Annotated in this window: 58 protein-coding genes and 1 tRNA gene; 33 read left to right on the top strand and 26 right to left on the bottom strand. The window is 61.6% G+C overall.

What is annotated here, in order from left to right; translation table 11 throughout:
• Window positions 1–59 precede the first annotated feature (59 nt).
• A complete protein-coding gene (gene nadB, locus IB241_RS15450) occupies window positions 60–1,664 on the bottom strand; it encodes an L-aspartate oxidase (protein WP_192299161.1) in 1,605 nt (534 codons plus the stop codon).
• A gap of 463 nt (window positions 1,665–2,127) precedes the next feature.
• Here nadB and rpoE point away from each other — a divergent pair, with 463 nt between their 5' ends.
• From rpoE to IB241_RS15430, 4 genes are all read left to right on the top strand, one after another.
• The gene (gene rpoE, locus IB241_RS15445) at window positions 2,128–2,709 is read left to right on the top strand and encodes an RNA polymerase sigma factor RpoE (protein WP_003172477.1); all 582 of its coding nucleotides are present in this window, start codon (window positions 2,128–2,130) and stop codon (window positions 2,707–2,709) included.
• Window positions 2,710–2,741: 32 nt separating this feature from the next.
• Complete coding sequence (locus IB241_RS15440) at window positions 2,742–3,329, top strand: sigma-E factor negative regulatory protein (protein ID WP_003172479.1); 588 nt, start codon at window positions 2,742–2,744, stop codon at window positions 3,327–3,329.
• Between the two features lie 15 nt (window positions 3,330–3,344).
• A complete protein-coding gene (locus IB241_RS15435) occupies window positions 3,345–4,307 on the top strand; it encodes a MucB/RseB C-terminal domain-containing protein (RefSeq protein ID WP_192299160.1) in 963 nt (320 codons plus the stop codon).
• Window positions 4,308–4,542: 235 nt separating this feature from the next.
• A complete protein-coding gene (locus IB241_RS15430) occupies window positions 4,543–5,979 on the top strand; it encodes a DegQ family serine endoprotease (protein ID WP_192299159.1) in 1,437 nt (478 codons plus the stop codon).
• A 70-nt stretch (window positions 5,980–6,049) separates the two neighbouring features.
• On the opposite strand, the gene IB241_RS15425 is transcribed toward IB241_RS15430, so the two are convergent.
• Complete coding sequence (locus IB241_RS15425) at window positions 6,050–7,483, bottom strand: M48 family metalloprotease (protein WP_192299158.1); 1,434 nt, start codon at window positions 7,481–7,483, stop codon at window positions 6,050–6,052.
• Between the two features lie 95 nt (window positions 7,484–7,578).
• Here IB241_RS15425 and IB241_RS15420 point away from each other — a divergent pair, with 95 nt between their 5' ends.
• Together IB241_RS15420 and IB241_RS15415 are read left to right on the top strand one after the other, a co-directional pair.
• The gene (locus tag IB241_RS15420) at window positions 7,579–7,818 is read left to right on the top strand and encodes a sulfurtransferase TusA family protein (RefSeq protein WP_010212198.1); all 240 of its coding nucleotides are present in this window, start codon (window positions 7,579–7,581) and stop codon (window positions 7,816–7,818) included.
• Window positions 7,819–7,849: 31 nt separating this feature from the next.
• Complete coding sequence (locus tag IB241_RS15415) at window positions 7,850–8,920, top strand: AI-2E family transporter (RefSeq protein ID WP_192299157.1); 1,071 nt, start codon at window positions 7,850–7,852, stop codon at window positions 8,918–8,920.
• Window positions 8,921–9,065: 145 nt separating this feature from the next.
• Here IB241_RS15415 and IB241_RS15410 read toward each other — a convergent pair whose 3' ends face one another.
• The gene (locus IB241_RS15410) at window positions 9,066–9,539 is read right to left on the bottom strand and encodes a peroxiredoxin (RefSeq protein ID WP_192299156.1); all 474 of its coding nucleotides are present in this window, start codon (window positions 9,537–9,539) and stop codon (window positions 9,066–9,068) included.
• Between the two features lie 10 nt (window positions 9,540–9,549).
• Complete coding sequence (locus IB241_RS15405) at window positions 9,550–10,110, bottom strand: glycine cleavage system protein R (protein ID WP_017137336.1); 561 nt, start codon at window positions 10,108–10,110, stop codon at window positions 9,550–9,552.
• A gap of 273 nt (window positions 10,111–10,383) precedes the next feature.
• Between IB241_RS15405 and dapA the strand changes: the two genes are divergently transcribed.
• From dapA to IB241_RS15380, 5 genes are all read left to right on the top strand, one after another.
• Window positions 10,384–11,262, top strand: coding sequence for a 4-hydroxy-tetrahydrodipicolinate synthase (gene dapA, locus IB241_RS15400; RefSeq protein ID WP_192299155.1), 879 nt, complete (start codon window positions 10,384–10,386; stop codon window positions 11,260–11,262).
• 17 nt (window positions 11,263–11,279) lie between these two features.
• Window positions 11,280–12,395, top strand: coding sequence for an outer membrane protein assembly factor BamC (gene bamC / locus IB241_RS15395; RefSeq protein WP_192299154.1), 1,116 nt, complete (start codon window positions 11,280–11,282; stop codon window positions 12,393–12,395).
• A 4-nt stretch (window positions 12,396–12,399) separates the two neighbouring features.
• The gene (locus tag IB241_RS15390; RefSeq protein WP_192299153.1) at window positions 12,400–13,158 is read left to right on the top strand and encodes an MBL fold metallo-hydrolase; all 759 of its coding nucleotides are present in this window, start codon (window positions 12,400–12,402) and stop codon (window positions 13,156–13,158) included.
• Window positions 13,159–13,185: 27 nt separating this feature from the next.
• Entirely contained in the window at window positions 13,186–13,899 is a 714-nt protein-coding gene (purC, locus tag IB241_RS15385; RefSeq protein WP_003172493.1) for a phosphoribosylaminoimidazolesuccinocarboxamide synthase, read from the top strand.
• A gap of 84 nt (window positions 13,900–13,983) precedes the next feature.
• Window positions 13,984–14,073: transfer RNA gene (locus IB241_RS15380), tRNA-Ser, on the top strand.
• A 380-nt stretch (window positions 14,074–14,453) separates the two neighbouring features.
• Here the strand turns inward: IB241_RS15380 and IB241_RS15375 are convergent.
• Both IB241_RS15375 and IB241_RS15370 read right to left on the bottom strand, forming a co-directional pair.
• On the bottom strand, window positions 14,454–15,680 hold the full coding sequence (locus tag IB241_RS15375; RefSeq protein WP_192299152.1) for an MFS transporter: 1,227 nt from the start codon (window positions 15,678–15,680) through the stop codon (window positions 14,454–14,456).
• A 593-nt stretch (window positions 15,681–16,273) separates the two neighbouring features.
• Window positions 16,274–17,143: a hypothetical protein gene (locus IB241_RS15370; protein ID WP_225595516.1), complete on the bottom strand. Its 870-nt coding sequence runs from the start codon at window positions 17,141–17,143 to the stop codon at window positions 16,274–16,276.
• A gap of 129 nt (window positions 17,144–17,272) precedes the next feature.
• Between IB241_RS15370 and IB241_RS15365 the strand changes: the two genes are divergently transcribed.
• Window positions 17,273–18,175 carry a LysR family transcriptional regulator gene (locus tag IB241_RS15365; RefSeq protein WP_192299151.1) on the top strand — a complete coding sequence of 301 codons (903 nt, stop codon included), beginning with the start codon at window positions 17,273–17,275 and terminating at the stop codon, window positions 18,173–18,175.
• Here IB241_RS15365 and IB241_RS15360 read toward each other — a convergent pair.
• Window positions 18,167–18,925, bottom strand: coding sequence for a substrate-binding domain-containing protein (locus tag IB241_RS15360; protein ID WP_192299382.1), 759 nt, complete (start codon window positions 18,923–18,925; stop codon window positions 18,167–18,169). The genes IB241_RS15365 and IB241_RS15360 overlap by 9 nt on opposite strands.
• Window positions 18,925–20,229, bottom strand: coding sequence for an MFS transporter (locus IB241_RS15355; protein ID WP_192299150.1), 1,305 nt, complete (start codon window positions 20,227–20,229; stop codon window positions 18,925–18,927). The genes IB241_RS15360 and IB241_RS15355 overlap by 1 nt, the downstream gene beginning before the upstream one ends.
• A 198-nt stretch (window positions 20,230–20,427) precedes the next feature.
• On the opposite strand from IB241_RS15355, the gene IB241_RS15350 reads away from it, so the two are divergent.
• The gene (locus IB241_RS15350; RefSeq protein ID WP_192299149.1) at window positions 20,428–20,571 is read left to right on the top strand and encodes a hypothetical protein; all 144 of its coding nucleotides are present in this window, start codon (window positions 20,428–20,430) and stop codon (window positions 20,569–20,571) included.
• A gap of 139 nt (window positions 20,572–20,710) precedes the next feature.
• On the opposite strand, the gene IB241_RS15345 is transcribed toward IB241_RS15350, so the two are convergent.
• Window positions 20,711–21,103: a VOC family protein gene (locus IB241_RS15345; RefSeq protein WP_192299148.1), complete on the bottom strand. Its 393-nt coding sequence runs from the start codon at window positions 21,101–21,103 to the stop codon at window positions 20,711–20,713.
• 135 nt (window positions 21,104–21,238) lie between these two features.
• Complete coding sequence (locus IB241_RS15340; RefSeq protein WP_192299147.1) at window positions 21,239–21,415, bottom strand: hypothetical protein; 177 nt, start codon at window positions 21,413–21,415, stop codon at window positions 21,239–21,241.
• Window positions 21,416–21,543: 128 nt separating this feature from the next.
• On the opposite strand from IB241_RS15340, the gene IB241_RS15335 reads away from it, so the two are divergent.
• On the top strand, window positions 21,544–22,467 hold the full coding sequence (locus IB241_RS15335; RefSeq protein ID WP_192299146.1) for a LysR substrate-binding domain-containing protein: 924 nt from the start codon (window positions 21,544–21,546) through the stop codon (window positions 22,465–22,467).
• A gap of 55 nt (window positions 22,468–22,522) precedes the next feature.
• On the top strand, window positions 22,523–22,885 hold the full coding sequence (locus IB241_RS15330; protein ID WP_192299145.1) for a 5-carboxymethyl-2-hydroxymuconate Delta-isomerase: 363 nt from the start codon (window positions 22,523–22,525) through the stop codon (window positions 22,883–22,885).
• 47 nt (window positions 22,886–22,932) lie between these two features.
• On the opposite strand, the gene IB241_RS15325 is transcribed toward IB241_RS15330, so the two are convergent.
• From IB241_RS15325 to IB241_RS15310, 4 genes are all read right to left on the bottom strand, one after another.
• The gene (locus IB241_RS15325) at window positions 22,933–23,868 is read right to left on the bottom strand and encodes a LysR family transcriptional regulator (protein ID WP_192299144.1); all 936 of its coding nucleotides are present in this window, start codon (window positions 23,866–23,868) and stop codon (window positions 22,933–22,935) included.
• A gap of 137 nt (window positions 23,869–24,005) precedes the next feature.
• A complete protein-coding gene (locus IB241_RS15320) occupies window positions 24,006–25,193 on the bottom strand; it encodes a cyanate transporter (RefSeq protein ID WP_192299143.1) in 1,188 nt (395 codons plus the stop codon).
• A 252-nt stretch (window positions 25,194–25,445) separates the two neighbouring features.
• Window positions 25,446–26,876, bottom strand: coding sequence for an aldehyde dehydrogenase family protein (locus IB241_RS15315; RefSeq protein WP_192299142.1), 1,431 nt, complete (start codon window positions 26,874–26,876; stop codon window positions 25,446–25,448).
• Window positions 26,873–28,498 carry a 5-guanidino-2-oxopentanoate decarboxylase gene (locus tag IB241_RS15310; RefSeq protein WP_192299141.1) on the bottom strand — a complete coding sequence of 542 codons (1,626 nt, stop codon included), beginning with the start codon at window positions 28,496–28,498 and terminating at the stop codon, window positions 26,873–26,875. Before IB241_RS15310 ends, IB241_RS15315 begins: the two co-directional genes overlap by 4 nt.
• 112 nt (window positions 28,499–28,610) lie before the next feature.
• On the opposite strand from IB241_RS15310, the gene IB241_RS15305 reads away from it, so the two are divergent.
• Complete coding sequence (locus IB241_RS15305) at window positions 28,611–29,483, top strand: LysR substrate-binding domain-containing protein (RefSeq protein ID WP_192299140.1); 873 nt, start codon at window positions 28,611–28,613, stop codon at window positions 29,481–29,483.
• Between the two features lie 137 nt (window positions 29,484–29,620).
• On the opposite strand, the gene IB241_RS15300 is transcribed toward IB241_RS15305, so the two are convergent.
• Window positions 29,621–30,235 carry an NAD(P)-dependent oxidoreductase gene (locus IB241_RS15300; RefSeq protein WP_192299139.1) on the bottom strand — a complete coding sequence of 205 codons (615 nt, stop codon included), beginning with the start codon at window positions 30,233–30,235 and terminating at the stop codon, window positions 29,621–29,623.
• A gap of 34 nt (window positions 30,236–30,269) precedes the next feature.
• Window positions 30,270–31,136: an MBL fold metallo-hydrolase gene (locus tag IB241_RS15295; RefSeq protein WP_192299138.1), complete on the bottom strand. Its 867-nt coding sequence runs from the start codon at window positions 31,134–31,136 to the stop codon at window positions 30,270–30,272.
• A gap of 107 nt (window positions 31,137–31,243) precedes the next feature.
• Between IB241_RS15295 and IB241_RS15290 the strand changes: the two genes are divergently transcribed.
• Together IB241_RS15290 and IB241_RS15285 are read left to right on the top strand one after the other, a co-directional pair.
• Window positions 31,244–32,149: a LysR family transcriptional regulator gene (locus tag IB241_RS15290; protein WP_192299137.1), complete on the top strand. Its 906-nt coding sequence runs from the start codon at window positions 31,244–31,246 to the stop codon at window positions 32,147–32,149.
• Window positions 32,150–32,249: 100 nt separating this feature from the next.
• Entirely contained in the window at window positions 32,250–32,426 is a 177-nt protein-coding gene (locus IB241_RS15285; RefSeq protein WP_192299136.1) for a hypothetical protein, read from the top strand.
• Between the two features lie 129 nt (window positions 32,427–32,555).
• Here the strand turns inward: IB241_RS15285 and IB241_RS15280 are convergent, their stop codons facing one another.
• Window positions 32,556–33,434 carry a helix-turn-helix domain-containing protein gene (locus tag IB241_RS15280; RefSeq protein WP_192299135.1) on the bottom strand — a complete coding sequence of 293 codons (879 nt, stop codon included), beginning with the start codon at window positions 33,432–33,434 and terminating at the stop codon, window positions 32,556–32,558.
• A 180-nt stretch (window positions 33,435–33,614) separates the two neighbouring features.
• Here IB241_RS15280 and pobA point away from each other — a divergent pair, with 180 nt between their 5' ends.
• Complete coding sequence (gene pobA / locus IB241_RS15275; RefSeq protein ID WP_192299134.1) at window positions 33,615–34,808, top strand: 4-hydroxybenzoate 3-monooxygenase; 1,194 nt, start codon at window positions 33,615–33,617, stop codon at window positions 34,806–34,808.
• A 26-nt stretch (window positions 34,809–34,834) separates the two neighbouring features.
• On the opposite strand, the gene IB241_RS15270 is transcribed toward pobA, so the two are convergent.
• On the bottom strand, window positions 34,835–35,674 hold the full coding sequence (locus tag IB241_RS15270; protein ID WP_192299133.1) for a cache domain-containing protein: 840 nt from the start codon (window positions 35,672–35,674) through the stop codon (window positions 34,835–34,837).
• A gap of 316 nt (window positions 35,675–35,990) precedes the next feature.
• On the opposite strand from IB241_RS15270, the gene IB241_RS15265 reads away from it, so the two are divergent.
• The 5 genes from IB241_RS15265 to IB241_RS15245 all read left to right on the top strand — a co-directional run bounded on the left by IB241_RS15265 (window position 35,991) and on the right by IB241_RS15245 (window position 40,644).
• Window positions 35,991–37,361 (top strand): glutamine synthetase family protein, encoded by a 1,371-nt coding sequence (locus IB241_RS15265; protein WP_192299132.1) that lies wholly within the window; start codon window positions 35,991–35,993, stop codon window positions 37,359–37,361.
• A gap of 101 nt (window positions 37,362–37,462) precedes the next feature.
• Window positions 37,463–38,059 carry a class I SAM-dependent methyltransferase gene (locus IB241_RS15260; RefSeq protein WP_192299131.1) on the top strand — a complete coding sequence of 199 codons (597 nt, stop codon included), beginning with the start codon at window positions 37,463–37,465 and terminating at the stop codon, window positions 38,057–38,059.
• A 121-nt stretch (window positions 38,060–38,180) separates the two neighbouring features.
• Window positions 38,181–39,314: a ribonuclease D gene (gene rnd / locus IB241_RS15255; RefSeq protein ID WP_192299130.1), complete on the top strand. Its 1,134-nt coding sequence runs from the start codon at window positions 38,181–38,183 to the stop codon at window positions 39,312–39,314.
• The gene (locus IB241_RS15250) at window positions 39,311–39,604 is read left to right on the top strand and encodes a YcgL domain-containing protein (protein ID WP_159962113.1); all 294 of its coding nucleotides are present in this window, start codon (window positions 39,311–39,313) and stop codon (window positions 39,602–39,604) included. Before rnd ends, IB241_RS15250 begins: the two co-directional genes overlap by 4 nt.
• 107 nt (window positions 39,605–39,711) lie before the next feature.
• Window positions 39,712–40,644 (top strand): D-2-hydroxyacid dehydrogenase, encoded by a 933-nt coding sequence (locus IB241_RS15245; protein ID WP_192299129.1) that lies wholly within the window; start codon window positions 39,712–39,714, stop codon window positions 40,642–40,644.
• Window positions 40,645–40,774: 130 nt separating this feature from the next.
• On the opposite strand, the gene IB241_RS15240 is transcribed toward IB241_RS15245, so the two are convergent.
• A complete protein-coding gene (locus tag IB241_RS15240; RefSeq protein WP_192299128.1) occupies window positions 40,775–41,359 on the bottom strand; it encodes a nitroreductase family protein in 585 nt (194 codons plus the stop codon).
• Between the two features lie 153 nt (window positions 41,360–41,512).
• Between IB241_RS15240 and IB241_RS15235 the strand changes: the two genes are divergently transcribed.
• Window positions 41,513–41,962 carry a YcgN family cysteine cluster protein gene (locus IB241_RS15235; RefSeq protein ID WP_003172524.1) on the top strand — a complete coding sequence of 150 codons (450 nt, stop codon included), beginning with the start codon at window positions 41,513–41,515 and terminating at the stop codon, window positions 41,960–41,962.
• Between the two features lie 13 nt (window positions 41,963–41,975).
• Window positions 41,976–43,196 carry a hypothetical protein gene (locus IB241_RS15230; protein WP_192299127.1) on the top strand — a complete coding sequence of 407 codons (1,221 nt, stop codon included), beginning with the start codon at window positions 41,976–41,978 and terminating at the stop codon, window positions 43,194–43,196.
• 143 nt (window positions 43,197–43,339) lie between these two features.
• On the opposite strand, the gene IB241_RS15225 is transcribed toward IB241_RS15230, so the two are convergent.
• From IB241_RS15225 to IB241_RS15210, 4 genes are all read right to left on the bottom strand, one after another.
• Complete coding sequence (locus tag IB241_RS15225) at window positions 43,340–43,630, bottom strand: DUF2892 domain-containing protein (RefSeq protein ID WP_192299126.1); 291 nt, start codon at window positions 43,628–43,630, stop codon at window positions 43,340–43,342.
• Window positions 43,631–43,697: 67 nt separating this feature from the next.
• On the bottom strand, window positions 43,698–44,165 hold the full coding sequence (locus IB241_RS15220; RefSeq protein WP_014717486.1) for an RNA methyltransferase: 468 nt from the start codon (window positions 44,163–44,165) through the stop codon (window positions 43,698–43,700).
• Window positions 44,166–44,352: 187 nt separating this feature from the next.
• A complete protein-coding gene (locus tag IB241_RS15215) occupies window positions 44,353–44,727 on the bottom strand; it encodes a YajD family HNH nuclease (RefSeq protein WP_003210675.1) in 375 nt (124 codons plus the stop codon).
• A 59-nt stretch (window positions 44,728–44,786) separates the two neighbouring features.
• On the bottom strand, window positions 44,787–45,473 hold the full coding sequence (locus IB241_RS15210) for a spermidine synthase (protein ID WP_192299125.1): 687 nt from the start codon (window positions 45,471–45,473) through the stop codon (window positions 44,787–44,789).
• Between the two features lie 78 nt (window positions 45,474–45,551).
• On the opposite strand from IB241_RS15210, the gene IB241_RS15205 reads away from it, so the two are divergent.
• Window positions 45,552–45,830 (top strand): hypothetical protein, encoded by a 279-nt coding sequence (locus IB241_RS15205; protein ID WP_192299124.1) that lies wholly within the window; start codon window positions 45,552–45,554, stop codon window positions 45,828–45,830.
• Here the strand turns inward: IB241_RS15205 and IB241_RS15200 are convergent.
• On the bottom strand, window positions 45,827–46,300 hold the full coding sequence (locus IB241_RS15200) for a cyclic nucleotide-binding domain-containing protein (RefSeq protein WP_192299123.1): 474 nt from the start codon (window positions 46,298–46,300) through the stop codon (window positions 45,827–45,829). The genes IB241_RS15205 and IB241_RS15200 overlap by 4 nt on opposite strands.
• Window positions 46,301–46,369: 69 nt before the next feature.
• Window positions 46,370–48,415, bottom strand: coding sequence for a S9 family peptidase (locus IB241_RS15195; protein ID WP_192299122.1), 2,046 nt, complete (start codon window positions 48,413–48,415; stop codon window positions 46,370–46,372).
• 24 nt (window positions 48,416–48,439) lie between these two features.
• Between IB241_RS15195 and IB241_RS15190 the strand changes: the two genes are divergently transcribed.
• The 3 genes from IB241_RS15190 to IB241_RS15180 are packed head-to-tail and all read left to right on the top strand — an operon-like array spanning window position 48,440 to window position 50,322.
• Window positions 48,440–48,970 carry an MFS transporter gene (locus tag IB241_RS15190; RefSeq protein WP_192299121.1) on the top strand — a complete coding sequence of 177 codons (531 nt, stop codon included), beginning with the start codon at window positions 48,440–48,442 and terminating at the stop codon, window positions 48,968–48,970.
• Between the two features lie 21 nt (window positions 48,971–48,991).
• Window positions 48,992–49,768 (top strand): class II glutamine amidotransferase, encoded by a 777-nt coding sequence (locus tag IB241_RS15185; RefSeq protein ID WP_192299120.1) that lies wholly within the window; start codon window positions 48,992–48,994, stop codon window positions 49,766–49,768.
• Window positions 49,769–49,779: 11 nt separating this feature from the next.
• Window positions 49,780–50,322, top strand: a complete 543-nt coding sequence (locus IB241_RS15180; protein WP_192299119.1) for a DUF2937 family protein — start codon at window positions 49,780–49,782, stop codon at window positions 50,320–50,322.
• A 110-nt stretch (window positions 50,323–50,432) separates the two neighbouring features.
• On the opposite strand, the gene IB241_RS15175 is transcribed toward IB241_RS15180, so the two are convergent.
• Entirely contained in the window at window positions 50,433–51,353 is a 921-nt protein-coding gene (locus IB241_RS15175) for a LysR family transcriptional regulator (protein ID WP_192299118.1), read from the bottom strand.
• Between the two features lie 175 nt (window positions 51,354–51,528).
• On the opposite strand from IB241_RS15175, the gene IB241_RS15170 reads away from it, so the two are divergent.
• From IB241_RS15170 to IB241_RS15160, 3 genes are read left to right on the top strand one after another with little or no spacing between them, the layout of a single operon-like run.
• Entirely contained in the window at window positions 51,529–52,269 is a 741-nt protein-coding gene (locus tag IB241_RS15170; protein WP_192299117.1) for a 5-oxoprolinase subunit PxpA, read from the top strand.
• Window positions 52,266–52,970 carry a 5-oxoprolinase subunit PxpB gene (pxpB, locus tag IB241_RS15165; protein WP_192299116.1) on the top strand — a complete coding sequence of 235 codons (705 nt, stop codon included), beginning with the start codon at window positions 52,266–52,268 and terminating at the stop codon, window positions 52,968–52,970. The genes IB241_RS15170 and pxpB overlap by 4 nt, the downstream gene beginning before the upstream one ends.
• Window positions 52,967–53,875: a biotin-dependent carboxyltransferase family protein gene (locus IB241_RS15160; protein WP_192299115.1), complete on the top strand. Its 909-nt coding sequence runs from the start codon at window positions 52,967–52,969 to the stop codon at window positions 53,873–53,875. The genes pxpB and IB241_RS15160 overlap by 4 nt, the downstream gene beginning before the upstream one ends.
• Window positions 53,876–54,120 lie beyond the last annotated feature (245 nt).

The following is a 54,120-nucleotide window of genomic DNA, read 5'->3' as shown; positions in this document are numbered from 1 at the left end:
CAAAGCTGTTACAAAACGGGGTCCTATGGTGCTACGCTAAGGTCTCCTAACGTGCCTCATCAGGTCGGTGTAAGGATCGTATCCTTCGCCTCTGGCAGCATCCCTGGATAGTCCAGCGTGTAGTGCAGACCCCGAGATTCCTTACGTTCCATGGCAGACCTGATCATCAGTTCCGCTACTTGAGCAAGGTTCCTCAATTCAATCAGGTCTCTGCTTACTCGGTAGTTGCTGTAGAACTCGTCGATCTCATCCAGCAACAGCCGGACCCGGTGCTGCGCGCGTTGCAGGCGCTTGTTGGTACGCACGATCCCCACGTAGTCCCACATGAAGCGCCGCAGCTCGTCCCAGTTGTGGGCGATGATCACGTCTTCGTCCGAATCGGTGACCTGGCTTGCGTCCCAGCGGGGCAGGGCATCCGGCACGGGGATGCGTGGCAGTTGTTCGAGGATGTCCGCCGCCGCCGAGCGGGCGTAGACGAAGCATTCGAGCAGCGAGTTGCTGGCCATGCGATTGGCGCCGTGCAGGCCGGTGAAGCTGGTTTCGCCAATCGCATACAGGCCGGGCACGTCGGTGCGGCCATTTTGGTCGACCATTACGCCGCCGCAGGTGTAGTGCGCGGCCGGGACGACCGGGATCGGGCCTTTGGTGATGTCGATGTTGAAGGCCAGGCAGCGTTCGTAGACGGTGGGGAAGTGGGTCTTGATGAAGGCTTCGGGTTTGTGGCTGATGTCCAGGTACACGCAGTCGATACCCAGGCGCTTCATTTCATGGTCGATGGCGCGGGCGACGATGTCCCGTGGGGCCAGTTCGGCGCGCGGGTCGAAGCGTTGCATGAAGCGTTCGCCGTTCGGCAGTTTCAGGTGTGCGCCTTCGCCGCGCAGGGCTTCGGTGATCAGGAAACTCTTGGCCTGCGGGTGGTACAGGCAGGTGGGGTGGAACTGGTTGAATTCCAGGTTCGCCACCCGACAGCCCGAACGCCAGGCCATGGCGATGCCGTCGCCGCAGGCACCGTCAGGGTTACTGGTGTAGAGGTAGACCTTGGCCGCGCCGCCCGAAGCGAGAATGGTGAAGCGCGCACCGTAGGTGTCGACTTCGCCGCTGCCACGGTTGAGCACATAGGCGCCGAGGCAGCGATCGCCTTCCAGGCCCAGGCGTTTTTCGGTGATCAGGTCGACGGCGACGCGTTGCTCCAGCAATTCGATGTTGGGGCGTTGGCGGGCTTGGTCGAGCAGGGTCTTGAAGATCGCGGCGCCGGTGGCGTCGGCGGCGTGGATGATGCGACGGTGGCTGTGGCCGCCTTCACGGGTCAGGTGGAATTCGAAACCGCCGTCATCGCTGCCCGCGTGTTCATCGCGGGTGAACGGCACGCCCTGGTCGATCAGCCATTGGATCGCCTCGCGGCTGTGCTCCACGGTGAAGCGCACCGCGTCTTCATGACACAGGCCGCCGCCGGCGTTGAGGGTGTCTTCGACGTGGGATTGCACGGTGTCGGTGTCATCCAGCACGGCAGCGACGCCGCCCTGGGCCCAGAATGTCGAGCCGTTGGCCAGGTCGCCCTTGCTCAGGACCGCAATGCGCAGATGGCTGGGGAGGGTCAGCGCCAGACTCAAGCCGGCCGCGCCGCTACCGATCACCAGGACATCGTGTTGAAACTGTTGGCTCATTAGAAGGATTCCGCAAAAAGCGATCCAAAGGGCAGGCGCAGACAGGACGCCTGGATCGGCGAATCAAAGGGGCACACGGGCTACTAGTATATAGAGGGGGGGAGCGGCACAATAGCCGGGCATTCGTGGCAATGTGAGATTACGGTGCACGGCTCGGGTAAAATCAGCTGGTTATTGAAGCGGGAACTTTTTGCATAAGCCTCGACTCAATAGCAGGTTGCCCGAAAGCTGGGAAAACGTTGAGTTTATTGGCCCGTCGGGAGCATTGGACGCGTCAGAAAACCGGCGACAAGATTATTCGCGCAGCCGGCGTTGCCCGTGCTGCGTTTTTCGTGTGTGCCAAATCAGTGCGTGCCGGAAACTTGCTTGAAGGGGGAGAACTTTTGCGAAAAGACCGAGTCTATGTTTGCAAGCCTGATCGTTTAGTTATGCAAGCCTCCTTCAAGTACAACGAGGAGTGTTCATGCTAACCCAGGAAGAGGATCAGCAGCTGGTCGAGCGCGTTCAACGCGGCGACAAGCGAGCTTTTGATCTGCTAGTGCTGAAATACCAGCACAAAATTCTCGGGTTGATCGTGCGGTTTGTGCACGACACCCATGAAGCGCAGGACGTTGCACAGGAAGCCTTTATCAAGGCGTACCGTGCACTAGGCAATTTCCGCGGTGACAGTGCGTTTTACACGTGGCTGTACCGCATCGCCATCAACACGGCGAAGAACTATCTGGTCTCTCGCGGACGCCGCCCACCGGATAGTGATGTTAGTTCAGAAGATGCTGAATTTTACGATGGTGATCACGGCCTCAAAGATCTCGAGTCGCCGGAGCGTGCATTGCTGCGCGACGAGATCGAAGGCACCGTTCATCGCACCATTCAGCAACTGCCAGAAGATTTGCGTACGGCGTTAACTTTACGTGAATTCGATGGTCTGAGTTACGAAGACATTGCGAGCGTCATGCAGTGTCCGGTGGGGACTGTAAGGTCACGGATTTTCCGGGCCCGGGAAGCCATCGATAAAGCCTTGCAACCGTTGTTGCAAGAGAACTAAAGACAGCGGCGACAGCCAAGAGAGGAACCGCCATGAGTCGTGATGCCCTGCAGGAATCGCTGTCCGCAGTGATGGATAACGAAGCGGATGAACTGGAACTTCGTCGAGTGCTCAACGCATTTGATGACGCCGAAACCCGTGATACCTGGTCTCGTTACCAAGTCGCTCGGGCGGTGATGCACAAGGATCTTCTAATCCCTCGTCTGGATATTGCTGCGGCCGTTTCTGCCGCTCTGGCTGATGAAGCCGTTCCGGCAAAAGCTGCACGTGGTCCATGGCGTAGCCTGGGTCGCCTGGCAGTCGCTGCCTCGGTGACTGTTGCAGTGCTGGCGGGTGTTCGCCTGTACAACCAGGACGAAATCGCCGGTGCCGAACTGGCTCAGCAGACCCAGCAGCCGGTCATGGCCGGTCCGCAAGTCAAAGGCCCAGCGGTATTGGCCGGCTACAAGGAAAGCTCTGACACCACCGGCCCGATGGCCAACGGTGTACTGCAAGGCCAATCCGGCTGGCAGGACCAGCGTCTTCCAGGCTACCTGCGCCAACACGCACAGGAATCGGCTCTGAAAGGCACTGAAAGCGCGCTGCCTTATGCTCGCGCCGCAAGCCTGGAAAACCGCTGATTCGTAAGGAGCTCTATGCGCGCCATACCGCTCCTTACGCTTTTGCTCAGCAGTTGGTTTGCACTCCCCGCCCACGCCGACGAAGCCCAAGACTGGCTGACTCGACTTGGGCGTGCAGAGCAGCAGCAAAGCTTTCAAGGTACGTTCGTCTACGAGCGTAACGGCAGTTTTTCCACCCATGACATCTGGCATCGTGTCCAGGATGGTCAGGTCCGTGAGCGGCTCTTGCAGCTCGATGGCTCTGCCCAGGAAGTCGTGCGGTTGGACGGCCGTACTCAGTGTGTCAGCGGCACCCTTGTCGCAGGCCTTGGCAATTCGCGTGATGCACCGTCACGTGCGCTTGATCCGCAAAAACTCAATGAATTCTATGAACTGGCCGTCATCGGCAAGTCCCGCGTGGCCGGTCGTAATGCAGTGATCGTCTCGATCACGCCCCGTGACCAATATCGTTACGGCTTCGAGCTGCACCTGGACCGTGATACCGCCTTGCCACTCAAGTCCCTGCTGCTCAATGACCAGGGGCAGTTGCTGGAGCGTTTTCAGTTCACGCGTTTAAATACGTCGACCGTGCCGGGTGATCGCGATTTGCAACCCAGCAGCGAATGCACGCCTATCGCCGCAGCTGGCGCTAGCGCGCCGCAAGTCCCGACAACCGAGAACTGGCATATGGAATGGTTGCCGCCGGGGTTTCAACTGACCAATAGTGCAGCGCGCACCGATACCCAGACGAAAGCAACGGTCGATAGCCTGATGTATGAAGACGGGCTGGCGCGCTTCTCGGTATTTCTTGAGCCGATCAACGATGCAAGCGTCACTGAAACCCGCACCCAATTGGGGCCTACAGTCGCCGTCTCGCGGCGCCTGAACACGGTGGACGGCGAGATGATGGTGACGGTTGTCGGCGAAATTCCGATCGGTACTGCTGAACGCATCGCACTGTCGGTGCGCGGCGAAAAAAAGACCGCCGCCCAGCCGTGAGTTGTTAATCCTATGTTCATCCTGAGCTTTCAATGTTAAGCCCATGCCGGGTCGGTTGCCGAGAGCATGAAATGAATGGATCAGCATTTTCACTTGCAAAAATCCCCCATGTTTTTTATAGGTCAGGGCTTGTCGGCTCTGGCCTTGCTTTGTTCGCGGAACAAAAATGTCGGTCGCAGTTTTCGGCGTTTCTTGAACCCTGTCGCTCAACCCTGCTCGTCGTAACGGGAGCTGTATGTCGATACCACGTTTGAAGTCTTATCTATCCATAGTCGCCACGGTATTGGTGCTGGGTCAGGCCTTGCCTGCGCAAGCGGCCGAGTTGCCTGACTTCACCCAACTGGTTGAGCAGGCCTCGCCTGCGGTGGTGAACATCAGTACCACGCAGAAACTGCCGGACCGCAAAGTTTCCAATCAGCAGATGCCGGACCTGGAAGGCCTGCCGCCGATGCTGCGCGAGTTCTTCGAGCGCGGCATGCCGCAACAGCGTTCGCCCCGCGGTGGCGGTGGCCAGCGTGAGGCGCAGTCCCTGGGCTCGGGCTTCATCATCTCGCCGGATGGTTACATCCTCACCAACAACCACGTGATTGCCGATGCTGACGAGATTCTCGTGCGCCTGGCGGATCGCAGTGAGCTGAAAGCCAAGCTGGTGGGTACTGACCCGCGTTCCGACGTGGCCTTGCTGAAGATCGATGGCAAGGACCTGCCGGTTCTCAAGCTGGGTAAATCCCAGGACTTGAAAGCCGGGCAGTGGGTTGTCGCCATCGGTTCGCCGTTCGGCTTTGACCACACCGTGACCCAAGGCATTGTCAGCGCCATTGGGCGCAGCCTGCCGAACGAGAACTACGTGCCGTTCATCCAGACCGACGTGCCGATCAACCCGGGCAACTCCGGTGGTCCGCTGTTCAACCTGGCCGGCGAAGTGGTGGGGATCAACTCGCAGATCTACACCCGTTCAGGTGGTTTCATGGGCGTGTCGTTCGCCATCCCGATCGATGTGGCCATGGACGTTTCCAATCAGCTCAAGAGCGGTGGCAAGGTCAGCCGTGGCTGGTTGGGCGTGGTGATCCAGGAAGTGAACAAGGATCTGGCTGAGTCCTTCGGCCTCGACAAGCCGGCCGGTGCCCTGGTCGCGCAGATTCAGGACGGTGGCCCGGCAGCCAAGGGTGGCCTGCAAGTCGGCGACGTGATTCTGAGCATGAATGGCCAGCCAATTGTCATGTCGGCCGACCTGCCGCATCTGGTCGGCGCGCTCAAGGCCGGCGCCAAGGCCAAGCTGGAAGTGATTCGTGAAGGCAAGCGCCAGACCGTTGAACTGACCGTCGGTGCCATCCCCGAAGAGGGCGCCACCCTCGATGCCCTGGGCAACGCCAAGCCTGGTGCCGAGCGCAGCAGCAACCGCCTGGGTATTGCTGTGGTCGAGATGACCGACGAGCAGAAGAAAAGCTTCGACCTCAAGAGCGGCGTGGTGATCAAGGAAGTGCAGGACGGTCCTGCGGCACTGATCGGCCTGCAACCAGGCGACGTCATTACTCACCTGAACAACCAGGCCATTGAAACCACCAAGCAATTCACCGACATCGCCAAGGCGTTGCCGAAGAATCGTTCGGTGTCCATGCGTGTGTTGCGCCAGGGGCGTGCCAGCTTCATTACCTTCAAGCTGGCCGAATAATCCGCTAGCTCAATTAAAAGCCCCGCCCTCGGTTGACGAGGGCGGGGCTTTTTTGTGGGCGATGGGTGGGTTAGCTCATCATCCCCTTCACCAGGCGTTCCTGTTCGATCAGTTCACGCTGGCGTGCATCGATGCGTGACGATAACGGGAAATTGCTGCCCGCCCTGCGCTTGGCGAAGTCCAACTGCTGGATGGCCTGCTGGAAGTCGCCCACCAGCGCAAAGTACTCGGCGCGTGCCTGGTGCAGGCCAATGATGTTGCCAGACAAGCCGCGCGTTTCGGCGACCTGATACCAGACATCGGGATCATCGGGGCGGGACTTGAGCAAACCGTCCAAGGCTTTCTCTGCATCGGCGGTACGGTTCTGTTTCAGCAGAAGGTCCACGCGCACCTGATTCAACGGATAGTTGCCGGGATATTGCGTGAGCATCCGATCCGTACGCTGTTGCGCATCCGGCAGGCGGTTGTTGTCGATGTCCAGTTGGACTTGAGCCAGGTTGTAGGTGATGTCGTTGGGCGCCTTGGCCAGCAACGGTGCGAGGTTCTCCCGCGCTTCCTTGAACTGGGAGCCTTTGATCTGCGCGATGGCCAAGCCATAACGCGCCACATCGTTTTTCGGGTTCTCGTCCAATTGCGCCTGGAAACGCTTGGCCGCAAGGCCTGGTGTGTCCTCGTATTGCAACTGCACCCGTGCGCGAATCAGTTGATAGCGCAGGCTGTCTTCCTTGCCGCCGGATTTGGCTTGCTCGGCGCGGTTGCGGGTGTCGGCGATCCGCGATTCGGTCACCGGGTGCGTCAGCAAGAATTCCGGTGGCTTGGCGTCGAAGCGGTATTGGCGCATCAGGCGTTCGAACATGGTCGGCATGGAGCGCGGGTCGTAACCGGCTTTTTCCAGGTTGAGGATGCCGATGCGATCGGCTTCTTGCTCGTTCTGGCGCGAGAAGCGGCGCTGTTCCTGGATGGCAGCGGCCTGGGTGCCGGCAATCGCGGCAATGCCGGCGTCACCTGCACCTGCGGCAGCGGCAATGATGCCGCCGAGCAGGGCGGCCATCATCGGGATCTGCATGCGCTGCTGCGCTTCCACACCGCGTGCGAAGTGGCGTTGGGACAGGTGAGCCAATTCGTGGGCCAGTACCGAGGCGTATTCCCCCTCGGTCTGCGCATTGAGGAACAGGCCGCCGTTGACCCCGACGATCCCGCCAGGTGCGGCAAAGGCGTTGAGTTGCGGGCTGTTGATCAAGATGAACTCCAGGCGCCGGTCATTGACCTGGCTGGTCTCCACCAGTTTGTACACGCTGGTTTCGACATAATCCTTGAGTTGCGGATCATTCAGTTGCGAGACCTGGCCCCGCAAGTAGGCCAGCCAGGCACGGCCCAGCTGGTATTCCTGTTGTGGCGAGACAATGGCAGAACTGGCGTCGCCAAGTGACGGCAGGTCGTCAGCGAAGCCTGGGGAGGCCAGCAGGCAAGCCAGCGTCAGCAGGGTGGGGCGCAAAAAAGTCATGCACAGAGCCTTTCGACAAAGAGCTTACTGTAGCCGGACACTGAGCTTCGGACCAGATATTCTAAGCAGCTCAAACCCGTGCCCGGAGTAAAACCATGACCGACGCTGTAGCCTTTGATGCCGAACTCGATGCCAGCGGCCTCAATTGCCCGTTGCCTTTGCTCAAGGCCAAGCTGGAGCTCAATCGATTGGCCAGCGGCGCGGTGCTCAAGGTAATCGCCACGGATGCAGGCTCCCAGCGTGATTTCCGGACGTTTGCCAAACTGGCCGGTCACACCCTGCTGCACGAAGAGGACGCCGCCGGTGTGTACCGTTACTGGTTGCGCAAGGCCTGAACCGTTCGCCCCCACCACCTGAGGTCTATTGATGTTCAAAGTGTTACGAGACTGGATTCAGCGCTACTTCTCCGATGAGGAAGCGGTAGTGCTGGCCGTCCTGCTGTTCCTGGCCTTTACGGCGGTGCTCACTTTGGGTGGCATGCTGGCGCCGGTCCTGGCAGGGATGGTGCTGGCTTACCTGATGCAGGGCCTGGTCACAACCCTTGAGCGGTTGCGCTTGCCGGGCGGTGTGGCGGTGGGGTTGGTATTTGCCTTGTTCATGGGGCTGCTGGTGCTGTTTATCGTGGTGGTGTTGCCGTTGCTGTGGCATCAGCTGATCACCCTGTTCAACGAGCTGCCGGGCATGCTTGCCAAATGGCAGTCGTTGTTGCTGCTGTTGCCGGAGCGTTACCCCCATCTGGTGTCGGACGAGCAGGTGTTGCAGGCCATCGAAGTGGCGCGCGGCGAGATCGGAAAGTTCGGTCAGTGGGCGCTGACGTTTTCCCTGTCCAGCTTGCCGTTGTTGGTCAACATCATGATCTACCTGGTGCTGGTGCCGATCCTGGTGTTTTTCTTCCTCAAGGACCGCGCCATGATCGGCCGCTGGGTGCGCGGCTACCTGCCGCGCGAGCGGGCGCTGATCACGCGGGTGGCCGAGGAGATGAACCGACAGATCGCCAACTACATCCGTGGCAAGGTCATCGAGATCATTATTTGCGGCGGCGTGACCTACATCGCCTTTATCGCCCTGGACCTGAACTACGCCGCGCTGCTGGCATTGTTGGTGGGGGTCTCGGTGGTTGTCCCTTATGTCGGCGCCGTGGTGGTGACGGTGCCGGTGACGCTGATCGCGCTGTTCCAGTGGGGTTGGAGTGATCAGTTCATCTACCTGATGGCGGTCTACGGGATCATCCAGACCCTGGATGGCAACGTGCTTGTGCCGCTGCTGTTTTCGGAGGCGGTCAACCTGCACCCGGTGGCGATCATCTGCGCGGTGCTGTTGTTCGGCGGGTTGTGGGGATTCTGGGGAGTGTTTTTTGCGATTCCCCTGGCGACGCTGTTCAAGGCGGTGCTGGATGCCTGGCCTCGGCAAGAACCCGTGGTAGCGCCACTGTTGTAACGGGCCGCTGTAGTGAGCGGGCTTGCCTCGCGCTGGGGGGCGAAGCCGCCCCAAATCCAACCGCCGCGGTCTTACTGATACACCGAGGTGCCTGGGTTTAGGGCGGCTTCGCCCCCCCAGCGCGGGGCAAGCGCGCTCACTACAGTTATGCTTTGTTCAAGGATTGTGCTGCGGCCAATACGGCATCCACATGCCCAGGCACCTTCACGCCACGCCATTCCTGGCGCAGTACGCCATCCTTGTCGATAAGGAACGTGCTGCGATCCACGCCCAGGTATTCCTTGCCATACAGCTTCTTCAGCTTGATCACATCAAACAGCTGGCAGACCGCTTCGTCCTTGTCGCTGATCAGCTCGAAGGGGAATTCCTGCTTGGCCTTGAAGTTCTCGTGGGACTTCACGCTGTCGCGCGACACCCCGAACACTTCGGTGTTGGCCGCCTTGAACGCTGCGTAGTGGTCACGGAACCCTTGGCCTTCGGTGGTGCAGCCCGGGGTGCTGTCCTTGGGGTAGAAGTAGATCACCACTTGCTTGCCCTTGAGGGCGGCGAGGCTGAAGGTCTGGCCGCTGGTGGCCTGAGCTTCGAAATCGGCTACGGGTGTGTCGATGACAACCGGCATGGGGCGTTCCTTACATAGGGTTCTGTGGGCGCCATGGCTCGATCAATGCGTCGAGGTTCAGGGCATCGGCGAAGTCCAGGAACTGGTCGCGCAACCAGCTGATCTGTACACCAGCCGGCAAGGTCACGGTAAACGTGGCGTTGAGCATGGTGCCGCCGGTTTGTGGTGCCTGGTAGGTGTCGCAGGTCAGGTTCTCCAGCTCGACGTTGTGGTCGATAAAGAACTGGCACAGCTCGTTGACGATGTCCGAACGGTACGCCGAGCTGACATACGCCACATAGGGCAAGGCCTGCGGACGGTTTTCCAGGGCGGCGCTGCGCACCACGTTGACGGTGAAGTTGTGTTTCTTGGCCAGGCCGGGCAGGCCGGTTTCCAGGCGCGCCAGGGCGTCCCAGGAGCCGGAAATCTGCAGGACCAGCGCGCTGCACTCGCCGTGGCGGGTCAGGCGGGAGGTCACGACGGCGCAGCGGTTCTCATGGCTGGCGCGGCACAGGACGTTGGTCAGCTCCATGGGGTTGGCGCCGAGGGCACTGATAACAAGGAATTGTTCGCGAACTGTGGGGGTGGACATGCAGCCTTCCTAAAGCGATGAGCGGTCGATACCGCGTGGGCTGTATCGATCAAAGGATGAAGGGTAGCGAAAACCGTCGCCAAGGGCTAGGAGGTGGCGTTTTCATTGCGTGAACGGCCGGATTTCGACGCGCTTGGAGGCAGCCTTTGGCCCAATGATGGCATTGCCTGTCGTTTAGTTGCGCCAGAACGCATCCTCAGGCGGTACTTTGCTTGTGCAAGCATCTTGGCGCCAGTACCATTACGGCTCTCTTTTTCCGGCAGGAGCGGTTGCATGATTGCGGGCAGTATGGTGGCACTGGTCACACCCATGGATGCACAAGGTCATCTCGACTGGGACAGCCTGGGCAAACTGGTGGACTTCCACCTGCAAGAAGGCACCAACGCCATTGTGGCGGTCGGCACCACAGGTGAGTCGGCCACCCTCGATGTGGAAGAACACATCCAGGTCATCGAATTCGTGGTCAAGCGTGTGGCGGGCCGCATTGCCGTGATCGCCGGTACGGGCGCCAACTCGACGCGCGAAGCGATCGAGCTGACCAAAAACGCCAAGAAGGCCGGCGCCGATGCCTGCCTGCTGGTGACGCCGTACTACAACAAGCCGACCCAGGAAGGCCTGTACCAGCATTTCCGCGCCATTGCCGAAGCGGTCGACATCCCGCAGATCCTCTATAACGTACCGGGTCGTACCGCGTGTGATATGAAGGCCGAGACGGTGATCCGCCTGTCCACCGTACCGAACATCATCGGTATCAAGGAAGCCACCGGCGACCTGCAACGCGCCAAGGACATCCTGGCCGGCGTGAGCAGCGATTTCCTGGTGTATTCCGGTGACGACGCCACCGCTGTCGAACTGATGCTGCTGGGCGGCAAAGGCAACATCTCCGTGACCGCCAACGTGGCCCCGCGTGCCATGAGCGAAATGTGCGCCGCCGCCATCGCCGGTGACGCCGTGACCGCCCGCGCGATCCACGAGAAGCTGATGCCGCTCAACAAGACACTGTTTATCGAATCCAACCCTATTCCCGTGAAGTGGGCGCTGACTGAAATGGGCATGATGCCGGACGGTATCCGTCTGCCGCTCACCCGTCTGAGCGAAGCCTGTCATGAACCGCTGCGACAGGCCCTGCGCCAGTCCGGCGTCCTGGTTTAATTGAGGAAGCACTACGCATGAAGCGATTGGCCGGACTTTCCGCACTTGCCTTGATTATCTCCAGCACCAGTGGCTGCGGTTGGATCTGGGGCCCGGAAGGCTACTTCCGTGACCGCGGCAGCGATTACCTGGAAGCACAAGCAACCAAACCGATGCAACTGCCACCGGACGTCAACGTCGCCAAGCGCCTTGACCCGTTGCTGCCGATCCCGCGCAATGTCGCCGACGACACCACCAAGGGTGAGTACGTTGTGCCACGTCCACAGCCGATCTCGGCCGTGGCCGATGCCAGCGATTACAGCCTGCAGAAGAGCGGTGATTCGCGTTGGATCGTGGCTCAGCGTCCACCCGCCGAAGTCTGGCCAGTGGCAGTGCAGTTCTTCCAGGACAACGGTTTCCGCATCGACCAGCAGCGTCCACAGACCGGTGAATTCACCACGGCATGGCAGCAGGGCAACGAACTGTCCGCCACCATGGCCAAGCGCCTGCAGGCCGGTGGCGTAGCCTCCGACAGCGAAACCCGTGTGCGTGTGCGCATCGAGCCGGGTGTACAGCGTAATACCAGCGAAGTCTATGTGGTCAGCGCCGAGCGTCCTGCCGGCAGCACCGCCAACGTTGATTTCACCAACCGTTCGGTCAACACCGGTGTTGATTCGGCACTGGTCGACGAAATGCTGGCCAGCATGAGCCGTATTTCCGAGAAGGGCGGTTCGGTCTCCCTGCTCGCCGCACGTGATTACGATACTCCGAGCCGTGTCAGCCTCACCGAGGACGGCAGCGGCAACGTGGTGCTGAACCTCGGCGAAGACCTCGACCGTGCGTGGGCCAGTGTTGGTCGCGCCCTGGAGCAGGGCCCTTGGCGTGTTGAAGACATCAACCGCAGCCTGGGCCTGTACTACATCAACGTGGCTGAAAAAGCCGAGCGTAAAGACGACGAGCCAGGTTTCTTCGGCAAGCTGTTCGGCAGCAAACCGACCAAGGAAGAAATCGAGACCCGCGCCGAGCGTTACCAGGTTCGTTTGAGCAAGGTTGGCGAAAGCGTGCAAGTCACCGTCGAGAAGAACATCAACACCGTTGCGCCGGCTGAGACAGCGCGCAAAGTGTTGGGCGTGATTCAGGACAACCTGGGCTGATCCGATGCGTTTTGCCGTTCTCGGCAGCGGTAGCCAAGGGAACGGCACGCTGGTCGCACATGACGACACGTATGTGCTGGTGGATTGTGGTTTCTCGTTAAAAGAAACCGAGCGGCGCCTGCTGCGCCTGGGGGTACACCCCGCGCAGCTGAGCGCGATTCTGGTAACCCACGAACATGCCGACCACGTGCATGGCGTGGGTTTGCTGTCTCGGCGCTACAATCTTCCGGTGTACCTCAGTCGCGGCACCCTGCGCGGGATGCGTAAACCTATCGAGCCTAGAGGTTTCCTGGCCGGTGGCGAGCAACTGCAGATCGGTGCGTTGAGCATTGACGTGATTGCCGTCGCACATGACGCCCAGGAACCGACGCAGTATGTCTTCAGTGGCGGTGAGCGGCGTTTCGGCGTGCTTACTGACCTGGGGTCCTACTGCTCCAAGGTGCTGGACGGCTACCGCGACCTCGATGCGTTGATGATCGAGGCCAACCACTGTCGGGACCTGCTGGCTCGTGGTCATTACCCGTACTTTCTCAAGCAGCGGGTCGGCGGCGAACTGGGACATTTGAACAACCACCAGGCGGCATACCTGGTGTATGAGTTGGGCTGGCAAGACCTGCAACATCTGGTCCTGGCCCACTTGAGCAGCAAGAACAACCTGCCGACGCTTGCCCGGCAATGTTTTGTCGACACCCTCGGGTGCGACCCGGACTGGCTGCAACTGGCCGATCAAGATTCAGGGCTCGACTGGCGACACATCGCCTAGCCCACCTCACTCAAAGCGGAGCCCATCATGGAAAAACGTGAAGAACTCTACCGCGGCAAAGCCAAGTCGGTGTACAAGACCGACGACGCCAACCGCCTGATCCTGCTGTTTCGCAACGACACCTCGGCGTTCGACGGCAAGCGCATCGAACAACTTGATCGCAAAGGCATGGTGAACAACAAGTTCAACGCCTTCATCATGCAGAAGCTCGAAGAGGCCGGCATTCCGACCCAATTCGACAAACTGCTGGGCGACAACGAGTGCCTGGTCAAGAAGCTCGACATGATCCCGGTCGAATGCGTCGTGCGTAACTACGCTGCCGGCAGCCTGGTCAAGCGCCTGGGCGTGGAAGAGGGCCTCAAGCTCAACCCTTACACGTTCGAGCTGTTCCTGAAGGACGACGCCAAGGGCGACCCGTTCATCAACGAATCCCACGTCGTGGCGTTCGGCTGGGGCACCGCTGAACAACTGGCGCGCATGAAGGAGTTGTCCCTCAAGGTCAACGACGTGCTGAGCAAGCTGTTCGACGACGCCGGCCTGCTGCTGGTGGACTTCAAGCTCGAATTCGGTGTGTTCCACGACGGCTCCATCGTCCTGGGCGACGAATTCAGCCCGGACGGCTGCCGCCTGTGGGACAAGGACACCAAGAAGAAGATGGACAAAGACCGCTTCCGCCAGGGCCTCGGTGACGTTATCGAAGCCTACGAAGAAGTCGCCAATCGTCTTGGCGTACCGCTTTAATCGACGCAAGCATCTGATAGCACGGAAAAAAATCTCGCTTCGAGCTTTGCTTTCCTGAACCACGCTGTTATGATGCGCGCCGTTGGAGAGATGCCAGAGTGGCCGAATGGGACGGATTCGAAATCCGTTGTACCTTCACCGGTACCTAGGGTTCGAATCCCTATCTCTCCGCCATACAAATAAAAGCCCCGTAGACCAAAGTCTACGGGGCTTTTTTGTTTTCGGATTTCATTACTCCGCTGTACTACTCAAATCCTTCGGCTTTGACGCAGGCTTTTTATCCGTCTCCTTCACCGTCTCCCGTGGTCTTTTTTTCGCCTCACTTTCTGTCACGTACTCTCCCGTGACCGCATCCCGATACCTCGTTGGCATATAAGCTCCTTGTCAGCCAGTCGCCACGTCGGCGACCTTCCAAGGCTAGTTCAGAGGCGTGGGGGCACGCGCGCCATTGTGTGAGGAGGCATGACGAAGATTGGCCGTCATGTTGCTCACCTGAAACAAAAAAGCCTGCTGGGCTCAATGCTCAGCAGGCTTTTTAGTCAACGACTTTCCGTTTAGGCCGGTTGAGCCACCAGGCTATTGCTCACCTTGCGACCCAGCACCAGCACCGTCACAAAACCCGCCCCGACCAACGCCGTGGCCAGGCTCAACAACACCGAGCTGCCCATCTGATCGACGATCCGTCCGCCGAAGAACGAGCCCAGGGCGATGATCACCTGGAACAAGGCGACGAAGAGCGGCATGCCGCGTTCGACGTCCTTGGGTGCCACGACAAACATCCAGATGCTGGCGCAGGCCGGGAAGGCGCCGAAGGCGAAGCCCCAGAGTGCGATCAGCATCGCTGCGCCGGTCATGCCGGTGGCGAAGTGGGGGAACAGGGCGGTGCTGGTGCCGATCATCAGTGCGACCAGCAGCAGGGTATTGCGCACACTGCGGTTGGCGGCGAAACCGGCAAAGATGTTGCCCAGCACGCCGGCCACGCCATAGAGCAGTAGCAGCGAGCCGATCGTCGGCCCATCGAAACCGGCACTCTGTTTGAAGAAAGGGGCGACGTAGGTATAGGCGGCAAAGTGCGCCAGACCGATCAGCAATACGGCGATCAATCCGACCCGGGCTTGTGGGTTGATAAACAAGGCCGGCAGGTCACTCACGCGGATGGCTTTTTCCGGAGTCAGCCGTGGGAGCAGGAAGACCTGCGCCAGCAACACCGGCACGCCAACCAGTGCAGTCACCAGAAAAGTCATGCGCCAGCCCATCAAGCCGCTGAGCCAGGTGCCTACGGGCACGCCCAACACGGTGGCCAGTGTCACGCCCATCATGATGATCGAGGTGGCCTTCGCCACACCCACGCCTTTGGGCGCCAGGCGGCCGCTGAGGGCGATGGCCGTGGCCCAGAACCCGCCAATGCTGATGCCCAGCAGTACGCGACCGAACAGCAGCAGGTTGAAGTCGCTGGCAAAGGCCACGACCGAGTTGGCGATGATCATGATCAGCGTCAGGCTGATCAGCAGGTAGCGACGGTCCATGGCGCCAATGAACACCGACAGCAAAGGCGCGGCGAGGGCGGCCATGATGCCGGGCAGGGTTACCATCAGTCCGGCATGCCCGGCACTGATACCCAGGTCGCTGGCGACGTCGTTGAGTACGCCTACCGGGAGAAACTCGCTGGTCACCAGGGCGAAGGCGCCAACGGCCACTGAAAGAATGGCCAGCCACTGCTGTTTGACGCTTTGCTGATTATGTTCGGGAAGGCCGCTAGGGGCCTGGCTGGCGCTTGGCATGATGGTGGGTTCCGAGGTGAATGTCGCCTGAAGCCAGGCGAGGGGAGGGAGTCAGGGAGGGGATTATAGGAATCGGTTGCGAATATCGAGCAGGCGCTCGTTTCGATAGTAATCATCAGTGCTATCGATGCGAAGCGTCTGGCAGGCGCGCTCGCAGGCACCGGGGTGTGCCCCGCGTGCGTGTATGCCGATGGCTCTCAAAGAAACTTTCCACACAAGGCATTCCCCTCGTAGCTGTGCATGATCGGTCCCAGGAACATGAAAGGACCGCATGCGTATAGGTAGGACGGAGGAGGGCGTGACTGGCAAACGGGAAGTTGCAGCGGCAGTGGCAACCCAACCCAAAGCGTCATGCCGCACCATTGGCGTTCGGTTTCTTTGGTGGATGATTCCCGCTGATCTGGAGCGGCTGCGTTTTTTGGCTCGGGAAGTGAAAGTTGCGCACCGACACAGCCGGTCAGGCAAGTGATCAGCACGCAGGCGATTAGAATTTTTTTCATTTCAAACCGACTCGGGGGAGGTTTCGACGTTCTCAGTATTGTCGTTCGCGGGTATCGCGATTTCAGCGGCCGTGATCTACGTCGCGGGAGATGTTACTCAGGCGTCAGCTCCAGCACGCGGTTTCTCCCGCCCTCGGCCACCAGATAAGTCCCGCGTCCGGTAGGCACAATCGACTGCGGGGCTTTGAGGAACGACAGAATGGTCTGCTGGCGCCCCTGCTTATCAATCAGCAGCAATCGCGCCCGGTGCGTGGCATCTTCATTGATCCACAGCCCGCGCTCGTCGCACATCAGGAAGGTCGGCTGGTTCAAATTGCCCAGCACCACTGGGTCACTGCCGTCGGCGGTCAGCTCGCGCACCACGCCCTTTTTCTTCTCGTTGTAGAGCAGGCGGCCGTCCGTGCAGCGCACGATGGCTTCGCCTTCCTGCACCTGGTCGCGCAGCACGGTCAGAGACTGGTCGCTCCAGCGGTAACGCAGCAGGCGCCCGGCCGGCTTGCGGTCTTCGATGGCGTAAAGGTCGTCGCCCTCAACCCACACGCCTTGCACGCTGTCACCCTTGAACAGTTCGGTGACCACGCCGTCCTTGTAGAAACTGACGGGCAAGTCGGCGGACTCCTGGCTGAACACCCAGCCGCCGCGGGTTGGCACAATGCCGTCGGGTTTTGACAGGTTGGCCACCACCACCTCGCGCGATCCGTCGGGGTGGATGCGCACGATGCTGCCCTGACCCTTGTCGAGTTCCTGGCTGACCATCAGTGAGCCGTTCGGCAACGGCATCAGCGATGCCGCTTTCGCCACGTCGCGGTGTACCACCTGAACGCTCCAACCGCTCGCCGCACTCACGGGGTAGAAGCTTTGCCAGGCGAAGAAACCGAGGGCGGCGATAACCGGAGCACCGATGAGGCACGCCCCGAGTCGCCAGAGACGCAATGGGTTTTTGTTATGGAATCGGGAGGTCATTGATCGCTCGGTCGATAGGATTCGGCATGCAGACTACGCAGGTGAGGGGGTTTTTTAAATGCGCGCAGGCCTGTTGCCGCTGCATTCGTACGATAATGGCCGACAAATCGACCTCACTGGCCCTTCTTCGTGATCATCAACTTCGACCTCAACGACCTCCAAGCCTTCCGCGCCGTGGTAGACAAGGGCAGCTTTCGCGGCGCTGCCGAGGCGATCCGAATCTCGCAGCCGGCGCTCAGCCGACGTATCGAAAAGCTCGAGTCCGCCCTCGACGTCAAGCTGTTCGAGCGCACCACACGGCGGGTCAGCCTGACCATGGTCGGCCGCGCTTTCCTGCCGCAGGTGGAGCGCATGCTCGACGACCTCGACATCGCGCTGATGGGCATCAGTAACGTTGCCTCCACGCGCATGGGCAATGTCACCATCGCCTGCGTACCGTCGACCGCGTATTACTTCATGCCCCACGTGATCTCCGAATTCCACAAGCTGTATCCGAAAATTCGCCTGCGCGTGCTGGATGCGAGCGCCGGTGAAGTGTGCAACGCCGTGGGAAGTGGCGAGGCGGACTTTGGCGTGAGTTTCAGCGGCAGCCTGGCTGATGAAGTGGAGTTCGAGTTGCTGCTGCAGGAGCGCTATGTGCTGGCGTGTCGCCGTGATCATCCGTTGGCCGGGCGTGAGAGCGTGCCGTGGGCCGAGGCCTACGAACATGACTACATCACCGTGGATAAGACTTCAGGCAACCGCTCCCTGCTGGATCAGGCGCTGCGAGGCGTGCGGGTGAAAAAGCCGAGCATCTGCGAGACGCACCACGTGACCACGATGATCGGGCTGGTAGAGGCGGGGTTGGGGGTGGCGATGGTGCCCTCGATTGCCATGCCGGCGAACGAACACCCGCTGCTGGTCAGTGTGCCGTTGGTGGAACCGCAGGTGATGCGCAACGTGGGCTTGATCAAGCGCCGCGGACGGACGTTGCCGCCGGCGGCGCTGGAGTTGGAGCGATTGGTGCGGGAGATGCCGTTTCGGTCAGCGTGACACCGAGTCCAGGCCGGTGGATTGCACCACCGGTTGCGCTGCGGGCGAGGCGAGGAATTGCAGCAACGCCTTGGCCTGCGCCGGGTGTTCGGCATTGACGGGAATACCCGCCGCAAAACGCGTCACAGACTGCACGTCCTCCGGGATTTTTCCGACGTAAGTCACCCCTGGCACTGGTAACAATTCCGCGACCTGCTGTAGACCGACTTCGTAGTCCCCCTTCGCGACCACCGAGGCCACCGGGATGCGTTCGATCATATTGCCCTTGGCCGGCATGCCGAGTTTGTGGAACAACTCCTTCTCGACATACACACCGCTGGCACTGTCCGAATACGCCACGGACTTGGCCTTGCTCAGCACTGCCTTGAGCTCGGCATCGGTGCCGATCGCCGGTTTGGGCGCGCCTTCCTTCACCACCAGGCCGATGCGCGAGTCCGCCAGTTCCACGCGGGAGGCCTTGTCGACCTTGCCCTGCTTGATCAGGTCATCCAGGGCGTAGCCGACCATGATCACCACGTCAGCGTGTTCGCCACGGGCCAGGCGGTTGGGAATCGCTTCCGGTGCCTTGCCCATCGACGGGCCGAGAATGGTGTCCAGGGTGTCGCCGCTCTGCTGGGCGTATTGCGGGCCCAGTAGTTTATAGGCAGCGGTGAAACCTCCGGAGGTCATCACCTTGAGCTCCTCGGCCTGGGCCGCCAGCGCCAGCGCACCGAGGGCCAGGGCCGTCAGGGTATTGAGCAGCGGCTTCATCATGCCGTCCCCTGCATCACCTGGCCGCGACTGTTGGCGCGGCGATACAGGGCCAGGGTCGAGCACAGCGCGCAGGCTGCGGCGAACATCATCCAGTAGGCCGGCGAAGCCTTGTCCTCAGTGATGTGGATGAACCAGGTGGAGATCGCCGGGGTGAAACCGCCGAAGATCGCGGTCGCCAGGCTATAGGCCAGGGAGAAACCGGCCACGCGCACTTCCACCGGCATGATCTCGGTAAGGGCCGGGATCATTGCGCCGTTGTACATGCCATACAGGAAGGAGAACCACAGCAGGGTTTCCAGCATATGGGCAAAGCTGGGTGCGTTCACCACGTAGGACAGTGCTGGGTAAGCCGTGAGAACGGTCAGCGTCGTCATGGCGATCAGCACCGGCTTGCGCCCGAAACGGTCGCTCAAGGTGCCACCGATGGGCAGCCAGACAAAGTTCGACACGGCCACCAGCAAGGTCACCAGCAGCGCGTCGGACGTGCTCAGTTGCAGCACGGTCTTGCCGAAGGTCGGCGCGTACACGGTGATCAGGTAGAACGCGGTGGTGGTCATCGCCACCATCAGCATGCCGCCGATGACCACGCTCCAGTTCTTCACCAGGGTGGCCAGCACTTCGCGCATGGTCGGGCGATGCTTGCGGTTGGCGAACTCTTCGGTTTCCTGCAGGTTGCGCCGCAGCACAAAGATGAACGGAATGATCACGCAACCGACGGCAAACGGAATGCGCCAGCCCCAATCGGCGACCACGGAGGGCTCCATCCACACGTTCAGGCCGTAACCGAGTGCGGCGGCGACCACGATGGAGATCTGTTGGCTGCCCGACTGCCAGCTGGTGTAGAAGCCTTTGCGGCCCGGGGTGGCCATTTCGGCCAGGTACACCGACACACCGCCCAGCTCCGCGCCGGCCGAGAAGCCTTGCAGCAGGCGTCCCAGCAGCACCAGCAACGGCGCCCAGAGGCCAATGCTGTGATAACCGGGCACCAGCACGATCAACAGCGTGCCGCTGGCCATGATCGACAGGGTCACGATCAACCCTTTGCGGCGGCCGACGTCATCGATGTAGGCGCCCAAGATGATCGCGCCCAATGGACGCATCAGGAACCCTGCGCCGAACACGGCGAAGGTCATCATTAATGACGCAAACTCATTAGCGGCGGGGAAGAACGCGGCAGCAATGTAGGTGGCGTAGAAACCGAACAGAAAAAAGTCGAACTGTTCAAGGAAGTTACCCGAAGTCACGCGAAATACCGCGCCAACTTTAGAGTGGGCAGCGTCGGGCCGGGTTGGACTAGTCATGGTTTTGTGTCTCCAGCGTTCTTTTAAAAGTGCTTGTTTCGCTTAAGACCTAGAATAGTGGCTGACACATTTAGAAATGAAAAGTGACAAATTTGGATGGATTGATGCGCGTTGGTTGTCAATGGCCGGCCCCGCCGCAAATGCCGACGCTGTTCTATGCTTGAAGGTGCGACCCATTTTTAAGGACCGGAGATGGACATGACTGACAAACAGAAACCACGGGAAGTGCCACAGGGTGAGCAACCCCGGCGACGTGAGGAAGAAAAGCCACAGACCTGGAAGCATCCAGACGACGGTACAGAACTTTCCGAACGGGATCAGGAGCGTCCGCTCAAACCCTGATCCCTCGGCGGTGAAGATCAAATGTGGGAGCGGGCTTGTGTGGGAGCGGGCTTGCTCGCGAAGGCGGTGTGTCAGTTACAGATACTTCAACTGACCCACCGCCTTCGCGAGCAAGCCCGCTCCCACAGGGTTTCTATGTTCAGCCTTGGATAGGTGTGCACAACTCCACTAGCGTCCCATCCGGGCAGCGTACATACGACACCACTTGCCCCCACGGCTTGGCGCTCGGCCCCGACAGTTCGGTCGCGCCGTGTTCAAGGGCCTTGGCATGGGCGACGAGCACGTCTTCAGTCACAAACCCCACCTCCATGCCCAAGGGCTGCTTGGAGGCATGCGCCTGCACATGGCCGCCGGGGAAATTCATCTCCCCCAGTTCATGGGCAGCGAACGAGAGCGTGGTCTCGCCAGTTTCCAGCTCGCCATACGTGCCGGATTCATGCAGGAAACGGCGACTGAAGCCGAAGGCTTTTTCAAAAAAATCCAGGGAGGCGGCCACGTCGGGCACGTAGATGATGGTGTAGGCAAATTTCATGGTTGGCGGTCCTTGTCGGTAGTGGGCAGAGGTAGCAGCCCTGGGCGGTAGCTGGCCATCAACAGCAGCGAGGCGAGGCAGAGGGTTGGTTTTATCACAGCAGGGCATCCATTCCACAAGCAGACAAAAAGGGCACTACACCAGCAACGACGTCGGAAACCCCGCCGCCAGCACCACAAAGGCGATCACCGCCGCCAGGCACAAACCGATGAACACGCGCAGTAGCGTCCTCACGGTGGGGGAGGCGATGAACTGAACAACCCAGATACAGAACCCGGCCACGACAATGGCCAAGGCGATAATGACCCACACGATGGTGTTCCCGCGACCTTCAAGCGCTGATTTATAGTCCCAAAGCCGCCGGATGAACAGTGTGCACATAGACGCAGCCCCGCGGGCTTCCTACACTGCGGCTTGTCGTGGGGAAAGGGCAGGCGCCGATGAATCGCAATGAATTACGCAAGGCCGACATCAACCTGATGGTGGTCTTCGAAGCACTGATGCTGGAGCGCAACGTCACGCGGGTCGCGGAGAAGTTGTTTCTCGGCCAGCCCACCATCAGTTCGGCGCTCAACCGTCTGCGCACATTGTTCAACGATCCGCTGTTCATTCGCGTCGGTCATCGCATGGAACCCACCGCGCGCGCCGAGGAAATCATCCAGCACTTGTCGCCGGCTTTGGATTCGCTGTCGTCAGCCTTGAGCCTGACTCACGATTTCGACCCCTCGATCAGTTCCATGACCTTTCGTATCGGCCTGTCCGACGATGTCGAGTTCGGCCTGCTGCCGCCTTTGCTGCGCAGTCTGCGCAGCGAAGCGCCGAAGGTGGTGTTCGTGGTGCAGCACGTCGACTACTGGCGCATTCCCGATCTGCTCGCGTCTGGCGACATCACCGTGGGCATCACCCAGACCCGTGGCCTGCCGGCCAATGCCAAGCGCAAACTGCTGCGCCATATCCGCCCGCGCATCCTGCGCGCCGACGCGTCCGACACACCGCTGACCCTCGATGAATATTGCTCACGGCCCCATGTGCTGGTGTCCCACACCGCCAATGTCTCCGGGTTTGCCGATGAGTGGCTGGCAGAGATCGGCCGCAAGCGCCAGGTGGTGTTATCGGTGCCGCAATACAGCGCATTGCCGGCGCTGCTGGCCGGCACCGATCTGATCGCCAGCCTGCCGGACTACACCGCCGAGGCCATGGCCGTGTCGGGCAACCTGTTCTGCGAGCCGTTTCCGTTCGAGACGCCAACCCTGGATTTGTCCATGGTCTGGCTCAGCCACGTGGACACCGACCCGGCCGAGCGCTGGGTGCGTTCACGACTGGAAGCGTTTATGAGTGACCGCGGCCTGGCAACCCAAGCCTGAGGCGTTTATCCGTGATATATCTAGAAATCTTCCTACGTTAGCCTCGGAGACACCCATGCCGCACCTGCACCTGGAATACACCGCCAACCTGACGCAACTGGACACCGACAAGGCCTTGTTGCGCCTGAACCATGCGTTGGTGGCCTCCGGTCAGTTCGGCGCCGAGTTCGACATCAAGAGCCGTGCGTGCAAGGTCGAGAATTTCCGTGTCGGCACCGGCCTGAACGAGCGTGGGTTTGTTGCGGTGCGCCTGGCATTGCTCAGTGGGCGTTCGCCGCAGGCCAAGAAGCAACTCTCGGAAAGCCTGCTGGCTGTGTTGCAGGAGCTCAATGTGTGGCCTGAAGGCGTGCAGGTTCAATTGAGCGTCGAACTGCTGGATATAGATCGCGATTCCTACAGCAAAGTCGCCATCGGCTGACCCACAACCCCTTGTGGCGAGGGAGCAAGCTCCCTCACCGCAAAGCGTTATAGCAAGCCCTGGTCAGCGCAGACTTTCACCACCTGCTCACGAAACCACGTATTGGCACTGTCCTGCTCACTGGTTTCGTTCCATTGCATATCCAGGGTGAACCCCGGCAACCCGTTGGGCGCCTCGCAGTGGCCAAACACAGTGGCGGGGGCCAGCAGCTTCTGCACGCGGCGCGGCAGGGTGACGATAAAGTCAGTGCCGGTGATCATCTTCAGCGCGGCGCTATAGCTGTTGGCGCGGGCAATCACTTGGCGCTTGTGGGCCTGGCGCGCGAGCCAGCCGTCGATCATGTTGGTGTCGGAGGTCCACGGCGTGGGAAATACGTGGCGCCGTTCGATGAAGGATTGCAGGCTGAACGCCGGCTCTTTCGGCGCCGAGCGCTTGTCGAATACGCACACCAGGTCGTCTTCCAGCAGCATCTGGGTCTTGAAGTCTTTGTGGGCGCGGTGAAAGTGCGGGCCGAAGCAGATCACCAGATCCAGGCGGCCTTCGCGCAGGTCGTCGGCCGGGATGTCGGTTTCCAGTTTCTGCACATTGACGATCACCGGCAGGTCGGCGCGGTCGAAGTTCTTCAGCAGGCGCGGCAGGATCAACTGCTCGAAATACTCCGGAGCACACACATTGAAGGTCACCGCCTTTTGCGTCGGATCAAACGCCTGGCCACCGGCGTGGCACAGGTTGATGCTTTCAAGGATCTTCTGCACATGGCCATACATGCTGGTGGCCTTGTACGTCGGACGCATGCCCGCCCGCGTGTTGATAAACAGCTCATCTTCAAAACTGGTGCGCAGTTTCTTCAGGCTGTAGCTCACGGTTGACTGGCTGACGAACAGTGTTTCGGACACGTCGGTAACGCTGCTCTGGTCGTAGACGGCGATAAACACCATCAAGTCCTGCATATCGAGCTTTCTGAGCAAGTTACTGTTTAACATCGGTTTCGTCCGTAAACCCGTTGTACCGAACTCAGTACAAGACAGCGCAAAAGCTTAACGGAACGGCCGTACCATTAGAAAGCTCTGTAGGGCGTTTCTATGTTTGGCGTGAGACAAATACTGTTGGCAACACGACGTCAGCGGATATGGCGGGCGTAATGCCTGGGGTCGAAGCGCGTGACGATCAGCAGCATCACCACCACTACCGCTGTCAGCGACCACCAAGCCCATTCGAAGCTGCCCAACTGGTCGCGGATCATCCCGGCGATCAGCGGTGACAAGCCCGCAATGAGGTAGCCCACGCCTTGCACAAACGCAGTCAGGCCACCGGCGCGGCGCGGGTTGTGCAGATGGTCTAGCGACAGGATCAGGCTCATCGGGAACAGCCCGCCGATGCCCAGGCCGAGCAGGCACGGCCACAGCAGGCTCAGGTGTTGCGGGCTGAGGATCAGGCCGCAGAAACCCAGGATGATCAGCACCAGCAACACGGCGACCACACCGCGTTTATCCTGGCGACGGTTGGCGATAGCCGGGGTGACCAAGCCGGAAACCACTTCCATCGCCGTCAGAAAACCCAGGAGCAAACCGGCGTTCTGTTCACTCCAGCCTTGCTCCACGTAGTACGGCGCCAGCCACGCCAGTACACAGGTGTAGGACGCTGTACCGAGCCCAAAAAAAACCGCCAGCAGCCAGGCGCGGCGGTTGCCGAAAAACGACTCCTGCGCGCCGGCAGCGGCGTGGGGCAACGGCGGCAATGCTGCGCGCTGTTTGTACCAGCACACCAGGGCCAGCAGCGCGAGCAGCGCCCACACGGCCAGGCCGATGCGCCAGCTGCCGGTCTGCACCTGCACGAACGGCGCGAACGACGCCGCCAATGCCGCGCCGCCCATGATCGCAGTGACGTACAAGCCCATGAACAGCGAGACGTTATCGCTGAAGCGCGACTTGATCAGCGCCGGCATCAACGCCTGGATCAAGGCGATCCCGACCCCGGCGGCAATCGCGCTGACGATCAACTCCAGCGCCGAATCCAAAAACAACCGTGACAGCGTCGCCACGCCAATCACCACCAGCGACCACACAATGCTGCGGTGCTCGCCAATGCGCTTGGCCACGCCCATGCCAAAAAACATCGCCAGCCCCATGGCCATCACCGGCAACATGGTCAGCAAGGCGGCACTGCTGAAACTCAACGGCACCTCGCCGCGTATCGACGACAACAACGGGCCGACCGCCGCCATCGAGGGGCGCAGGTTAAGGGCGACCAGCACCACGCTGATCATCAGCCAAACGGCGGTGGTGGGTTTTGCGTGAACGTTTTCCATGGGCCTGCCTTGAGTGAACAAGGGCGAATCAGGCCACGGGCGGGGCAGGGGGGCAAATCAGAAAGTCGCAGGCACTATTGAAAAAATGCAGGTCGCTGACACACCACCTCTCTAAATGCGGAAACTGGCTTGTGTGGGAGCGGGCTTGCTCGCGAAAGCGGTGTATCAGTCAATACCTTCAGCGACTGACACACTGCATTCGCGAGCAAGCCCGCTCCCACACAATCTCGCGCCGACAGGCGAACTTCAGTGTCAGGTGGGCCTGATCACATGCTTGACCTCCTGAAACGCCGCCAACCCCCACGGCCCCAGCTCGCGGCCGATGCTGCTCTGCTTGTAACCACCCCACGCCGTCTGCGGGAAGATCACCTGCGGTGCATTGATCCACACCAGCCCGGCCTGCAACCCATTGGCCACGCGCGCGGCGGTTTCGGCATCACTGCTGACCACACTGGCCACCAGCCCGAAATCGCTGTCGTTGGCCAAGGCAATTGCCTCGGCTTCAGTGGCAAAACGTCTGACACACAGCACCGGGCCGAAGATCTCTTCGTTCCACAACGCGCTGTCCAAGGGCACATCGGTAAACACCGTCGGCCGGATGAAAAAGCCCTGCGTCAGTTGCGCCGGACGCTCACCGCCGCAGACTAACCGCGCGCCGTCCTCGATACCGCGTCTGATGTGCCCGAGCACGCGCTGGTATTGCGCACGGTTGATCAGCGCACCCATTTCCACCTCGTCGGCAAACGGATCTGCCACGCGGATGCCTTCAGCGCGCAGCTGCAAACGGCGTAGGAATTCGTCGGCCAAATTGTCGGCCACCAGCACGCGGCTGGTCGCCGAACAGATCTGTCCCGCGTTGAAAAAACCACCGCCGCACGCCAGCTCTACGGCGAGGTCGAGGTCGGCATCGGCCAGTACCAGCAGCGAAGATTTGCCGCCCAATTCCAGGCTTACGCCCTTGATGGTTTCGGCCGCGCGCTGCATCACCTGCACCCCCACGGCATTGCTGCCGGTGAAGGAAATCTTCGCCACGCGCCGGTCCGCTGCCAGCGGCGCACCCACCGCCAGGCCGGTGCCGCAGACCAGGTTGAACACGCCCGCCGGGAAGCCCGCAGCGGCGATGATCCGCGCCAGTTGCAGCTCGGCCAACGGCGTGACCTCCGACGGTTTGAGCACCACGCAGCAGCCGGCGGCGAGGGCCGGCGCGAGTTTCCAGGCGGTGGTCACCATCGGAAAATTCCACGGTACAATCAGCCCCACCACGCCGCACGGTTCGCGGCGCAAGCGTGCGCTGAAATCCGTGGTGGGCAACTCGACCGGACGGTCCTGCCCGGCGTCCATGTCCTCGGCAATCGCGGCGTAGTACTCGAAGGTGGCGATCACGTCGTCTACATCGATACCCGCCTCAAACAGCGGTTTGCCGTTGTTGCTCGATTGCAACTGCATCAGCGGTTCGCGCTGCTCGGCCACGCCTTTGGCGACCTTGCGCAACAGTGCGCCGCGGTCCCTGCCAGTGCTTTTCGACCAGTCGCCGAATGCCGCACTGGCCGCGTCCACCGCCCGCGTTACCGCCGCGGCATTGCCCACGCTGACGTGCGCCAACACCGCTTCGGTGGCCGGGTTGATCACCTCCAGCATCTCGCCACCGGCCAGCCATTCACCGTTGATAAACACGCCGTTCATACCGCCACCTCCTGCATCCAAAGTCCCTGGTCGATTTCAATCAGCGTCGGCCCTTGGCGATCAATGGCGGCGCGCAACGCGGCGCGCAATTGCGTGATGCCCTGGATGCTCTCGGCGGCGCAGCCCAGTGCCTTGGCCACGCCGATGAAGTCGGGGGTGTAGATGTCTACGCCGACGGGGTCGATGGCGCGGTTGAGCATGTATTTCTTGATCTCTTCGTAGCCCTGGTTATTCCACAGCAGCACGATGATCGGCGTGCGTGCCTCCACCGCACTGGCCAGTTCCGGCAGGGTGAATTGCACGCCGCCGTCACCGATCAGGCACACCACCGGTTGCCCGGTGCCACGTCCCAGCCAGGCGCCGATCGCGGCGGGCAGGGCGTAGCCCAGGGTGCCGTAGCCGGTGGACGAATTGAACCAGCGGCGCGGGTGGTCGAGGTTCAAGGTGAGGTTGGCGCTGTACACCGGTTGGGTGGAGTCGCCGACGATGACGGCATCGGGCAGTTCTTGCAGGACGGTGTCGAGGAACAGGGTTTGCGCGCGGGTGGCGGCGTCCCAGGTGGGCGCCAGTTCGGCCCACAACCGGGCAACGCGCGGTGCGCCCCAGTTGGCCTCGCGTGGGGCCAGTGGTTGGCGGTTCAGCTCGCTCAGCAGCGCCTCGGCGGCGATCTGTGCGTCGGCCACCAGCGCCACTTGCGGCGGGTAGTTGCGCACGGTCTGGTCGGCGTCGATGTCGATGCGCAGCAGGGCGCCGGGAATCTTGAAACCGCCGGCGAAGGTGACGTCGTAGTCGGTCTCGGCCAGCTCGGTGCCGATGGCCAGCACCACATCCGCTTCGGCGACCAGGGCGCGGGTGGCGAGCAGGGTCTGGGTCGAGCCGATCAGCAGTGGGTGAGTCGAAGGCAGCATGCCTTTGGCGTTGATGGTCAGGGCCACCGGCGCCCCCAGCGCGTCTGCCAGCCGGGTCAGTTCGGGGGCCGCATCGATGGCACCGCCACCGGCCAGGATCAACGGCCGCTTGGCCGCCGCCAGCAACTGGCTCATCTGCTTGACCGCTGCCGGCGCCGCCCCGGCACGCGCCACGCTGACCGGCTCGCTGCCGAGCAGTGCGTCGGCGTTTTCCACCAACACATCCAGCGGAATCTCGATGTGCACCGGCCGCGGCCGCCCGGCCTGGAACAGCGCGAACGCCCGCGCCAATACGCCGGGCAACTCGGCTGCCGACATCAAGGTATGGGAGAACGCCGCCACGCCGGCCATCATCGCGCCCTGGTTCGGCAACTCATGCAACTTGCCGCGCCCGCCGCCCAGCTGGCTGCGCGACTGCACGCTGGAAATCACCAGCATCGGGATCGAGTCGGCATACGCCTGGCCCATCGCAGTGGTGATGTTGGTCATGCCGGGGCCGGTGATGATGAAACACACGCCGGGCTTGCCGCTGGTGCGTGCGTAGCCGTCGGCCATGAAACCGGCGCCCTGTTCATGGCGCGGGGTGACATGGCGGATGCTGGAACGGGCCAGGCCGCGATACAACTCCACGGTGTGCACGCCGGGGATGCCGAACACCTGGTCCACGCCATAGCCTTCGAGGAGGTTGACCAATACTTCGCCGCAGGTCGCCATTGAGGTCGCTCTTGTTATGGATTCGAGGCGGTATTGGAGCGGCTGGCCGGTAGCGGCAACAATCGATAAAAAGTCATACTAGCCATGTCTCCACGTCATGGCTGCGCCTCCAATGAAACGCCTTCCGCCGTTGCCCGCGTTGCACACCTTCTGGGTCACCGCCCAGTGCTGCAACTTCACCCGCGCCGCCGAGCAATTGCACATCACCCAAGGCGCCGTCAGCCGACAGATCGCCGGGCTGGAAAGTCATCTGGGCTACACGCTGTTCCAGCGCCAGGCGCGTGGCTTGAGCCTTACCGACGAGGGCCGCGAATGGTCACTACGGGTGCAACAGGTATTCGGCCTGATCGGTGAGGCGGTGGAGCAGATCGGCGGCCGTCGCCAGACCCTGCAACTCAAGGCTTCCACCTGTGTGATGCGTTGGTTGCTGCCGCGCCTGATGCAATGGCAAAAGGAGCGCCCGCAGGTTCCGGTGGAGCTCACCACCACCGTGGCCTACACCGTGGACTTTCGCCGTGAGCAGTTCGACGCGGCGCTGATCTATGCGCCCATCGCCGAGCAGCCGGCCGAGGCGCGGCATTTGTTCGATGAACAACTCACCCCGGTCTGCGCGCCCACGCTGCTCGGCGACTTGCACAGCCCGGCGGATCTGCAGCGACAGGTGCTGCTGCACCCCACGCGGGACGAACGGGATTGGGCGTTGTGGTTGAGCGCGGCAAACACCCGCTTGAGCAACCTGGCCCAGGGGCATCATTTCGAAACGCTGGACCTGGCGATGACCGTGGCGTCCCAAGGCTCGGGCGTGGCGATTGGCGACAGCGCGTTGATTGGCGAGGATGTGAAGGCGGGACGATTGGCGATGCCCTTTGCGCTGAGGGTGCCGACGGGGATGGGGTATTACCTGGTGTATCCGCCTGGGACGGTGCCGTCGCAAGGGCTTGAAGCGTTAATGGATTGGTTGGTCAGCGAGGCACAATCGTCCTGACACCGCAGATCCAACTGTGGGAGCGGGCTTGCCCGCGAAGGCGGCCTGTCAGTCAGCACAGATGTAGCTGACCCGCCGCCATCGCGGGCAAGCCCGCTCCCACATAAACCAGCTCCCACAGGTTTTACCGCGTTGTGTCAGTAGCCCACCGTGAAACGTTGGCGCGAGTGTTTTGGCGATTCAACTTCATCGATCAACGCAATCGCATAGTCCGCAAAACTGATCCAGCTACGACCTTCACTGCTCACCAGCAAATCATCCTGACCCACACGGAACTGGCCGGTGCGCTCGGTCTCCACGAACTCCGCCGACGGCGACAGGAAGGTCCAATCCAGTTCCTGCTCCTGACGCAGCGCCGCCAGAAATTCAGCGCCGGCACTGGCCTCAGCCTTGTACTCGGCCGGAAAGCCCGGGCTGTCAATCACGCGGCTGCCATCGGGCAACAGCAGCGAACCCGCGCCGCCCACCACCAGCAGGCGTTTGACCCCGGCTTTTTTCACCGGCCCGATCACCGCACTGGCGGGCAGGGTGGCGAAGTGTGCCGCGCTGATCACCACATCGTTGCCGCTGACCGCTGCCTGCAGGGCCTGGGCGTCCAGCGCATCGGCCTGCTTGACCGTGACGCCAGGGCGCGCGGCGATCTTGTCGGTATTACGCGCGATGGCGGTGACACTGTGCCCACGACGCAACGCTTCTTCCAGCAGTTGGCTACCCGCACGGCCGGTAGCCCCAATGATTGCAATCTTGCTCATGATCTTCTCCAGTCAGTCAGGGGGTTAAAACCATTCACCACTTCATTTCGCCCTTGGCGACTTTGGCGCTCAGTTCCAGCGAGCTTTCGTCGGCGAGGGTCGGGTAACGCTTTTTCATGGCCGCGATCAGTGCGGCGGAGTCTTTGGCCTTGGCGGTTTCGATGTCGAAGGCCTTGATGTAGTCGGCGGTGAACGCCACCGATTTCAGGGTCGGCGTGCCGAGGTAGTGGCCCGGGATCACGCTGCGTGGCTTGAGCTGTTGGATGCGCTGCAGGGTCGCCAGCCAGTCTTTGTGGGACTGGGCACTCTGGGTGTCGGCCATCCACAGGTGAATGTTCTCGGCGACCACCACGCCACCGATCACGGCCTTGATTGAAGGAATCCACACAAAGCTGCGATCCGGCTGCGCGCCGTCCAGGCCGATGACTTCCAGTTGCTGGCCTTCGAGGCTCAGGCTATGGCCTGGCAGCACGTCCGGCACGATGGTTTTAGCCGGCTTGTCGGCGCCCATTTTCGGGCCCCAGAATTCCAGTTTTCCGGCCACGGTGGCCTTGATGTGGTCGACCACTGGTTGCGGCGCGAGCACCTTGGCATCGGGGAATGCAGTGGTGAGGGTGTCCAGGCCGAAGTAGTAGTCCGGGTCGCCGTGGCTGATGTAGATGGTGGTCAAGTGCTTGCCGCTGGCGCGAATCTTCTGCACAAGCTGCTCGGCCTGGGCCTTGCCGAATTGCGCGTCCACCAGAATCGCGTCCTTGGCGCCGCTGACCAGCACCGAGCTGACCGGGAAGATCGCGGCTTCGCCTGGGTTGTACACCTCAAGGGTCAGGTCGGCTGCGGCGGCGTGCGCGGCGAAGGCCAGCGCGGCGGTCGCCAGGGTCAAGCGTTTGAGGGTGGACAACATCGGGCAGCTCCAGCAGTCGATTCAAAGGATGCACAGAGCTTAGTTGCACCAAATCCAACTAAAAATGCGATGCTGGGACATAGTTTGTTTCTAAAAGCGGGCAAATCATGGATCGGCTTCAAGCAATGCGCGTGTTTGTCACGGTGGTGGACCTGGGTAGCCAGTCTGCCGCCGCCGACCACCTGGACCTGTCACGCCCGGTGGTCTCGCGTTACCTGGCCGAGCTGGAAGATTGGGTCGGCGCGCGCCTGCTGCACCGCACCACGCGCAAGCTCAGCCTGACGGCGGCTGGCAGCGAAACCCTGCCCCGTTGCCGGCAATTGCTGGAGCTGAGCTGCGACATGCAAGCCGCCGTCAGTGAGCCCGATGATGCGCCCCGTGGCCTGCTGCGCCTGAGCGTGAGCACCTCGTTCGGCCAGGCGCAATTGGCCGAGGCGATCGCCGAGTACGTCAAGCGCTACCCGCTGGTGACGGTGGACCTGCAAATGCTCGACCGCACGGTGAACCTGGTGGATGAGCGCATCGACCTGGCCATCCGCACCAGCACCGACCTGGACCCCAACCTGATCGCCCGACGCCTGACGGTTTGCCGCTCGATGGTGTGTGCCACCCCGGCGTACCTGCTGGAGCATCCGGCGCCGCAGAAAGTCGAGGACCTGGCGCGGCACAACTGCCTCACCCATTCCTATTTCGGCAAAAGCCTGTGGCATTTCGAAGAGGGCGGCGAACACGTTTCGGTGCCGGTGCACGGCAACATCACGGCCAACGAGGCCAGTACCTTATTGCGCGTGACCCTGGCCGGGGCGGGGGTGGGCATGTTGCCCAGCTACCAGGCCGGCGATTACATCCGCCGTGGCGAACTGGTGCGTTTGCTGCCCGCGGCCGAGCCCCGGCAAATGCACATCTACGCGGTATACGCGTCACGCAAGCACATGCCGTCGGCACTGCGCAGCCTGTTGGATTTCCTGGTGTCGAGGTTTCCCCAAACACCTGTTTGGGACGAGGGGCTCTGAGTCGATATAAACAGACTGAATAGGCGCCAATAATGGCAACTTGCCCGGGCTGGCCTATGCTTTAAACAGCACTGTGTAGATCCGCTCAGAGGTCTGTGCCATGAGCATCAAAACCAGAAAGTACCTGATGATTTTTACCCTTAGCGCATTGGCCAGCGCGCTGTACGGGACTGCCGCCTACCGCGTCGAGCAAACCCGTATGCAACCGAGCTTTGCGATCAGTTGCCATCAGGACCAATGTGTCCCCCACACCGGCAGTTTCAGCGCCTTGCGCTAGAACCCGTCCGCTGGAGATTCCATGTGGGAGCGGGCTTGCCCGCGATTGCGGTGTGCCAGTCAAAGCTGCTCCAACTGAGCCACCGCTATCGCGGGCAAGCCCGCTCCCACATAGACCTGTTCCCACTGTTTAGTTCGGTGTTGTCTCAGCCTTGAGCTGCTCGCGAAACGCCTTGGGTGAAAACCCGACCCGTCGGCGAAACAGTCGGGAGAAGTTGGTCGGATCGGAAAAACCCAGCACCTCCGACATTTCATTGATGGTCATGCTGGTGTAGGTCAGCAGGCGTTTGGCCTCCAGCAACTGGCGGTCATGCATGATCTGCAATGCCGGTTGCCCGCCCAGTTCCCGACACGTCCCATTCAGGTGTGAGACCGAGATCCCCAACTTGTGGGCCAAGTCCTCAATCTTTGGATGTTCGCGGTAATGCTGCTCGACCAGTTGGGTAAAGCGCCGAAAGTACTCGCGCCCGCGCGGCGCGCGCGGATGGCGACGCTGGATCGCCTGGCGGCTGATCCACACCAGCAGCACGCTGACCAGGGCGTGCATCATCATGTCCCGTGACGGTTGTTCGTCGGCGTATTCGTCCTGCAGGCGGGCGAACTGGCTGTTGAGATAGCCGCTGTCCTTGCCCGCCGGGTAACTGCCCAGCGCCTGCAAACCGTCCATCGTGCCGCCCAGTTGCGTCTGCAAGTGACTGACCAGTGGCGCCGCCAGTGTCACCACATAACCCTCGACATCCTCGGCAAACCGGAACCCGTGCACACACAGCGGCGGCAGCACCTGCAATGTGGCTTCGTTGAGGGTACTGCGCAGGCCTTCGATTTCCAGGTGTGCCTGGCCTTTATGCACGTACAGCAATTGGCACAGATCCGCGTGCCGGTGGGGCTGGATTTCCCACTGGTATTCCCGGCTGCGTCGGGAAATGGTTTCGCAGTGCAACAAATCGGGGGTCGGCCATTGCTGGTTTTCCCCGTAAAGCTTGAAGACCGGAATCGCGGTTTTGGTCATGGTTTCAATCCGATACTCAGGACAGTGGTGCGGTAATCGCCCCGATTGGCGAAAAGCGCAGGTTTTGGCTCAGTTTTCACCTTCTTATGCCAGCCACTCAAGTTAAAAATGCCAGCAACAAGATCAATGACAACTCTTTCACTCTATCCGTTCGAGTGGAATACGCAGGCGATAAAAATAATGAAAATCCTGAAAACCCAAGTCGCCATCATCGGCGCCGGACCTTCCGGGCTGTTGCTCGGCCAACTGTTGCACAACGCCGGTATCCAGACCCTGATCGTAGAGCGCCAGAGCGCCGACTATGTGCGTGGCCGCATCCGTGCCGGGGTGCTGGAACAAGGCATGGTCGACCTGCTGCGCGAGGCGGGCGTGAGCCAGCGCATGGACGCCGAAGGGTTGGTGCATGACGGCTTCGAACTGGCGCTGAACGGCAAGCTCAGCCACATCGACCTCAAGGGCTTGACCGGCGGCCAGTCGGTGATGGTCTACGGCCAGACCGAAGTGACCCGCGACCTCATGGCCGCCCGCGCCGCTGCCGGCGCCACCACCTTCTACGAAGCCAGCCATGTGCAGCCGCACGCGCTGAAAAGTGATCAACCCTGGCTGACCTTCGAACACCAGGGCGAACCCTATCGCCTGGAGTGCGACTACATCGCCGGTTGCGACGGATTCCACGGTGTTGCCCGTCAGTCGATTCCGCAAGAGTCGCTGAAAATCTTCGAACGTGTGTATCCCTTCGGCTGGCTCGGCATCCTCGCCGACACGCCGCCGGTACACGCCGAGCTGGTGTACGCCAAGCACCCGCGTGGCTTTGCCCTGTGCAGCATGCGGTCGCCCACGCGCAGTCGTTATTACTTGCAAGTGCCGGTGCAAGAGCCGTTGGATCAATGGTCGGACGCACGCTTCTGGGATGAACTGAAGACCCGCCTGCCAGGCGAGCTGGCCGCGCAGTTGGTGACCGGGCCGTCCATCGAGAAAAGCATCGCGCCGCTGCGCAGTTTCGTGGTCGAGCCAATGCAATACGGGCGCCTGTTCCTGCTCGGCGATGCCGCGCACATCGTGCCGCCCACCGGCGCCAAGGGCTTGAACCTGGCGGCCAGCGATGTGAACACGCTGTTGCGGATCTTGCTCAAGGTGTACCGCGAAGGACGTGTGGACCTATTGGAAAAATACTCGGCGATCTGCCTGCGCCGGGTGTGGAAGGCCGAGCGGTTTTCCTGGTGGATGACCTCGATGCTGCACCAGTTTCCAGAGGCGGATGGCTTCAGCCAGCGGATTGCCGAGAGTGAGCTTGATTACTTCATCCACTCCGAAGCGGGGCGTAGGACCATTGCCGAAAACTACGTAGGCCTACCCTACGAAACCATCGACTAACCCCCCCGCAACGCCTGTAGGTGGTTTCAGGGGCTGTAGTAACCCACTGCGACCATGTAATGCCCGCTCTTGCGCAAGTACGCATGCTTGTTCTCGACCTTGCCGGTCATCGGGTTTTTCCAACGGTACTTGTACTCACCCTGGTCCTGCTCGGCCATCAGCTTGAGGATCGGCTCGCCCACTGGCTTGCCGTCCGGGTCCTTGATCTTGCCGAAGTCGGTGTTGATCAACCGCAGGGTGGTGCCGTGGGCCACGTAGCGCTCGGTATTGAGGTCGACCACAAACACGTACAGGTCATCCTGCAGGAAGCCGCCTTGCAATGAATTGATCGCCTTCAGCGTGCCGGCTTCGTCCTTGACCAGTGCGTTCACGGCCTTGTTGCGCAGGGCCCGCGCCTGTTCCGGAGTGGCCCGTGGCAGGTAGTAGCCGACCGCGAGGATGCGCTCGCCGACGCGCTGATAGAACACATGCTTGTGTTCCACTTTGCCGTCGTTCCAGTTCTGCCAGCGATAGTCGGCCTGCTGGATGCCTTGGCTTTCGGGCGCGTTGAGGGCGTCCTTGAACGATTGGCGCAGCTCGGGCCCGAGCACTTCACCGATGTCACGGCCGATCAAGGCGGAGGAGGGGCCGCCGCTGGCCAGCAGCACGCCTTTGGTGTCGAGCACGAACACGTAGCGGTCCTTGTCGATGAATTCGCCTTGGCGGCTGAACGCGGCGAAGGCCTTGTCGCCGTTGCTCTGGTAATACGCCAAGGCTTTTTCCAGCAGTGCCTTGGCGGCTTGAGCGTCCTCGTCCTGAGTCGTTGCAGCGTGCACCTGGCTGAAACACAACAACAGCAGCCAGGTGATGTGGCGCAGTGCCTTCATGGTCCGTTCCTCGTTCTTGTGGATGTGCCAAGAGCGTAGACGGCTGTAGTCCAAGGCGTCGAATGTTTAGCCAAGTCGCACCCAAACTCCGCCAAGCCTGAATTTATTCACCTATGCTGGCGTGTGACGCTGCCGGGCATCGACCTCACTGTGATCGCCCATGGACGGTTCCGCCGATACGCTCCCCGAGCTGGCTTTCTGGGCACTGTTCCACTGCCGGCACGCACGCCCACCAGACGCCTTTCTCCTACGTTGACTCACCCCCTGTAGGGCGTGCTCCTGCGCGCCTGTCCGACACAAACGTATGAGAATGCCCATGAGCGATTTCGCCTGCCTGCACGAAGCCCAGACCTTTCTGGACCAGCACCCGGACATCGAGATGTTCGAACTGTTTATCCTCGACAACAATGGCGTGCCACGTGGCAAGCTCCTGCACCGCGATGAACTGCTGGCGGTGTACGCCAGCGGCCGACCGCTGCCCAGCACCATCCTCGGCCTGACCATCAATGGCGACGACGTAGAGGACTCCGGGCTGGTCTGGGACGTGGGCGATATTGACTGTCGCGCCTACCCCCTCAGCGGCAGCCTGCAGCGCATGCCGTGGCGGTTGATCCCGACGGCGGCGGTGCAAGTCAGCATGCACCCAAGCGAAGGCCTGCCCGCCACGGTGGCCGACCCCCGGCACTTGCTGGCCAGGGTGATCGACGGGCTCAAGGCCGACGGTTATTACCCGGTGATGGCGGCGGAGCTGGAGTTCTACCTGCTGGACCAGCAACCCGACAGCCATGGCCGCCCGCAACCGGCACGGGACATGGACGGCGGCCGCCCACGTTCGACCCAGGTCTACGGCCTGCGCGAGCTGGAACAGATCGAACCGTTTCTCGCCGACCTCTATAGCGCCTGCAAATTGCAAGGCATCCCGGCACGTACGGCGATCTCCGAATACGCCCCGGGCCAAGTCGAGATCACCCTGGAGCACCGCGCCGACGCCCTGCAAGCGATGGATGAGGCGGTGCGCTACAAGCGCCTGGTCAAGGGCGTGGCGCACAAGCACGGGATGACCGCCTGCTTCATGGCCAAGCCGTTCGACGACCTCGCCGGCACCGGCATGCACATGCACGTCAGCCTGGCGGACGCAGCGGGCAACAACCTGTTCGCCAGTGAAGCTGCCGACGGCACGCCGCTGCTGCGCCAGGCGGTGGGCGGCATGCTCAGTACTTTGCTCGATTCGCTGCTGCTGTTTTGCCCCAACGCCAACTCCTACCGGCGTTTCCAGAGCAACAGCTATGCGCCACTGGCCGCCACCTGGGGAGTCGACAACCGCACCGTCAGCCTGCGTGTACCGGGTGGCCCGGCCCCGTCCCGGCACATCGAACACCGCATCTGCGGTGCCGACGCCAACCCCTACCTGGCTGCCGCCGCGATCCTGGCCGGCATCCATCGAGGTATCCGCGAACAACGCGACCCCGGCGCGCCGGTAGAAGGCAACGGCTATGCCCAGGCCAAGGAGTTGCTGCCCACTGACTGGCTGACCACCCTACGTGCGCTGGAAGGCTCAAGCTGGGCGCGAGAAGCGTTTGGCCGTGAGTTCCTCGGCGTGTACCTGGCGGTAAAACGTGCGGAATACCGCCAGTTCATGGGCGAGGTCGGCACGCAGGATTGGCGCTGGTATCTGCATCAGGCCTGAACAAGTCGACGGTAGTGACGGTTTCAACCTTTTTTTCACGTTGCAGTGGTTAAGCTGCGAATCAAGGTCGTTCACTCCCGTTTCACTTACATGAGCTCGCGATGTCGCCACAACCTCCATCCTCCATCGAGATCGAATTCGCCGAGCGCTGTGGCCGTGAGCACGCGCGGGTCTGCGGCGATACGCGTCCGCCCGGACTGCTGCAGCGCCTGGCGGCCTGGCGTGTGCAGCGGCTGGTGCGCCATGCACTGAACGCGGCGGGCGAGCCGGGGCTGATTCTGGATCTGGCGTGTGGTTCGGGGCGCTTCTGGCCGGTGTTGGCCGAGCACGTCAACCGCGTGATCCTGGCCTCGGACAATTCCCAGGACATGCTCGACCACGCCCGCGGTCATCACCCGGCATTGCTCAAGCGGATCAAGACGTTCCAGGGCTCGGCGTTTTCCATCGGCCTGTCGGCGAACGCGGTGGACTGCATTTTCTGCCTGGAGCTGTTTCGGCATGTCCCCGGCAGTGATGGGCGCCTGGCGCTGCTGCGCGAGTTTCACCGGGTCAGTCGCGACACGGTGATTGTTTCGGTCAATTCGGCGGTGGCGGTGGAGCCGGAGTTTCGCCAGGCCGGTTTCGAGGTGCTCAACCACCAGGAATTCGTGCCGGGCTCCAAGCTGTGGCGGGTCTACGTGCTGCGTAAGGCAGGATAACTCCCGTTCATCGGACTATTCTTTATCTCTTGTGGGAGTTTTCGTGTGGCGCACGCACTGCGGATGCTCGCAATGCCCTTTCGCGATATATACTGCGCGCCATTCTTCAAGGGAGAGCCGTGTGGCCATCGATATTCACTGGATCTGCGACAACGATAGCCTCGGCCAGCATTGCGCCGAATGGCAGCAGTTGCCATTCGTCGCCCTCGACACCGAATTCATGCGGGTCGACACCTTTTATCCCATCGCCGGGCTGATCCAGATTGGTGATGGCGTACGCGCTTACCTGATCGATCCCCTGACCATCGACAACTGGCAACCCTTGGCCGCCTTGCTGGAAAACCCGGCGGTGATCAAGGTGGTGCACGCGTGCAGCGAAGACCTCGAAGTGCTGCTGCGCCTGACCGGCAGCCTGCCGGTGCCGTTGTTCGATACGCAATTGGCGGCCGCTTACCTGAACCTCGGTTTCTCCATGGGCTATTCGCGCCTGGTGCAGGCCGTGCTGGACATTGAGCTGCCCAAGGGCGAAACCCGCTCGGACTGGCTGCAGCGGCCGTTGTCCGAGACGCAGATCAGCTACGCCGCCGAAGACGCGTTGCACCTGGCGCAGGTCTACATCCGCCTGCGTCCGCAGCTGTCCGACGACAAATACGCCTGGGTATTGGACGACGGCGCCGAGCTGGTGGCCAACCTGCGCCGCGAGGTCGACCCCTACGAGGTGTACCGCGACGCCAAGTTGGCGTGGAAACTGTCCCGCGCGCAACTCGCGGTATTACGTGAGCTGTGCGCCTGGCGCGAACAGCAGGCGCGTGCCCGCGACCTGCCGCGCAACCGTATCATTCGCGAACACTCGCTGTGGCCCCTGGCCAAGACCCAGCCGGATAACCTCGCCGCCCTGGGCAAGATCGAAGACATGCACCCGCGCACCGTCCGTCAGGATGGCCAGTTCCTGCTGGACCTGATCAAACGTGCCGGCAGTGTGCCCGCTGACCAGTGGCCGCCCGCCGTCGCCGAGCCCTTGCCGGTGGACGCCGCCGCGCTGATCAAGCAACTGCGTGCCCTGGGCCAGGCCGAAGCCGAACGCCTGAACATGGCGCCGGAACTGATGCTGCGCAAGAAAACCCTCGAAGCCCTGGTCAAAAGTGGCTACCCCGATGGGCCTTACCAATTGCCAGACTCGCTGCGTGGCTGGCGCCGCGAGTTGATGGGCCAGGCGCTGCTCGACAGCCTGGCCACTGCCGGAGAACAGCCTTGAAACGTATTTGCTCCATCTACCGCAGCCCCAAACGCGCCGGCATGTACCTTTACGTGCTTAAAAGCGATGTGCTCGAACGTGTGCCCGAAGGCCTGCTCGCGGTGTTCGGCAAGCCGGTGCACGCGTTCAACCTGGTGCTGACCCCTGAGCGCAAGCTGCAACAGGAAGACATCGCCCAGGTCCTGGAAAACCTCGACAAGCAGGGCTACCACCTGCAAATGCCGCCGCCCGAGGACGAGTACATCGAACACTTGCCCGAAGAACTGCTGCGCCGTAACGACCCGATGTGATCGGTCAGTGCCCCCTTCGGGGCACATTTTTCAATGCAATCGTATTGTTGGGCGGTGGCCGTAAGGATGCGGGCGGCCGTCTGCACTGTTTTTGAAAGGTTTTAAGCATGCGTGTTCTGATTGCTGAACAGGATCATCCGCTCTACGCCCAATTGCTCGGCGAAGCGGCACCGGACCTTGAGGTGTTGACCAGCGGCGACTCGGCCGAACTGTCGCGCCTGGCCGCCGATTGCCCGGTATGGCTGGGCCAGCCCGACCTGCTGGCGACCCTGCTGCGCCAGGGCCATCAGCCACAATGGCTGCAATCGACCTGGGCCGGCATCACGCCGCTGCTGGCTGACGGCCTGACCCGCGACTATCGCCTGACCCGCGCAGTGGGTATCTATGGCCAGGTCATGGCTGAGTTTGTCCTCACCTACATGCTCGGCCATGAGCGCGAAGTACTGGCGCGCTTGGTCAGCCAAGTGGAACGCAAGTGGGACAGTCGCACGGGCCAGAGCCTGGCGGGGCGCAAGGTGCTGATCGTCGGTACCGGCGACATCGGCCAGAGCGTCGCCGAGTTCCTGGTGCCGTTTGGCGTCAAGCTGTACGGCATTGCCAGCACCGCGCGCGAGCAGGCGCCGTTCATTGACGTGGCCGGCCTGGATCAACTGGGCCGCTTGGTGGGCGAGGTGGATTATGTGATCAACCTGCTGCCGAACACGCCGAGCACCCATGACTTGTATGACGCGGCGCTGTTCAAGCAATTCAAGCCGACTGGTTTGTTTATCAACGTCGGGCGCGGTGTGGCCGTGGTGGATGCCGACTTGGTCGAAGCCTTGAAAGAAGGGCACTTGGCTGGCGCGGTGATCGATGTGTGCCGCCAGGAACCGTTGCCGCAACGCCATCCGTTCTGGACCGCCTGGGGGCTGTTGCTGACCGGGCACAGCTCGGCGCCGACGTCACCGCAATTGATGGTGGAGTTGTTCTTGCAGAACGTGCGGGCGTATCAAGCCAAGCAAGCGTTGCGCGGCGAAGTGGATTTCGCACGCGGCTACTGACACCACGCAGTAAAAAATGTGGGAGCGGGCTTGCTCGCGAATGCGGTGTGTCAGTCGCCTGATGAGTAGGCTGACCCACCGTCTTCGCGAGCAAGCCCGCTCCCACACAAGCCTGCTTATTGCCTCAGCTTCAGAGGCTGAAGTCGCCTTCGCAAGCCAGCTCGCTCAACGGCCGACGCGGGCTCGGCGCTTCACGGCCTTGCAGGTATTCCGGCAGCGTCGATTTGTCCCCCAGCTTGCCCACCGCCACGGCGGCATGCAGCGCATAACCTTGCGGAATCTTCAGCTCTTTGCGCGTCAGTTCCTGATCGAAACCGGCCATGCCATGGGTGTACCAACCGCTGAGGCTGGCTTGCAGCGCCAGGTGGCCCCAGGCCGAACCGGTGTCGAAGGTGTGCCACAGCGCCGGGGTTTCTTCAGTGGCGCCAGGGGCGGTGAAGTCGGTTTTCGAGGCGATGATCACCAGGGCCGATGCGTGTTGCGCCCAGCCCCGGTTGAATTCATTCAACAGGCCGAGGAAACGTTCCCAGTCCGGCGTATCGCGACGTGCGTAGAGAAAGCGCCACGGCTGCGAGTTGTAGGCCGACGGCGCCCAGCGTGCGGCTTCAAAGAAGCTCAGCAGGGTTTCCTGCGGAATGCTCTCGCCAGTAAAAGCGCGTGGCGACCAGCGCTCGGTGAACTGAGTATGGATCGGGTAATCGGCAACACGTGTCATGGGCGTTTCCTGAGGGTCAATTCGGCGTTCAAAGCTACTGCGCGCCCATTAGACTGACAAGTGTTGTTACACCGCCAGTCGTAAGCGCTTGGTTCCAAGGGCCTTGGGCACTAGACTGGCGGCCTTTTAACATACCGATACTGATGTAGAGCCATGGCCGCCAAAGTCGAACCTTTCTGGATACGCAAAACCCTTGAGCACCTCGATCAGGAGGAGTGGGAGTCGTTGTGCGACGGCTGCGGCCTGTGCTGCCTGCAAAAGCTTGAGGATGAAGACGACAACAGCGTCTATTACACGCGCATCGCCTGCAAACTGCTCGACCTGAAAACCTGCCAGTGCACCGACTACCCCAATCGTCGCGCGTCGGTGCCCGATTGCATCCAGCTCACACCGGGCCAGGCCGACCAGTTCAAATGGTTGCCGCCGACCTGCGGCTACCGCCTGGTCAGCGAGCGCAAGGACCTGCCCCTGTGGCACCACCTGGTCTGCGGCGACCGCGACGCCGTGCACCACGAACGCATTTCCCAGTCCGGGCGCATGCTCAGCGAAGGCAGCGTGCCCGAAGACGACTGGGAGGATTACCTGATCTTCCGTGCGGGCTGACAGAGGAGTCTCTATGACGATGGCAGCCAAGCTGACTGCGACCCTGGTGTTGCTGGCCCTGAGCGGGCCGGGTTGGTGCGCGAAGAAAGTCGACCTGGATTATCACGTCAAGCTGCTGCCCCAGAGCGATCAGGCTGAAGTGCGCGTGAGCCTGTCCCAGGGCTCGGCGGTGCGCAGCCTGGACTTTGACCTGGGCCGTGACGGCGACTACAGCGACTTCAAGGCCGACGGCCAATGGCGCGTCAAAGGCCAGCGGGGTGTGTGGCAGCCCGGCGCCGACAAAGTCAGCCTGACCTACCGCGTACGCCTGACCCATGCACGCAAGGCCGGGATCTACGAAGCGCGCATGACCCCAGGCTGGGCGCTGTTTCGTGGCGAAGACCTGGTGCCCACTGCGCGGCTCGACCAGCAGGACGGCGTCGAGTTGGTCTCGCGCCTGACCTTCGAATTGCCCGCCGGCTGGAAAAGCGTCGAGACCGCCTGGCCGCGTATTGGCAAAAACAAATTCCGCATCGACAACGTCTCGCGCCTGTTCGACCGGCCCACCGGCTGGATGCTTGCCGGCACCCTTGGCAGCCGCCGCGTGCGCCTGGGCGAAACCGAGGTCACCGTGGCTTCGCCCAAGGGCCAGGCCATGCGCCGCATGGATGTGCTGACGTTGCTGACGTTCGTCTGGCCGCAAGTGGAAGCGGCGTTCCCACGCCATCCAGCCAAGCTGCTGGTGGTCGGCGCCAGCGACCCCATGCGCCGCGGCGCGTTCGCCGCGCGCGATTCGATCTACCTCAACAGCCGCACGCCGCTGGTCAGCGAGAATGGCAGCAGCCCGTTGATCCGCGAAGTGGTGCAGGCGATTGGGCGCTTCAATGATCACGACACCAGCGACTGGATCAGCGAAGGGTTGGCGGAGTACTACGCCATCGAACTGGTGCGGCGTGCCGGGGGGATTACCGATGAGCGTTATCAGGCGATCCAGGCGCGGTTGGTGAAGGAGGGCAAGGACGTGACGTCGCTGCGCGGCGAGCATGTCAGCGGGGCGACGGTGTCGCGGGCGGTGGTGGTGTTGCAGGAGCTGGATCGCGAGATTCGGGTGAAGACCCACAACAAACGCTCGCTGGATGATCTGGCCCAGGCGGTGATGCGGGCCAACAGCATTACCACGGCGGAGTTTGTGCAGCTGGCTGAAAGCGTGATCGGCGAAGGGTCGGTAGTGCTGGACAGCAAGCTGCTGCACTGATCGCAAGCCTTGCACAAAACCCAATGTGGGAGCGGGCTTGCTCGCGAACGCGGTATGTCAGTCACAGATGTTTCGACTGATGCACTGCATTCGCGAGCAAGCCCGCTCCCACATTTAGATCTGCTGCATCTGACAGATCACAGTCAGGCAATGGGTTTTTCCGCAGCCACTTCAGCCGGAGTCTTGAGGTTTTTCAACTCGGTTCCCACGCGTTCGATCTTTGTACGAATGGTGTTCATCTCCTGCCGGCCCTGCTCCAGCTTGTCCTTGAGCGAACTGTGCCCAGTTATCCCACGGGCCAGCACAACGCCGCCAATCGCCACCTGGATCAGGCCAAAAATCCCGCCACGGCGCAGGCCTTTGCCTACCATCATCACGCCACCGGCCACGGAGCCGATGCGTTCCAAGCCGTGCACGTTTTTGCTGTCGTTCATGATCTGTCTCCAACAAGGCGAGTGATACGTAGCTGACTGCCGGCGGGTGCCGGATGTTCCCGCAAAATCAGTATTTGGGGCCCGAGCGGGTGTTGTTGCCCTTGGCCAGGCGGTCGTAAAGCACCACATTGACGGTGGCGGCGAGGTTCATGCAGCCGGTGGTCGGGATGTAAACCACGTCTTCGCACCAGTCGCGGATCTCTTTGTCGAGGGAACCGTCCTCGGGGCCGAAGATGTACAACGCCCGGTCGGGGTGGGTGTATTCGGGCAACGGACGGGCGCCGTCGACCAGTTCCACGGCGACCGGGATGCAACCCAGGGGCAGGATCTTTTTCAGGTCATCGATGCCGATCAGCGGAATGTCGTGATGGACCTTCTTGGTGTCGGTGATGAAGTCCCGCGCGCGCTCGTAGCGCACGCCGGTGTAGAACACCGAGGCCACGCCGTAGCAGCCGGCGGCGCGCATGACCGAGCCGACGTTTTCGGGGGATTTGGGGTTATACAGACCGATGCAGCTGTAGCGTTTATTGCCCACGGGGAAGGGTGCCTTGGCGGAAAAAACGCGATTATACGGTGCTGAGGGCTGTGGTGCTTGGGCCATTGCTTTCGCGAGCAAGCCCGCTCCCACATTGGATTGGGTTCACAGATGTCTATCTGTGAATACAGTCAAATGTGGGAGCGGGCTTGCTCGCGAAGCGGCCAGTACCGACAACACAGGACTATCAGTCGTCCTTCTTCATCAGCCCCGCCAACGCCGCAAACGGGTTGTGCGTCGCCTTGGCAATCGTCGGGCTGCTGGTGGAGCCTTCGCCGAAATACTGCTGGTCGGTGTAGCGCGAGTGTTCATTGTCGTGGCAATACAGGCACAGCAATTCCCAGTTGGAGCCATCCTGGGGGTTGTCATCATGGTTGTGGTTACGGTGATGCACGGTCAGTTCGCTCAGGCGCTTGCCGGCGAATTCACGGGCGCAGCGGCCGCACACGTGGGGGTACATCTTCAACGCTTTGTCGCGATAGCCCATTTCCCGGTCGCGCTGGGCATCGGCGAGGATGCGGTCCAGCTTGGCGGTGTGGGAGGGCGGGTTGGTTGAGCTCATCATGGCTCCTATATTTTGGTGGTCACGGTAAGGCTTGATTCTAGCCGTTCACGGCGCATTTAGCCCTTGAGCTTTTCGGCGATCCAGATGGTGTGCCGCGTGCCTTTGTTGCCGTGGGCGAACACCTGCACTTCCTCGGCCTTGAAGCCGGCCTTGCGCAGTTTATCGCTGAACAGCTTGTCGGCACTTGCCGACCACACCGCCAGTACGCCCTTGGGCCGCAGGGCCTTGGCGCAGGCCGCCAGGCCGCCGGCGGAGTACAGCCAGCTGTTGGCGCGTTGGGTGAGGCCTTCGGGGCCGTTGTCGACGTCGAGCATGATCGCGTCAAAGCCCTGGGGCTCGGCCTGTAGCACCTTGGCCACGTCTTCCATGCGGATCACCGTGCGCGGGTCCAGCAACGGCCGGCCGGACTTTTCCCCCAGTGCGCCACGGTTCCACTCCACCACGCCCGGCACCAGTTCGGCGACGACCACTTCGGCGCTCTTGCCCAAATGCTTGAGCGCCGAGGCCAGGGTGAAGCCCATGCCCAGGCCGCCGATCAGCACCCGTGAATCCGGGCGCCCGGCGACCTTGCGGCAAGGGATTTCCGCCAGCGCGTCTTCGGAGCCATGCATGCGCGTGTTCATCAGTTGGCCGCCGTCACCGCCCTGGATCTTGATGACAAAATCTTCACCGTATTCGAACAGGCACAAGGCCCCGCCGTTGTCGGGAATCGGGGCAGTGTCCAGCAGAACAAAACGTTTCATGGAAATCTCATTGGGAAGGGCATTCTTGCGCGGTTGGGAGTAGCCTTATGGCATTCCGGTCAGGCCATGGAGCCATCGATGAAGTGCAGCATTCTAACGGTCATTGTGTTGAGCGCGCTCACATTGGGTGCGGCGCAGGCTCAGGAGTTGCAAACCGTACCGGTCGCCCCTGCGCCAACCCCCGGCGCGCCGGGTACACCGACGCCGACGTTGTACCCGCAAGTCACCCCCACAGCGGTGCCCAAGACCAACGGCTCACCGCCGCTGGCGCCGATCGTGTTGCCGACGCCGCCCAAGGACCAGAGCGTGCCGGGCCTACAGCAAAACGACAACAAACCGAAGACGCCAGGCGGTTAAAACTGCTGCGACAGCAATTGCCCGTCGGCCATGCGCAGGCGCTTGGACAGGGCGATGGCGATTGCGCGGATGATCTTCGCGGCGACCCTGGGCGTTTCATTGAGCATCTTTTCCAGGGCGTCCTTGCCCAGGTTCAACAACACGCAATCACTGGCGGCCACGCAACTGGCGGAACGCCGCTCGCCATCGAGTACCGCCATTTCGCCAAACGCCCGCCCACTGCGCAGGGTGGCGATGGTCACGCGCTGGCCGCTGGGATTGGCTTTCTGCACCGCCACCTGGCCGCTGTGCAGGATGCACATGAAGGTGCCGGCATCGCCTTCGAGGAAGATCACCTCGTCTTTGGCAATGCTGCTGATATTGAAGTAGCCCGCGGCCACGTGAAAATCTTCCGGCAACAAGGGGTCGAACAGGCCGCAGTCCATGAGCATGTCGCGGATTGCATTGTTGAGTAAGGTCGGTTCTGGCATGGCGTAGGTATTGGTCCGTCAATCTTGTAGGGCGGTTCTGTGTTCAGACAGAACCGCCGCGCTAAGTTCCTAAATCAACCCCAGCGCCTTGAACACAAATGCATATTCGAGGGCTACGTCACGTAATCCCTGGTAACGCCCGCTCATCCCGCCATGGCCGGCGCCCAGTTCGGTCTTGAGCAGCAGCAGGTTGTTGTCGGTCTTGGTGTCGCGCAACTTGGCCACCCACTTGGCCGCTTCCCAGTACTGCACACGGCTGTCGTTATAGCCGGCGATCACCAGCAGGTGCGGATAGGCCTGGGCGCGTACGTTTTCGTACGGTGCGTAGGCTTTTATCCGCGCATACACCTCGGGTTCTTCCGGGTTGCCCCACTCGTCGTACTCAGTGATGGTCAGCGGCAGGTCCGGGTCGAGCATGGTGTTGAGCACATCGACGAACGGCACTTCGGCAATCGCTGCCTGGAACAGCTCCGGGCGTTGGTTGAGCACCGCGCCGATCAGCAGGCCGCCGGCACTGCCGCCGCTGATCGCCAGTTGTGAGGCGCTGGTCAAACCCTCGGCGATCAAGTGTTCGGCGCAGGCGATGAAGTCGCTGAAGGTGTTCTGCTTGTGTTCCTGCTTGCCGTTGCGATACCAGGCTTCGCCCAGCTCGCCGCCGCCGCGCACGTGCGCGATGGCAAACGCCACGCCACGGTCCAGCAGGCTCAGGCGGGCGTGGGAGAACCACGGGTCGAGGCTCGAACCGTAGGCGCCGTAGCCGTACAGATACAGCGGTGTCGGCTTGCCCAGTTGGTCGCGCTTGACCACCAGGCTGATCGGCACCTGGGTGCCATCGGCGGAGGTGGCCCACAGGCGCTGGCTCACGTAGTCGTCGGCGTTGAACACGCCGAGCACCGGGGTTTCCTTGAGTACCTGTTGCGCGCCGCTGGCCAGTTCCAACTGGCGCACCTGGGCCGGGCGGTTCAGGGCTTCGTAGCGCAGGCGGATCTTGTCGCTGGCAAATTCCAGGCTGTTTTGTACGTAGAGGCTGTAGGCGGCGTCAGGCAATTCCACACGGTAGGCCGGAAGGCCCTGGGGATGCACTTCGATCACCGGCAGCCCGCCGATGCGCAGGCTCAGGGTCATGGCACTGGTGTTGAGGCTGACGCCATCGAGCATCACGGCGTCGCTGTGGGGGATCAGGTTCTGCCACTCGGCCTCGGTCGGCACGTCGCCAATGTCGATCGCCACGAACAGCGCGTAGTTGATGCCATCGCGGTTGCTGCGGATAAACCAGGTCCAGGCGCCATTCAGTTGGCCGTGGTCGACATCGTATTCATGGTCTTCGACCCGTGGCGCCAGGCACCTGAAGTCAAGGTGTGGCTGCTCGGCGTCCAGCGCCCAGATCTCGCTGGTGGTCTTGCTGCCCAGGGCCAGCAGCAGTTGCCGTTCGGAGCTGGAACGGTAGCAATGCAGGAAGAAACGTCCGTCGGGCTCGTGGAACACTTCCTGCGCAGCCGTGCCGTCCAGGCGGTAGCGATACAACTTGTGCGGGCGGTGGGTGTCGTCCAGCTCGGCAAAGAACAGGGTCAGGCTGTCATTGGCCCAGGTCATGCTGCCGTCGCAGTTCTCGAACTCCAGTTCGCTGACCTTGCCGCTGGCCAATTCCTTCACGAACAGCGTGTAAATCTCTTCACCGTTGGTATCCAGACTGTAGGCCAGACGCTGATGGTCAGGGCTGATGCTGAACGCGCCCAGCGAAAAAAAGCCGCCATTGGCCAGTACGTTCGGGTCCAGCAGCAGTTCCTCGCTGCTCTCGTCCACGGTGTTGCTGTCATCGGCCGGGCGGCGGCAGCGGTAGTGGCGGGCGTATTCGTCGCCAGCGGTGGTGCGTGTGTAATACAGGTACGGGCCCCATGGGGAGGGCAGGGACAGGTCGGTTTCGAGGATGCGGCCCTTGATCTCTTCGAACAGGGTTTCGCGCAGGGCCTGCTGGTCGGCGAGCTGGGCTTCCTGCCAGGCGTTTTCGGCCTTGAGATAATCCAGGACCTCGGCACTGTCACGTTCCTGCAGCCAGGCGTAAGGGTCCTGGCCTGGGGCCTTGCGGGCAATCGGGGCGTTGGATGATAAAGGCATGTATCTATCCCTGTCTGGCGGACGGTGGCAGGCATTGCAGCCGCGGCACGCAAAAGCCGTTATCATAGCCGCCTGTTTGCCTACCTTGCCATGGACACCATGACCGAGAACGACTATCTGACCGCTTGGGGCCTCTACGCCTTCGCCGCTTTGGGCTGCCTGTTGGTGTGGTGGCGCATGACCCGCTGGATCTGGCGCTGGCTGCGCGAGCCGCTGCAGTTGCTGATGGCGGTGTTGCTGTTCAGCCCGACCATTGTCGACCCGGTCAAGACCCAGTTTGCGCCCGCCGTGGCCATCACTGCGCTGGACCTGGTGCTCAAGGTCGGCAACAACGCATGGCGCGCCATTTCCGATTTGTTCATGTACACGATGATTGCCTTTGGCGTGTATCTCGTCATCGTGTTGATCCGCTGGCCCATCGAACGCGCGGCCAACGCCCGCCGTGAGCGCAAGGCCGCTGCCGATGCGGCATTGGCGGCCGAGCCAGAAGAGGATGACGAACCTTTTCGCCGTCCGGCGCCTGTCAGTGGCATGCGCGTCGAACCGCGCCTTTAACGACGTAGCGAGAGCCCTGGCATGTGTGAATTATTGGGCATGAGTGCCAACGTCCCCACCGACATCGTGTTCAGCTTTACCGGGCTGATGCAGCGTGGCGGGCGCACCGGTCCCCATCGTGACGGGTGGGGCATTGCCTTCTATGAAGGCCGTGGCCTGCGGCTGTTCCAGGACCCGGCGGCGAGCAGTGAGTCGGAAGTCGCGTTGCTGGTGCAGCGTTATCCCATCAAAAGTGAAGTGGTGATTGGTCATATCCGCCAGGCCAACGTCGGCAAGGTGTGCTTGTCCAACACCCACCCGTTCGTGCGCGAGCTGTGGGGGCGCAACTGGTGTTTTGCCCACAACGGCCAACTGGCGGACTTCAACCCGCGCGCCACCTTCTATCGCCCGGTGGGCGATACCGATAGCGAAGCGGCGTTCTGTGATCTGCTCAACCGTGTGCGTGAAGCTTTCCCGGAACCTGTGGACATCGAGCAGGTGCTGCCGGACCTGATCGCCGCCTGTGCCGAGTACCGCAGCAAAGGCGTGTTCAACTGCCTGCTCAGCGATGGTGACTGGCTGTTCTGCTACTGCTCGACCAAGCTCGCGCAGATTACCCGTCGCGCCCCATTTGGCCCGGCGCGTTTGAAAGATGTCGACGTGATCGTCGATTTTCAGGCTGAAACCACCCCCAATGACGTGGTGACGGTGATTGCCACCGAGCCGCTGACCGACAACGAAAACTGGACCCGCTACGTACCGGGCCAATGGAGCCTGTGGCGACGTGGTGAATGCGTCAGCCAGGGCATCACCGAGTAAGGATATTGACCATGTTGCTCAGCTATCTGCGGTTGGTGTTGTTTGCCATTGGCTTGTTGGTCGGCGTGCAAGTGCCGGGGTTTATCAACGACTACGCCAAGCGCGTCGAAGCCCACCTGATCGAGGCCCAGACCGGCCTGCGCGGGTTTGAGTCGACGGCGCAGCAGTTCTTCAACGGCGATTTGAAGGCGCTGGTCGCGCATTACCGCGCCAGTGATGACCCGGTGTTCCAGAGCGATGCCAGCAGCCTGGGCGCGATGCTTGATCGCCAGGTGGCGTTGGACAAGCAATTCCAGGCGATGCAAGGCCCGTGGTACATCCGTGCGCTGCAAGTGGCAGTGGCGGCCGACCCGGACATTCGCCTGGAGACCTGGAAGGGCTACAGCTACCAGATCCTGCTGACACCCGAAGCCATGGGCTGGGGGCTGGGCGGGGCGATGTTGCTGTCGTTCGGGTTGGAATGCCTGTTCCGGTTGATCGACTGGGTGGTGTTGGGCGGCAAGCGTCTGCGCCAGAGCCGGCCGATCGAAGAGCGCGACCTGAAGGGTTTGTAAGCCGCACACAGATCCACATGTGGGAGCGGGCTTGCTCGCGAAAGCGGAGTGTCAGTCAAAGATGTTGTGACTTATCTACCGCATTCGCGAGCAAGCCCGCTCCCACAGTTTTAATCGGGTTTTGTCAGTTGCATTCTGTTTTCGCCGACTTCTACCGCATACCGAGCCACCACCTTCTGGCACAACCCGACAATCTCCTCCACCAACTCCACCCCTACGCGCCACGACACCACCACCTGCAAATTCGGCAGTTTCTGCGCCATCGGCAACATCACCAATTCGCCGCGCTCCAGCTCTTCCATCACCAGCACCGGCGGCAATGCGCCAATCCCGAAGCCGTCACGCAGCAAGCGGGTAATTGCCGACACCGAGTTCACACAGTTCATCCGTGGCGCGGCCACGCCGTTGGCTTGCATCAGGCTCAACACGTCCTGGTGCGGGTGGGAGTTTTTCGAGTAGGTGATGATGCGTTCCTGGGCCAGTTCGGCGAGGGACGCGTAGTCGCGGTGGTAGATCGACTGGCTGGCGACGATCCAGGCCATCGGGTGGCTGGCCAGTTCCAGGCTGCGCACGGTTTCGAGGCGCAGCAGGTCGGTTTGCAGGATCAGGTCAAGGAAGCCTTTTTGCAGCTGATCGCTGAGGTTCAATGCGGTATCGGCGATCAATTCGATTTCCACCAGCGGGAAATGGTCCATCAGTTCGGCGACCAACGGGCTCAGCCAGGTGTGGATCACTGTGTCCATCGCACCGATGCGGATGCGCCCGACCTTGCTGCTGCTGGTCTCCAGGGACTGCTTCAAGCCCTGCATGGTCACCATCATCTGCTCGGCGTAATCGAGCACCTTCACGCCTTCCGGGGTCAGGCTCACGCCGCGTGAGTCGCGCAGAAACAGTTTCACCCCCAGCTCGCTTTCCAGCACGGCGATGCGGCTGGAAATCGAGGCCTGGGTGGTGAACAACTTCTCGGCGGTCAGGCGAAAGCTCTTGAGCTTGGCCACCCAGACGAAGGTTTCGAGGAACTTCAAATTCATGGGATCAACTTTTTCTTATGCATGGATCGGTTTTTATTAGTTGGACGCCGCACCGGGCCAGCGCCAAAAATCGAGCTATTCCACGATAAGCGTGTAGGGGTGTCAGGACAAGTTGCGAGTTCTGCGTAAAAAATCCCACACTACAAAAAAACAAAGCCTACAGGAGTAGCCCACCGTGAGCCGCCTGCTATTGAATTGCGACATCGGCGAAAGCTTTGGCAACTGGACCCTGGGTCTGGACGCCGAAGTCATGCCGTTCATCGATTGCGCCAACGTGGCCTGCGGTTTCCATGCCGGCGACCCGAGCATCATGCGCAAAACTGTCAGCCTGGCGCTCAAGCACGGTGTGCAAATCGGTGCGCACCCGGCGTATCAGGATCTGCAAGGCTTCGGCCGCCGCTCCATGGCCTACACGCCGCAGGAAATCCAGGATCTGCTGCATTACCAGATCGGTGCGCTGGATGGCATCTGTCGCGCACAAGGTGCACGTGTCAGCTACGTCAAACCCCACGGCGCGATGTACAACGACATGATGGCCAACCCGGCGCAATTGCGCGCAGTGATCCAGGCCGTGGCCGCGTACGGCGACTTGCCGCTGATGCTGCTGGCCACCCGCGACAACAGCGCGGCCCAGGCCCTGGGCGATGAGTACGGCGTGACCCTGTGGTTCGAAGCGTTCGCCGACCGTGCCTACGACAGCCAGGGCCACCTGGTTTCGCGGCAGTTGCCCGGTGCCGTGCACCATGATGCCGACACCATCGTGCAGCAGTCCCTGACCATTTCCCGCGGCGCAGCGCTGGTCGCCAGCGACGGCAGCCCGCTGGTGTTGCAGGCCAACACCCTGTGCGTGCACGGCGATAACGCCAGCTCGGTCGCCGCCGTGCAGCGCATCCGCGAGGCATTGAAGCCCGCATGAAGCCACGGATCGAAGTAGTGGCCATCGACTGCCTGATGGTGCGCCTGTTTGATGTCATCGCCGAAGCCAACATGCCGTGGATGCTTGCCGCCACCCAGCGCTTGCGCAGCGGATTCGACGCGGCATTGGTCGACCTGGTGCCGTCCTATACCACCTTGATGGTGCATTACGACCTCACGGCATTGAGCCCGGCCCAGGCACGCGAGTTGATCGACCAGGCGCTGACCGACCTGCAACCGCACACCCAGGGCAGCGGCCAGTGCCATGTGCTGCCGGTGTGGTACGACCTGAGCGTCGGCCCCGAACTGAGTCTGCTCAGCCAGCGCAGTGGCTTGAGCATCGACGAGGTGATCCGCCGCCACAGCGCCCACGAATACCAGGTGTTCGCCCTCGGTTTCGCCCCCGGTTTCGCCTTTATGGGGCTGGTGGAGGACATTCTCGCCACGCCGCGCCTGAGTACTCCGCGCAAACGCGTGGCGGCCGGCAGCGTCGGCATCGCCGAACGACAGACCGCCGCGTACCCGGTGGTGTCGCCGGGCGGCTGGAACCTGATCGGCCGCACCCCGGCCAAGTTGTTCGACCGCGAGCGCGACGGCTACAGCCTGATGCAGCCCGGCGATACGGTGCGCTTCGAGCCGGTCGAGCACGCCGAATTCATCCAGCTGGGTGGCGATGACACACCGTTGGAGGCGCAGGCATGAGCCGCTTATTGATCGAGGCCAGCACGCCGCTGTGCCTGTTGCAGGACGCCGGACGCTTTGGCGTGCGCCATCTGGGCGTGACCCAGGGTGGCGCGCTGGATTGGGTGTCGATGGCCTGGGCCAACTGGCTGCTGGGCAATGCGCTGGATGCGCCCGTGGTGGAAATCACCCTTGGCGGCTTTACCGTGCACGCCGAGGACTATTGCTTGTTGGCCCTGGCCGGCGCGGACCTGGGGGCGTTTATCGACGAACGTGCGATCAGCCCCGGCCGCAGTTTTATCCTGCAAAAGGGCCAGCGTTTGCGTTTCACCCAACCGTTCAATGGTGCGCGGGCTTACCTCGCCGCGCCAGGCGGGTTTGACGCGCCGCAGGTGCTCGGCAGTTGCGCCACGGTGGTGCGCGAAGAACTGGGCGGGGTGGATGGTTTTGGCAAAGCGCTGGCTGAAGGCGGGTGCCTGGCGTATTCCGGTGCCGGCGGCGCGATGAAAGTGCTCAGCGATCCAGGCTTGCCGGCTAGAGCTGCGTTGGATGTGATCGTCGGCGCACAAATCGGCCAATTCAGCGGGCAAAGTCTGTTCGATGCGTTCAACAGCGAATGGACCCTCGACAGCCGCGCCGACCGCATGGGCATGCGTTTGTTGGGCACGCCGTTGCAGTACCAGGGGCCGTCGCTGATCTCCGAAGGGATTCCGTTGGGGGCGATCCAGGTGCCGCCGGATGGGCAGCCGATTGTGTTGCTCAACGATCGGCAGACGATTGGTGGGTACCCGCGCCTGGGCGCGTTGACGCCGTTGGCGCTGGCGCGGCTGGCGCAGTGTTTGCCGGGGGAGAAGGTCAGGTTGGCGCCGGTGGTGCAGGAGACGGCGCATCGGCAGCACATCGATTTCTTGCGGCGGTTTAAGTAGCACCGCAATCAAAAATGTGGGAGCGGGCTTGTGTGGGAGCGGGCTTGCTCGCGAATGCGGTGGATCAGTAAAAACAGCTGTGACTGACAAACCGCATTCGCGAGCAAGCTGAACTGGTCTAATGATTTTGGACACTTCAATCGGGCGCTATGATGGCGCCCAAATCTGAGGTGTTTGGATATGCGTAAATCTTATTCAAGTGAGTTCAAACTCAAAGCTGCCAGCATGGTGCTGGACGAGGGGCA

The sequence above is a fragment of the Pseudomonas sp. PDM05 genome (assembly GCF_014851685.1).
GTDB lineage: Bacteria > Pseudomonadota > Gammaproteobacteria > Pseudomonadales > Pseudomonadaceae > Aquipseudomonas.
This window is presented reverse-complemented; position numbering and strand designations above follow the sequence as displayed.

What these genes read in the sequence shown, in the direction of transcription:
- IB241_RS15205 (WP_192299124.1), top strand. Translation starts at nt 45,552, where the DNA reads ATGAAGTGCAGCATTCTAACGGTCATTGTGTTGAGCGCGCTCACATTG.
- IB241_RS15305 (WP_192299140.1), top strand. Translation starts at nt 28,611, where the DNA reads ATGAAACGCCTTCCGCCGTTGCCCGCGTTGCACACCTTCTGGGTCACC.
- IB241_RS15410 (WP_192299156.1), bottom strand. Translation starts at nt 9,539, where the DNA reads ATGCCGGTTGTCATCGACACACCCGTAGCCGATTTCGAAGCTCAGGCC.
- IB241_RS15315 (WP_192299142.1), bottom strand. Translation starts at nt 26,876, where the DNA reads ATGAACGGCGTGTTTATCAACGGTGAATGGCTGGCCGGTGGCGAGATG.
- IB241_RS15345 (WP_192299148.1), bottom strand. Translation starts at nt 21,103, where the DNA reads ATGAAATTTGCCTACACCATCATCTACGTGCCCGACGTGGCCGCCTCC.
- IB241_RS15260 (WP_192299131.1), top strand. Translation starts at nt 37,463, where the DNA reads ATGTCGCCACAACCTCCATCCTCCATCGAGATCGAATTCGCCGAGCGC.
- IB241_RS15180 (WP_192299119.1), top strand. Translation starts at nt 49,780, where the DNA reads ATGTTGCTCAGCTATCTGCGGTTGGTGTTGTTTGCCATTGGCTTGTTG.
- IB241_RS15355 (WP_192299150.1), bottom strand. Translation starts at nt 20,229, where the DNA reads ATGACTAGTCCAACCCGGCCCGACGCTGCCCACTCTAAAGTTGGCGCG.
- pxpB (WP_192299116.1), top strand. Translation starts at nt 52,266, where the DNA reads ATGAAGCCACGGATCGAAGTAGTGGCCATCGACTGCCTGATGGTGCGC.
- IB241_RS15230 (WP_192299127.1), top strand. Translation starts at nt 41,976, where the DNA reads ATGACGATGGCAGCCAAGCTGACTGCGACCCTGGTGTTGCTGGCCCTG.
- IB241_RS15300 (WP_192299139.1), bottom strand. Translation starts at nt 30,235, where the DNA reads ATGAGCAAGATTGCAATCATTGGGGCTACCGGCCGTGCGGGTAGCCAA.
- IB241_RS15430 (WP_192299159.1), top strand. Translation starts at nt 4,543, where the DNA reads ATGTCGATACCACGTTTGAAGTCTTATCTATCCATAGTCGCCACGGTA.
- IB241_RS15320 (WP_192299143.1), bottom strand. Translation starts at nt 25,193, where the DNA reads ATGGAAAACGTTCACGCAAAACCCACCACCGCCGTTTGGCTGATGATC.
- IB241_RS15350 (WP_192299149.1), top strand. Translation starts at nt 20,428, where the DNA reads ATGACTGACAAACAGAAACCACGGGAAGTGCCACAGGGTGAGCAACCC.
- IB241_RS15240 (WP_192299128.1), bottom strand. Translation starts at nt 41,359, where the DNA reads ATGACACGTGTTGCCGATTACCCGATCCATACTCAGTTCACCGAGCGC.
- IB241_RS15425 (WP_192299158.1), bottom strand. Translation starts at nt 7,483, where the DNA reads ATGACTTTTTTGCGCCCCACCCTGCTGACGCTGGCTTGCCTGCTGGCC.
- IB241_RS15295 (WP_192299138.1), bottom strand. Translation starts at nt 31,136, where the DNA reads ATGTTGTCCACCCTCAAACGCTTGACCCTGGCGACCGCCGCGCTGGCC.
- IB241_RS15325 (WP_192299144.1), bottom strand. Translation starts at nt 23,868, where the DNA reads ATGTTAAACAGTAACTTGCTCAGAAAGCTCGATATGCAGGACTTGATG.
- IB241_RS15225 (WP_192299126.1), bottom strand. Translation starts at nt 43,630, where the DNA reads ATGAACGACAGCAAAAACGTGCACGGCTTGGAACGCATCGGCTCCGTG.
- IB241_RS15375 (WP_192299152.1), bottom strand. Translation starts at nt 15,680, where the DNA reads ATGCCAAGCGCCAGCCAGGCCCCTAGCGGCCTTCCCGAACATAATCAG.
- bamC (WP_192299154.1), top strand. Translation starts at nt 11,280, where the DNA reads ATGAAGCGATTGGCCGGACTTTCCGCACTTGCCTTGATTATCTCCAGC.
- IB241_RS15330 (WP_192299145.1), top strand. Translation starts at nt 22,523, where the DNA reads ATGCCGCACCTGCACCTGGAATACACCGCCAACCTGACGCAACTGGAC.
- IB241_RS15415 (WP_192299157.1), top strand. Translation starts at nt 7,850, where the DNA reads ATGTTCAAAGTGTTACGAGACTGGATTCAGCGCTACTTCTCCGATGAG.
- IB241_RS15360 (WP_192299382.1), bottom strand. Translation starts at nt 18,925, where the DNA reads ATGAAGCCGCTGCTCAATACCCTGACGGCCCTGGCCCTCGGTGCGCTG.
- nadB (WP_192299161.1), bottom strand. Translation starts at nt 1,664, where the DNA reads ATGAGCCAACAGTTTCAACACGATGTCCTGGTGATCGGTAGCGGCGCG.
- IB241_RS15440 (WP_003172479.1), top strand. Translation starts at nt 2,742, where the DNA reads ATGAGTCGTGATGCCCTGCAGGAATCGCTGTCCGCAGTGATGGATAAC.
- IB241_RS15405 (WP_017137336.1), bottom strand. Translation starts at nt 10,110, where the DNA reads ATGTCCACCCCCACAGTTCGCGAACAATTCCTTGTTATCAGTGCCCTC.
- IB241_RS15420 (WP_010212198.1), top strand. Translation starts at nt 7,579, where the DNA reads ATGACCGACGCTGTAGCCTTTGATGCCGAACTCGATGCCAGCGGCCTC.
- IB241_RS15160 (WP_192299115.1), top strand. Translation starts at nt 52,967, where the DNA reads ATGAGCCGCTTATTGATCGAGGCCAGCACGCCGCTGTGCCTGTTGCAG.
- IB241_RS15290 (WP_192299137.1), top strand. Translation starts at nt 31,244, where the DNA reads ATGGATCGGCTTCAAGCAATGCGCGTGTTTGTCACGGTGGTGGACCTG.
- IB241_RS15280 (WP_192299135.1), bottom strand. Translation starts at nt 33,434, where the DNA reads ATGACCAAAACCGCGATTCCGGTCTTCAAGCTTTACGGGGAAAACCAG.
- IB241_RS15310 (WP_192299141.1), bottom strand. Translation starts at nt 28,498, where the DNA reads ATGGCGACCTGCGGCGAAGTATTGGTCAACCTCCTCGAAGGCTATGGC.
- IB241_RS15265 (WP_192299132.1), top strand. Translation starts at nt 35,991, where the DNA reads ATGAGCGATTTCGCCTGCCTGCACGAAGCCCAGACCTTTCTGGACCAG.
- IB241_RS15390 (WP_192299153.1), top strand. Translation starts at nt 12,400, where the DNA reads ATGCGTTTTGCCGTTCTCGGCAGCGGTAGCCAAGGGAACGGCACGCTG.
- IB241_RS15200 (WP_192299123.1), bottom strand. Translation starts at nt 46,300, where the DNA reads ATGCCAGAACCGACCTTACTCAACAATGCAATCCGCGACATGCTCATG.
- IB241_RS15270 (WP_192299133.1), bottom strand. Translation starts at nt 35,674, where the DNA reads ATGAAGGCACTGCGCCACATCACCTGGCTGCTGTTGTTGTGTTTCAGC.
- IB241_RS15195 (WP_192299122.1), bottom strand. Translation starts at nt 48,415, where the DNA reads ATGCCTTTATCATCCAACGCCCCGATTGCCCGCAAGGCCCCAGGCCAG.
- IB241_RS15210 (WP_192299125.1), bottom strand. Translation starts at nt 45,473, where the DNA reads ATGAAACGTTTTGTTCTGCTGGACACTGCCCCGATTCCCGACAACGGC.
- IB241_RS15435 (WP_192299160.1), top strand. Translation starts at nt 3,345, where the DNA reads ATGCGCGCCATACCGCTCCTTACGCTTTTGCTCAGCAGTTGGTTTGCA.
- IB241_RS15335 (WP_192299146.1), top strand. Translation starts at nt 21,544, where the DNA reads ATGAATCGCAATGAATTACGCAAGGCCGACATCAACCTGATGGTGGTC.
- dapA (WP_192299155.1), top strand. Translation starts at nt 10,384, where the DNA reads ATGATTGCGGGCAGTATGGTGGCACTGGTCACACCCATGGATGCACAA.
- IB241_RS15185 (WP_192299120.1), top strand. Translation starts at nt 48,992, where the DNA reads ATGTGTGAATTATTGGGCATGAGTGCCAACGTCCCCACCGACATCGTG.
- IB241_RS15215 (WP_003210675.1), bottom strand. Translation starts at nt 44,727, where the DNA reads ATGAGCTCAACCAACCCGCCCTCCCACACCGCCAAGCTGGACCGCATC.
- pobA (WP_192299134.1), top strand. Translation starts at nt 33,615, where the DNA reads ATGAAAATCCTGAAAACCCAAGTCGCCATCATCGGCGCCGGACCTTCC.
- IB241_RS15175 (WP_192299118.1), bottom strand. Translation starts at nt 51,353, where the DNA reads ATGAATTTGAAGTTCCTCGAAACCTTCGTCTGGGTGGCCAAGCTCAAG.
- IB241_RS15285 (WP_192299136.1), top strand. Translation starts at nt 32,250, where the DNA reads ATGAGCATCAAAACCAGAAAGTACCTGATGATTTTTACCCTTAGCGCA.
- IB241_RS15370 (WP_225595516.1), bottom strand. Translation starts at nt 17,143, where the DNA reads ATGACCTCCCGATTCCATAACAAAAACCCATTGCGTCTCTGGCGACTC.
- purC (WP_003172493.1), top strand. Translation starts at nt 13,186, where the DNA reads ATGGAAAAACGTGAAGAACTCTACCGCGGCAAAGCCAAGTCGGTGTAC.
- IB241_RS15235 (WP_003172524.1), top strand. Translation starts at nt 41,513, where the DNA reads ATGGCCGCCAAAGTCGAACCTTTCTGGATACGCAAAACCCTTGAGCAC.
- IB241_RS15245 (WP_192299129.1), top strand. Translation starts at nt 39,712, where the DNA reads ATGCGTGTTCTGATTGCTGAACAGGATCATCCGCTCTACGCCCAATTG.
- rpoE (WP_003172477.1), top strand. Translation starts at nt 2,128, where the DNA reads ATGCTAACCCAGGAAGAGGATCAGCAGCTGGTCGAGCGCGTTCAACGC.